At 72.5% G+C, this 57,164-nt stretch carries 52 protein-coding genes and 1 pseudogene (2 of these 53 only partly in view); 20 read left to right on the top strand and 33 right to left on the bottom strand.

The features are described 5' to 3' along the window. Positions 1-166: the 3' portion of a hypothetical protein gene (locus ACPFP2_RS09225; protein WP_424087971.1), read on the top strand. Its footprint begins 23 nt before the window's first position; only the last 166 of its 189 coding nucleotides appear in the window; the start codon falls outside the window, past its left edge; it ends in the stop codon at positions 164-166. A gap of 81 nt (positions 167-247) precedes the next feature. Here the strand turns inward: ACPFP2_RS09225 and ACPFP2_RS09220 are convergent, their stop codons facing one another. The 13 genes from ACPFP2_RS09220 to ACPFP2_RS09160 form a co-directional block, all read right to left on the bottom strand. Then, complete coding sequence (locus ACPFP2_RS09220; RefSeq protein WP_424087970.1) at positions 248-445, bottom strand: hypothetical protein; 198 nt, start codon at positions 443-445, stop codon at positions 248-250. Between the two features lie 78 nt (positions 446-523). Then, the gene (locus ACPFP2_RS09215) at positions 524-1,069 is read right to left on the bottom strand and encodes a S26 family signal peptidase (protein WP_424087968.1); all 546 of its coding nucleotides are present in this window, start codon (positions 1,067-1,069) and stop codon (positions 524-526) included. Further along, positions 1,066-1,608: a MauE/DoxX family redox-associated membrane protein gene (locus tag ACPFP2_RS09210; protein ID WP_424087966.1), complete on the bottom strand. Its 543-nt coding sequence runs from the start codon at positions 1,606-1,608 to the stop codon at positions 1,066-1,068. Before ACPFP2_RS09210 ends, ACPFP2_RS09215 begins: the two co-directional genes overlap by 4 nt. A gap of 9 nt (positions 1,609-1,617) precedes the next feature. After that, on the bottom strand, positions 1,618-3,468 hold the full coding sequence (locus ACPFP2_RS09205) for an ABC transporter ATP-binding protein (protein WP_424087964.1): 1,851 nt from the start codon (positions 3,466-3,468) through the stop codon (positions 1,618-1,620). Positions 3,469-3,478: 10 nt separating this feature from the next. Continuing rightward, positions 3,479-4,027, bottom strand: coding sequence for a TlpA family protein disulfide reductase (locus ACPFP2_RS09200; protein WP_424087962.1), 549 nt, complete (start codon positions 4,025-4,027; stop codon positions 3,479-3,481). A 163-nt stretch (positions 4,028-4,190) separates the two neighbouring features. After that, entirely contained in the window at positions 4,191-5,204 is a 1,014-nt protein-coding gene (locus ACPFP2_RS09195) for an ABC transporter ATP-binding protein (RefSeq protein WP_424087960.1), read from the bottom strand. After that, positions 5,197-6,225, bottom strand: coding sequence for an ABC transporter ATP-binding protein (locus tag ACPFP2_RS09190; protein WP_424088033.1), 1,029 nt, complete (start codon positions 6,223-6,225; stop codon positions 5,197-5,199). Before ACPFP2_RS09190 ends, ACPFP2_RS09195 begins: the two co-directional genes overlap by 8 nt. A gap of 26 nt (positions 6,226-6,251) precedes the next feature. Then, positions 6,252-7,226, bottom strand: coding sequence for an ABC transporter permease (locus ACPFP2_RS09185; RefSeq protein ID WP_424087958.1), 975 nt, complete (start codon positions 7,224-7,226; stop codon positions 6,252-6,254). 72 nt (positions 7,227-7,298) lie between these two features. Beyond that, positions 7,299-8,225, bottom strand: a complete 927-nt coding sequence (locus ACPFP2_RS09180) for an ABC transporter permease (protein WP_424087956.1) — start codon at positions 8,223-8,225, stop codon at positions 7,299-7,301. Positions 8,226-8,371: 146 nt separating this feature from the next. Further along, entirely contained in the window at positions 8,372-10,012 is a 1,641-nt protein-coding gene (locus tag ACPFP2_RS09175) for a peptide ABC transporter substrate-binding protein (RefSeq protein WP_424087954.1), read from the bottom strand. A gap of 683 nt (positions 10,013-10,695) precedes the next feature. Next, positions 10,696-11,862: a thioester domain-containing protein gene (locus ACPFP2_RS09170; RefSeq protein WP_424087952.1), complete on the bottom strand. Its 1,167-nt coding sequence runs from the start codon at positions 11,860-11,862 to the stop codon at positions 10,696-10,698. A 185-nt stretch (positions 11,863-12,047) separates the two neighbouring features. Beyond that, the gene (locus tag ACPFP2_RS09165; protein WP_424087950.1) at positions 12,048-12,734 is read right to left on the bottom strand and encodes a response regulator; all 687 of its coding nucleotides are present in this window, start codon (positions 12,732-12,734) and stop codon (positions 12,048-12,050) included. A gap of 1 nt (position 12,735) precedes the next feature. Beyond that, positions 12,736-14,001: a PspC domain-containing protein gene (locus tag ACPFP2_RS09160; RefSeq protein WP_424087948.1), complete on the bottom strand. Its 1,266-nt coding sequence runs from the start codon at positions 13,999-14,001 to the stop codon at positions 12,736-12,738. Between the two features lie 172 nt (positions 14,002-14,173). Here ACPFP2_RS09160 and ACPFP2_RS09155 point away from each other — a divergent pair, with 172 nt between their 5' ends. The 3 genes and pseudogenes from ACPFP2_RS09155 (at position 14,174) to ACPFP2_RS09145 (ending at position 17,751) form a co-directional block, all read left to right on the top strand. Further along, positions 14,174-15,691 (top strand): PspC domain-containing protein, encoded by a 1,518-nt coding sequence (locus ACPFP2_RS09155; protein ID WP_424087946.1) that lies wholly within the window; start codon positions 14,174-14,176, stop codon positions 15,689-15,691. Continuing rightward, positions 15,688-15,870, top strand: a pseudogene (locus tag ACPFP2_RS09150) (hypothetical protein); the annotation flags it as partial. The gene ACPFP2_RS09155 and the pseudogene ACPFP2_RS09150, both read left to right, overlap by 4 nt. 633 nt (positions 15,871-16,503) lie before the next feature. Then, a complete protein-coding gene (locus ACPFP2_RS09145; protein ID WP_424087944.1) occupies positions 16,504-17,751 on the top strand; it encodes a phosphatidylserine decarboxylase in 1,248 nt (415 codons plus the stop codon). A gap of 61 nt (positions 17,752-17,812) precedes the next feature. Here ACPFP2_RS09145 and ACPFP2_RS09140 read toward each other — a convergent pair whose 3' ends face one another. The 3 genes from ACPFP2_RS09140 to ACPFP2_RS09130 all read right to left on the bottom strand — a co-directional run bounded on the left by ACPFP2_RS09140 (position 17,813) and on the right by ACPFP2_RS09130 (position 21,091). After that, entirely contained in the window at positions 17,813-18,727 is a 915-nt protein-coding gene (locus tag ACPFP2_RS09140; RefSeq protein ID WP_424087942.1) for a CDP-alcohol phosphatidyltransferase family protein, read from the bottom strand. Between the two features lie 347 nt (positions 18,728-19,074). Next, complete coding sequence (locus ACPFP2_RS09135) at positions 19,075-19,992, bottom strand: NUDIX hydrolase (protein WP_424087940.1); 918 nt, start codon at positions 19,990-19,992, stop codon at positions 19,075-19,077. A 151-nt stretch (positions 19,993-20,143) separates the two neighbouring features. Next, positions 20,144-21,091, bottom strand: coding sequence for an NUDIX domain-containing protein (locus ACPFP2_RS09130; protein WP_424087938.1), 948 nt, complete (start codon positions 21,089-21,091; stop codon positions 20,144-20,146). Positions 21,092-21,236: 145 nt separating this feature from the next. Here ACPFP2_RS09130 and ACPFP2_RS09125 point away from each other — a divergent pair, with 145 nt between their 5' ends. After that, positions 21,237-21,620, top strand: coding sequence for a PspC domain-containing protein (locus ACPFP2_RS09125; protein WP_424087936.1), 384 nt, complete (start codon positions 21,237-21,239; stop codon positions 21,618-21,620). A 7-nt stretch (positions 21,621-21,627) separates the two neighbouring features. On the opposite strand, the gene guaA is transcribed toward ACPFP2_RS09125, so the two are convergent. After that, positions 21,628-23,181 (bottom strand): glutamine-hydrolyzing GMP synthase, encoded by a 1,554-nt coding sequence (gene guaA, locus ACPFP2_RS09120; RefSeq protein WP_424087934.1) that lies wholly within the window; start codon positions 23,179-23,181, stop codon positions 21,628-21,630. Positions 23,182-23,192: 11 nt separating this feature from the next. After that, positions 23,193-24,071 carry a bacteriorhodopsin gene (locus ACPFP2_RS09115; RefSeq protein WP_424087932.1) on the bottom strand — a complete coding sequence of 293 codons (879 nt, stop codon included), beginning with the start codon at positions 24,069-24,071 and terminating at the stop codon, positions 23,193-23,195. A gap of 177 nt (positions 24,072-24,248) precedes the next feature. Between ACPFP2_RS09115 and ACPFP2_RS09110 the strand changes: the two genes are divergently transcribed. Beyond that, entirely contained in the window at positions 24,249-24,950 is a 702-nt protein-coding gene (locus tag ACPFP2_RS09110; RefSeq protein WP_424087931.1) for a bacteriorhodopsin, read from the top strand. Positions 24,951-25,072: 122 nt separating this feature from the next. After that, positions 25,073-26,017 carry a Brp/Blh family beta-carotene 15,15'-dioxygenase gene (locus ACPFP2_RS09105; protein ID WP_424087929.1) on the top strand — a complete coding sequence of 315 codons (945 nt, stop codon included), beginning with the start codon at positions 25,073-25,075 and terminating at the stop codon, positions 26,015-26,017. A gap of 13 nt (positions 26,018-26,030) precedes the next feature. Here the strand turns inward: ACPFP2_RS09105 and ACPFP2_RS09100 are convergent, their stop codons facing one another. Next, complete coding sequence (locus ACPFP2_RS09100; protein ID WP_424087927.1) at positions 26,031-27,725, bottom strand: FAD-dependent oxidoreductase; 1,695 nt, start codon at positions 27,723-27,725, stop codon at positions 26,031-26,033. A gap of 139 nt (positions 27,726-27,864) precedes the next feature. Between ACPFP2_RS09100 and ACPFP2_RS09095 the strand changes: the two genes are divergently transcribed. Beyond that, positions 27,865-28,980, top strand: coding sequence for an LCP family protein (locus ACPFP2_RS09095; protein WP_424087925.1), 1,116 nt, complete (start codon positions 27,865-27,867; stop codon positions 28,978-28,980). An 82-nt stretch (positions 28,981-29,062) separates the two neighbouring features. Here the strand turns inward: ACPFP2_RS09095 and ACPFP2_RS09090 are convergent, their stop codons facing one another. The 5 genes from ACPFP2_RS09090 to guaB form a co-directional block, all read right to left on the bottom strand. Then, positions 29,063-29,998, bottom strand: coding sequence for a peptidoglycan-binding protein (locus ACPFP2_RS09090; protein ID WP_424087923.1), 936 nt, complete (start codon positions 29,996-29,998; stop codon positions 29,063-29,065). A gap of 333 nt (positions 29,999-30,331) precedes the next feature. Then, positions 30,332-31,792 carry a M1 family metallopeptidase gene (locus tag ACPFP2_RS09085; protein ID WP_424087921.1) on the bottom strand — a complete coding sequence of 487 codons (1,461 nt, stop codon included), beginning with the start codon at positions 31,790-31,792 and terminating at the stop codon, positions 30,332-30,334. A gap of 54 nt (positions 31,793-31,846) precedes the next feature. Continuing rightward, the gene (locus ACPFP2_RS09080; RefSeq protein WP_424087919.1) at positions 31,847-33,256 is read right to left on the bottom strand and encodes a M1 family metallopeptidase; all 1,410 of its coding nucleotides are present in this window, start codon (positions 33,254-33,256) and stop codon (positions 31,847-31,849) included. A gap of 50 nt (positions 33,257-33,306) precedes the next feature. Continuing rightward, positions 33,307-34,425 carry a GuaB3 family IMP dehydrogenase-related protein gene (locus tag ACPFP2_RS09075; RefSeq protein ID WP_363873061.1) on the bottom strand — a complete coding sequence of 373 codons (1,119 nt, stop codon included), beginning with the start codon at positions 34,423-34,425 and terminating at the stop codon, positions 33,307-33,309. A 28-nt stretch (positions 34,426-34,453) separates the two neighbouring features. Next, on the bottom strand, positions 34,454-36,016 hold the full coding sequence (gene guaB, locus ACPFP2_RS09070) for an IMP dehydrogenase (protein WP_424087917.1): 1,563 nt from the start codon (positions 36,014-36,016) through the stop codon (positions 34,454-34,456). 198 nt (positions 36,017-36,214) lie between these two features. Between guaB and ACPFP2_RS09065 the strand changes: the two genes are divergently transcribed. Continuing rightward, on the top strand, positions 36,215-36,625 hold the full coding sequence (locus ACPFP2_RS09065) for a DUF5319 domain-containing protein (RefSeq protein WP_424087915.1): 411 nt from the start codon (positions 36,215-36,217) through the stop codon (positions 36,623-36,625). Positions 36,626-36,684: 59 nt separating this feature from the next. Here ACPFP2_RS09065 and ACPFP2_RS09060 read toward each other — a convergent pair whose 3' ends face one another. After that, the gene (locus tag ACPFP2_RS09060; RefSeq protein WP_424087913.1) at positions 36,685-37,503 is read right to left on the bottom strand and encodes a response regulator transcription factor; all 819 of its coding nucleotides are present in this window, start codon (positions 37,501-37,503) and stop codon (positions 36,685-36,687) included. A gap of 255 nt (positions 37,504-37,758) precedes the next feature. Between ACPFP2_RS09060 and ACPFP2_RS09055 the strand changes: the two genes are divergently transcribed. Then, the gene (locus ACPFP2_RS09055; protein WP_424087911.1) at positions 37,759-38,142 is read left to right on the top strand and encodes a WhiB family transcriptional regulator; all 384 of its coding nucleotides are present in this window, start codon (positions 37,759-37,761) and stop codon (positions 38,140-38,142) included. A 126-nt stretch (positions 38,143-38,268) separates the two neighbouring features. Here ACPFP2_RS09055 and ACPFP2_RS09050 read toward each other — a convergent pair whose 3' ends face one another. From ACPFP2_RS09050 to groES, 3 genes are all read right to left on the bottom strand, one after another. Continuing rightward, positions 38,269-39,930, bottom strand: coding sequence for a molybdopterin-dependent oxidoreductase (locus ACPFP2_RS09050; RefSeq protein ID WP_424087909.1), 1,662 nt, complete (start codon positions 39,928-39,930; stop codon positions 38,269-38,271). A 129-nt stretch (positions 39,931-40,059) separates the two neighbouring features. Beyond that, a complete protein-coding gene (gene groL / locus ACPFP2_RS09045) occupies positions 40,060-41,700 on the bottom strand; it encodes a chaperonin GroEL (RefSeq protein WP_424087907.1) in 1,641 nt (546 codons plus the stop codon). A 70-nt stretch (positions 41,701-41,770) separates the two neighbouring features. Next, positions 41,771-42,085: a co-chaperone GroES gene (gene groES, locus ACPFP2_RS09040; protein WP_088998427.1), complete on the bottom strand. Its 315-nt coding sequence runs from the start codon at positions 42,083-42,085 to the stop codon at positions 41,771-41,773. Between the two features lie 378 nt (positions 42,086-42,463). Here groES and ACPFP2_RS09035 point away from each other — a divergent pair, with 378 nt between their 5' ends. The 9 genes from ACPFP2_RS09035 to ACPFP2_RS08995 all read left to right on the top strand — a co-directional run bounded on the left by ACPFP2_RS09035 (position 42,464) and on the right by ACPFP2_RS08995 (position 52,200). Beyond that, complete coding sequence (locus ACPFP2_RS09035; protein ID WP_424087904.1) at positions 42,464-44,260, top strand: sensor histidine kinase; 1,797 nt, start codon at positions 42,464-42,466, stop codon at positions 44,258-44,260. After that, positions 44,251-44,928 carry a response regulator transcription factor gene (locus tag ACPFP2_RS09030; protein WP_091290198.1) on the top strand — a complete coding sequence of 226 codons (678 nt, stop codon included), beginning with the start codon at positions 44,251-44,253 and terminating at the stop codon, positions 44,926-44,928. The genes ACPFP2_RS09035 and ACPFP2_RS09030 overlap by 10 nt, the downstream gene beginning before the upstream one ends. A gap of 129 nt (positions 44,929-45,057) precedes the next feature. Continuing rightward, positions 45,058-45,564: a hypothetical protein gene (locus ACPFP2_RS09025; RefSeq protein ID WP_424087902.1), complete on the top strand. Its 507-nt coding sequence runs from the start codon at positions 45,058-45,060 to the stop codon at positions 45,562-45,564. Between the two features lie 105 nt (positions 45,565-45,669). Next, positions 45,670-46,860, top strand: a complete 1,191-nt coding sequence (locus ACPFP2_RS09020; protein ID WP_424087900.1) for a THUMP-like domain-containing protein — start codon at positions 45,670-45,672, stop codon at positions 46,858-46,860. Positions 46,861-46,954: 94 nt separating this feature from the next. Continuing rightward, positions 46,955-47,437, top strand: a complete 483-nt coding sequence (ybaK, locus tag ACPFP2_RS09015) for a Cys-tRNA(Pro) deacylase (protein WP_424087898.1) — start codon at positions 46,955-46,957, stop codon at positions 47,435-47,437. Between the two features lie 282 nt (positions 47,438-47,719). Further along, the gene (locus ACPFP2_RS09010) at positions 47,720-48,820 is read left to right on the top strand and encodes a sugar ABC transporter substrate-binding protein (RefSeq protein WP_424087895.1); all 1,101 of its coding nucleotides are present in this window, start codon (positions 47,720-47,722) and stop codon (positions 48,818-48,820) included. Between the two features lie 76 nt (positions 48,821-48,896). Further along, positions 48,897-49,718, top strand: a complete 822-nt coding sequence (locus ACPFP2_RS09005; protein WP_424087893.1) for an ATP-binding cassette domain-containing protein — start codon at positions 48,897-48,899, stop codon at positions 49,716-49,718. Continuing rightward, the gene (locus ACPFP2_RS09000; protein WP_424087891.1) at positions 49,715-50,974 is read left to right on the top strand and encodes a sugar ABC transporter permease; all 1,260 of its coding nucleotides are present in this window, start codon (positions 49,715-49,717) and stop codon (positions 50,972-50,974) included. The genes ACPFP2_RS09005 and ACPFP2_RS09000 overlap by 4 nt, the downstream gene beginning before the upstream one ends. 44 nt (positions 50,975-51,018) lie before the next feature. After that, on the top strand, positions 51,019-52,200 hold the full coding sequence (locus tag ACPFP2_RS08995) for an ROK family protein (RefSeq protein WP_424087889.1): 1,182 nt from the start codon (positions 51,019-51,021) through the stop codon (positions 52,198-52,200). A gap of 137 nt (positions 52,201-52,337) precedes the next feature. On the opposite strand, the gene ACPFP2_RS08990 is transcribed toward ACPFP2_RS08995, so the two are convergent. Then, a complete protein-coding gene (locus ACPFP2_RS08990) occupies positions 52,338-53,624 on the bottom strand; it encodes an FG-GAP-like repeat-containing protein (protein ID WP_424087887.1) in 1,287 nt (428 codons plus the stop codon). Positions 53,625-53,949: 325 nt separating this feature from the next. On the opposite strand from ACPFP2_RS08990, the gene ACPFP2_RS08985 reads away from it, so the two are divergent. Further along, entirely contained in the window at positions 53,950-54,690 is a 741-nt protein-coding gene (locus ACPFP2_RS08985) for a DUF4142 domain-containing protein (RefSeq protein ID WP_424087885.1), read from the top strand. Positions 54,691-54,757: 67 nt separating this feature from the next. Here the strand turns inward: ACPFP2_RS08985 and ACPFP2_RS08980 are convergent, their stop codons facing one another. The 4 genes from ACPFP2_RS08980 to tsaB all read right to left on the bottom strand — a co-directional run. Continuing rightward, positions 54,758-55,012, bottom strand: a complete 255-nt coding sequence (locus tag ACPFP2_RS08980) for a hypothetical protein (RefSeq protein ID WP_424087884.1) — start codon at positions 55,010-55,012, stop codon at positions 54,758-54,760. A gap of 16 nt (positions 55,013-55,028) precedes the next feature. Beyond that, positions 55,029-56,075 carry a tRNA (adenosine(37)-N6)-threonylcarbamoyltransferase complex transferase subunit TsaD gene (gene tsaD, locus ACPFP2_RS08975; protein WP_424087882.1) on the bottom strand — a complete coding sequence of 349 codons (1,047 nt, stop codon included), beginning with the start codon at positions 56,073-56,075 and terminating at the stop codon, positions 55,029-55,031. Beyond that, positions 56,075-56,539, bottom strand: coding sequence for a ribosomal protein S18-alanine N-acetyltransferase (rimI, locus tag ACPFP2_RS08970; RefSeq protein ID WP_424088032.1), 465 nt, complete (start codon positions 56,537-56,539; stop codon positions 56,075-56,077). The genes tsaD and rimI overlap by 1 nt, the downstream gene beginning before the upstream one ends. A gap of 61 nt (positions 56,540-56,600) precedes the next feature. Further along, positions 56,601-57,164, bottom strand: the 3' portion of a protein-coding gene (gene tsaB / locus ACPFP2_RS08965) for a tRNA (adenosine(37)-N6)-threonylcarbamoyltransferase complex dimerization subunit type 1 TsaB (RefSeq protein ID WP_424087880.1). 114 nt of this gene lie beyond the right edge of the window; 564 of the gene's 678 nt are visible here — the last part of the coding sequence; its start codon lies off the right edge, out of view; its stop codon occupies positions 56,601-56,603.

Below are 57,164 nucleotides of genomic sequence, written 5' to 3'. Positions count from 1 at the left end.
CGGGTACCGGGTGTTGAGCCGGTTCCTGCCGACGGCCACCGCGGCGGCGGGAGTGTGTGGCTGCGTGCCCAACGACTGCTGGTGCCGCAGCGGCACGACACGGTGCTGCTGCAAGGCCGACTGTGTGACCGTCACCTGCTGGTGCCCGGCGGGCGGCTGCCGCTGAGCGGCCCGCCGGCACGGTAGACGGGAGTGCCCGCCCAGACACGCCTGGGCGGGCACTCGCGTTGCCGCTGGCGAGCCGCGATCAGTTACCGCAGCCGTACGGGTAGCACCAGCAGGTGATGGTCTTGCAGTCCCCACCGCAGCTGCAGTACAGGTTCGTCGCCTTGTTCTTGCACCAGCCGTCGTACGGGCTGCAGGCGCACGACCCGGCCGACGCGGTGACGGTCGGCAGGAAGCGGCTGACGATGCGGTAGCCGAGATTTTCGGCGGCCTTGAACATATTGTCCTCCTCTATCGATCAGGGACGAGACAGAGGTTAGGTCGACCCGCTACAGAAACCGTGCGTGTGCCGTACAGATCAGATGTGCGGGACCACCCGACCCGCTCTACGCGCTGCGGCGGCCCGACGCGGAAAGAGGTTTCCGACCACGACGCCGAGCACGGATTCCTCCTGGACGTAGCCGAAGCGTCGGGAGTCCACGCTCGCCGCGCGGTTGTCACCGAGCACGGCGAGGCAGCCCGCCGGCACCCGTCCGCCGAGTTGCGCGCGGTACGCGGCCAGCTCGGACGGCAGCCGATCCCCCGGCACCGCCACCGCCCGCTTGATGATCCAGGGATCCTCGACCGCCGCCCCGTCCGATCGCCGACCGGCCTGCTCGGGCACCCGCCGGCCGTCGGCCCAGCCGTGCAGGTCCTGCCACGGCGGCGGCCGCCGCACGACCACCAACCGGTGGCGCGGCACCTCGTCCAGCGCGACGCGGCGTACCAGCACCAGATCGCCGTGACGCAGGGTCGGTTCCATGCTCGGGCCCGCCACCCGTACGGCGAGGTAGCGTCGGCGCAGCCGCACCAGCCCCACGAGCGCCGGCACCGCGAGGGCCAGGGCGACGATCGCGCCGGTCATCGCGGCGACCGCCGGACCGGGCCGACCAGCAGGTCGGCGACGTCGTCGAAGACCACCACCAGCGCGGCCAGCACGACAGCCGCTCCGATGGCGAGGAACACTCCGCCGGTCGTCGCCGCGCCGTCGGTGACGGTCGCACCGGACAGCAGCCCGGCGACGGCGACCATGATCAACGCAGTGTTCCGGACCAGGTGCCGGCGTCCGAACGGCGCCACCTTCGCGCCGAAACAGGGACAGGAGACGCTCCTGCCCCTGGTCGTCACCGCCAGGACGGCGAGCGTGAAGCCCGTGAGGAGCGCCAGTGTGACCACCAGCCCGGACAGCGCGGTGGCCGGCACCAGGACCAGCACCGGCACGAGCGCCTCGGCCGCCACCACCGTCACCGCCACCGGACGGCGGACCTGTCTCGGTACCACCTCCATCGCGGCGAGACCGGCCTCGAAGGCACGGAACGCCGCGCGGTTGCGCAGCTTCGCGCCGGCCGAGACGGCGAACACCACGAACATGACCCAGCGGCTCGCGACCCAGAGGTAGACCATGGGGACGTCCTAACCCGCTTGCACCGCGCCACGCTCCTCGGCGTAGCCGCGGGCCTGCGTCCGGAAGAGTTCCGCGTAGCTGCCGCCACGCGCCAGCAGGGATTCGTGGTCGCCGCTCTCGGCCACCACACCGTCGCCCAGCACGACGATCAGGTCCGCGTCCCGGAGCGTGTTCAGGCGGTGCGAGATCACCACGCTGGTCGCACCCGACCGGTACCGACGCAGGCTGCGAGAGACCTCGTGCTCGGCCAGCGGGTCGAGTCCCGCACTGGGCTCGTCGAGGATCATCACGTCGCGGACCTGCCGGACGAAGGCGCGCGCGAGCGCCACCCGCTGCCACTGACCGCCGGACAGGAGCACCCCGGTGTCCGGATCGTCCCGCTCACCCTCGATCTTGAACAGCCGGGTGAGCAGGGTGTCGTACCCGCGAGGCAGCGCCACGAGGTCGTCGTGGATTCCCGCCGTCGAGGCCGCGCGGTGGACCAGAGCCGGATCCTCCGCCGCTCGGAGGTCCCCGAAGGCGATGTTGTCGGTGGCCGAGAGGTCGTAGTGCATGAAGTCCTGGAACACCGAACTGATCCGGCCCCGCAGCTCCTGCACGTCGAGGTCGCGCAGATCGACGCCGTCCCAGAGGATGGCCCCCCGGACGGGGTCGTAGAACCGGCAGAGCAGTTTGACCAGTGTGCTCTTGCCCGCGCCGTTGCGCCCCACCAGGCCCACGGTCGCACCGGCGGGAACGAAGAGGCTCACGCCGCGCAGGATCCAGTCGTGGTCCACGGAGTAGCGGAACCAGACGTCACGGAACTCGATGCCGTGGCGCAGCCGGGGGACCGGCACCGGGACAGCCGGCTCCGGAAGGTCCGGACCGGCGGTGACCACCGCCAGGTAGTGACCGAAGAGGATGAGCTGTTCGTTCGCCCGGGCCAGGAAGAGCGCCAGGCTGACCAGCCCACCCTGCACACCGGCCACGGTCGCCAGGAACAACGTCAGGTCACCGACCGACAGCTGCCCCGCATACGCCTGCCGCACCGACCAGATGAGCGCGGCACCCGTCACCCCGGCTGCGAGCAGGGCGAGCAGGCCCTGCAGGCGCAGCTCGACCACATCCTGGCGGCGCCGTACCGCGTTCGCCGTCCGCCGCTCCCGCAGCATGCGGCCCCGCAGGAAAGGCCCGGCGCCGAACAATCTGATCTCCTTGGCCGCCTGCACGCTGGCGAGCAGGCCGCTGTAGAAGAACTCGCGGCGCTCCACCGGGCCCAGGCCCCACGTCGTCCGTGCTCGGCGTCGCGCCATTGCGACCTCGGCCAACACCACCGGAACCGCCGCCAGCACGACGAGCACGCACATCACCGGGCTGACGACGAGCAGGGACAGCACGAAGCTCAGCACCGTGACCGCCGTGCCGACCACCGACAGCATATCGGAGACCATCGAACTCGACGTCACGCCCGCAGCCGTCTGGGCCAGCCGTAGCCGGTCCTGGAACTCCGGCTCCTCGAACCTGGCCAGCCCCTTGAAGCGTTCCACCGCCGCGTACAACTGGTCCTGGGCGCGCAGGCCGGTCGCGCGTTCCAACTGGTCCCGGAAGTACCCCGACAGGTGCGGGACGACCCCGGCCAGCAGCCCGGCGACCACCAGCGCGACGACCACCGGCGTCGGGTCCACCTGCGCCCGGCCGGTGGTGATCCCGTCCAGCAACAGCTTGGTCAGCCAGGCCGCCGCCACCGGTACGACCGCCTGCCCCAGCGCGAGCAGGGCGTAACCGGTCAGCGCGCCCGGTGCCGCCTGTGCCGCCTGGCGGAGCGCCAGCCGTCCGGCCCGCAGTGCGGACCGGACGCTCTGGTCGTCGTTCGTCTGCATCACCCGCCCGCTAGGCCGCGGCGGCGACCGGCAGCACCGACAGGTTGTGTCCACCGGCCGACACCGTGCCGGTGGCGCCCATCACGTAGAACGACGGGTAGCTCTCGGTACGGAACGCTGCGGCCACCTTCTCGGCCGCCGCTCCGGTGACCACCTCGGTTACCGGGCTCAACAGCGCCGTCATCTCCTCGGCCTCGGCCTCGCTCGCGACCACGACGGCCACGGTCGGCTCCGCGCCAGGCGGCCGGCCGGCCGCGTACGCCGCGAACTCGGGCGCCCGCTCCTTGCAGGGCTGGCAGCTCGGCGAGAAGAAGGCGACGACCGACCCGGGGACCAGGTCGGTGAGCGCGATCTGTCGCCCGGCCACCGACTCGGCAGCGAACGGCTCGGCGGACTCGCCCGGCGCCAGCAGGCCGGGGTCGGCGCCCTGCCCCCGGCCTGCGGACTTCGAGATGAGCTCGGCGTGTTCGCGCAGTCTGCGGACGACGCCGGCGGTCAACAGCAGATTGAACAGACCGAGGATGCCGACCAGGACCACCGCGGCGATCAGGATTTCCATGGCGCATGTACCTCCCGTAGGCGAAGCGTCGTCACGCTAACGACGAGCGGTACAACCGCCCTACACGACCGCTACAACGGGCTGCCCGGGAGGCTGCGACGGGGACGGAGACGACGAACCGCCTGCCGGCTTCCGTGGAGGCCGACAGGCGGTTCGGTGGGGATCACACCTCGTGGGTGGCGACGATCTCCCGCTTCTCCGCGAAGTGGCAGGCGCTCGGGTGGTCCGAGCCCGGCCGGCTCTCCAGCAGCGGCGGCTGCTCGGCGCAGATGTCCTGCGCCTTCCAGCACCGGGTCCGGAACCGGCAGCCCGAGGGCGGGCTGATCGGGGAGGGGACGTCACCGGTGAGCCGGATGATCGTCTTGTTGTCCCGCAGCGTCGGGTCCGGCACCGGCACCGCCGACAGCAGCGCCTGGGTGTACGGGTGGGTCGGCCGCTCGTAGATCTCGTCCTCGGTGCCGATCTCGACCAACTTGCCGAGGTACATCACCGCGACCCGGTCGGAGAGGTGCCGCACCACGGACAGGTCGTGGGCGATGAAGACGTACGACAGGCCGAGCTCACGCTGGAGCTGTTCCAGCAGGTTCATCACCTGCGCCTGGATCGACACGTCCAGGGCGGAGACCGGCTCGTCGCAGATGATGACCTCGGGCCGCAGGGCGAGCGCCCGGGCGATGCCGATGCGCTGGCGCTGACCGCCGGAGAACTGGTGCGGGTACCGGTTGATGTGCTCCGGGTTGAGGCCGACCAGGTCGAGCAGCTCCTTGACCTTGTCCCGGCGGCTGCCCTTCGGCGCCACCTCCGGGTGGATCTCGAACGGCTCGCCGATCAGGTCACCGACCGTCATCCGCGGGTTGAGCGAGGTGTACGGGTCCTGCATCACCAGCTGGATCTGGCGACGCAGCCGGCGCAGCGCGCCGCCGGACAGCTTGGAGATGTCCTGGCCCTTGAAGAGCACGCTGCCGGCGGTCGGCTTCTCCAGGTTCATCAGCACCCGGCTCAGCGTCGACTTGCCACAGCCCGACTCGCCCACCACGCCCAGCGTCTCGCCGGCCTTCAGGTCGAAGGAGACGCCGTCGACGGCCTTGACGTGGCCGATGGTCTTCTTGAACACCACACCCCGGGTCACCGGGTAGTGCTTGACCAGGTCACGTACCTCGAGGATGTTCTCAGTCACGGTTCACCAGCTCCTCGGCGAAGTGGCAGGCGCTGGCCCGGCCGGCGCCGATCTGCAGCAACGGGGGGAGCTTCTCGCGGCACACCGGCTGCGCCATGGCGCAGCGCGGGTTGAACGGGCAGCCCGGCGGGATGTTCATCAGGTTCGGCGGGAGGCCCTTGATGGTACGGAGCTGCTGCCCCTTCTCGTCCAGGCGCGGGATCGACTCGAGCAGGCCGAGGGTGTACGGGTGCGCCGGCTTGGCGTACAGGTCGTAGACGTCGGCTTCCTCGACGATCCGACCGGCGTACATGACCGCGATCCGGTCCGCGACGTCGGCGACCACGCCGAGGTCGTGGGTGATCAGGATCATGCCCATCCGCCGCTCCCGCTGGAGCTCGCCGAGCAGGTCCATGATCTGGGCCTGCACGGTCACGTCCAGCGCGGTGGTCGGCTCGTCCGCGATCAGCACCTCCGGGTCGAGGGCCAGCGACATCGCGATCATCGCGCGCTGCCGCATACCGCCGGAGAACTGGTGCGGGAAGTTGTTGAACCGGCCCTTGGCGTTCGGGATCTTGACCTGGTCGAGCATCTCGATCGCGCGCTTCTTGGCGTCCGCGCGGCTCATGCCGCGCCGGATCCGGAACTGCTCGGCGATCTGGAACCCGACGGTGAAGACCGGGTTCAGCGCGGAGAGCGAGTCCTGGAAGATCATCGCGATGCCCTCGCCGCGGATGCGGCGACGCTCCTCGGCGGACATCGTGAGCATGTCCTTGCCGTGGAAGCGGACCTGACCGCCGGTGACGAAGCCGGGCGGCATGTCGAGGATGCCCATGATGGTCTGCGCGGTGACGCTCTTGCCGGAGCCGGACTCGCCGAGCACGGCGAGGGTCTCCCCCGCGTCGACGTGGTACGTGACCCCGTTGATGACCTTGGCGACGCCGTCCCGGGTGCGGAACTCCACCCGCAGGTCGTCGACCTCCAGCAGCCGGCCGGAGGGGCGGCCGGATCCGTCGGCGCCCGGCGCGGACTGCTCGGACACGAGAATGTCGGACAACTCAGTCTCCCCTATCGGAGCTTCGGGTCGAGGGCCTCGCGGACAGCCTCACCGAGCATGACGAAGCTCAGCACGGCGGTGACGAGGAACGCGGAGGGGAAGAAGAGCAGGAACGGCGACGGCCGCAGGTAGTTCTGCGCTTCGTTGACCATGATTCCCCAGGAGACCACCGGGCTCTTCAGGCCGATGCCCAGGAAGGAGAGCGTGGCCTCGGCGCCGATGAACGAGCCGACCATGATCGTCCCGTACACCAGCAGCGGCGCCAGGCAGTTCGGCAGCAGGTGCTTCAGGATGATCCGGCTGGTGCTGGCGCCCATGGCCCGGGCCGCCACGATGTAGTCGGCCTCCTTGTTGGCGAGCACCGAGGAGCGCATCAGCCGCATGACCACCGGCCAGCCCAGCAGGACCAGCGACGCGATGACCAGGCCCTTGATCTGCCACTCGCTGTTGTCGGTGCCGGCGCCGTTGAAGGTGGTCAGGATGACGATGGCGCCGAGCACGAACGGCAGGCCGAAGAAGATGTCGGCGATCCGGGAGAGCAGGGCGTCCACCCAGCCACCCCGGTAACCGGCGATGATGCCCATCGTCCCGCCGATCAGCATGACGCCGGCCACGGAGAGCAGCGACACCACGATCGACGCGTTGGCGCCGTAGATCACCCGGGCGAAGACGTCACGGCCCTGCACGTCGTAGCCGAACCACGCGTCACCCGAGGGCTCCACCCGGCTGCGCGACAGTGCGCCGTTGTACGGGTCGCCGTTGGTGAACAGCGACGGGAAGATCGCCATCAGTACGAAGATCACGATGAACGTGGCGGAGATCCAGAACAGCGGCTTGCGCCGCAGGTCCCGCCAGGCATCGCCGAGCAGACCGCGGGGCTTCTCCTTGCGGGTGGCCTCCGGCTGGCCCGGGGTCGCCGGCACCATCTCGGTCGGGTTCTCCGGCCGGGGGGTGCTGACGATGGAAGCGGCACTCGGGTCACTCATGCCTGCACCTCGCTACGGTCGGCGCGGGCGTGAGTACCCGCGCACGCTGCAATGATCATTCGTTCGCTTCGCTCACTCATAGCGAATCCTCGGGTCCAGGGCGGCGTAGAGCAGGTCGACCAGCAGGTTCATCAGCAGGTAGATGAGCACCAGGACCACCACGATCGAGACAACCGTAGCGCTCTCCTTGGTGACGATCGCCCGGAGGACCTGGCGGCCGATGCCGTTGATGCCGAAGATGCCCTCGGTGATGATCGCGCCGCCCATCAGGGCGCCGAGGTCGGTGCCGAGCAGCGTCACCACCGGGATGAGGGAGTTGCGCAGCAGGTGGACGCCGACCACCCGGCGCATGGGCAGGCCCTTGGCGATCGCGGTCCGCACGTAGTCGGCGCGACGGTTCTCCGCGATGCTGGTGCGGGCGACCCGGGCGACGTACGCCGTCGAGGCGCTGCCGAGCACGAAGCCCGGAAGGATGAGTTCGGAGAAGCGCATCTCGCTGGAGACCGTGGGCTTGACGATCTCCCACTGCACGCCGAAGAGCCACTGGAGCACGAAGCCGATGACGAAGACCGGCAGCGCGATGAGGAACAGGGTGCTGACCAGGACCAGGTTGTCGAGGAAGCCGTTACGCCGCAGACCGGTGAGCACACCGGCGGTGAGGCCGATGATGGCCTCGATGAGCAGGGCGACCGCGGCCAGCTTCAACGTGTTGGGGTACGACGTCGCGATGATGTCGTTCACGGAGCGGCCGGACCAGGTCGAGCCGAAGTCCCCCTGGAAGAGGTTCTTCATGTAGACCGCGTACTGCACGAAAAACGGCTCGTCCAGGTGGTACTTCTCGGTCATCATGGCGACGTAGTTCTCCGGGCAGCCCCGATCACCGCACTTGCCGGCGAACGGGTCACCGGGAACCGCCCAGACGAGCGCGTAGATCATTAACGTCGTCCCGATGAAGACCGGAACGAGTTGGAGCAGCCGTCTCAACAGATAACGGCCCATGGGGTGGTCCTCCAGACAGGGGGCGCGTCGGACGGCCGACACGGATGGCGACGACGTGGCGAGGGAATGTTGTAACACCCCTCGCGGAACGGCCCCGGGTCGGGCTCACCGGTAGGCGAGCCCGACCCGGGGTCAGACCGTTCGGATCAGAGTTCGACAGAGGTGATGTCGAGCTCGCCGACGTTGGTCAGCTCCATCTTCTTGATCTTCTCCGAGTGGCCGGACTGCTGACCACCGAAGTAGACCGGGATCGACGGCGCGTCGGCGTCGATCTTCTCGACGGCCTGGGCGAAGAGCTTGTGCGACTCCTCCAGGCTCGGAGCACCGCTGGCCTGCTTGGCCAGGGCGTCGACCTCCGGGTTGCTGTACAGACCGTCGTTCGAGGAACCACCGGTCACGTAGAGCGGGTTGATCCAGTTCTCCACGTCCGGGTAGTCCTGCTGCCAGCCGGCGCGGTACATGCCGTCCATCTTGTGGGCGTTGATGTTCTGGCGGAAGACCGCGAAGGTCGGCACACCGGTGGCGACGGCGTCGATGCCCAGCGTGGTCTTGATCTGCTGCGCGACGGCCTCCATCCACTCCTTGTGGCTGGCGTCCGCGTTGTAGTACAGCTTCAGCTGGCCCTTGAAGCCACCGGACTTGGCGTACAGCGCCTTGGCCTGCTCCGGGTCGTACTTGCAGGAGGTGCAGTTGCCCGCCTTGGCGCCCGGGGTCAGCGGGTTGGCCCAGCTGTCGGCCGGCTTGCGGTTGCCGAAGAAGATCTTGTCGCTGATCTCCTGGCGGTTGATCGACATCGAGATCGCCTTACGCAGGTCCGCGTTCTTGAACCGGGCGTCGTAGATCGGGAAGGCGATGATGCCGGTCACCGGGGTGGTGGAAGAGATGGCCCGGTCGCCCAGGTCGTTCTTCCAGTTGTCACCCGCGAGCGAGGAGACCGGAACCTGCTGCATGAAGTCCAGGTTGTTCGAGACCAGGTCGCTGTAGGCGGCCGTGTCGTCCTGGTAGATCTTGACGTTGACGTCCTTGATCTTCATCTTGTCGCGCAGGGAGTAGTCGTCGAACCGCGTCAGCTTGATCGCGACGTTGTTCTCCCAGGACACGAACTTGACCGGGCCGTTACCGATCGGGTTCTTGCCGAACTCCTCCGCCTTGCCGGCGAAGAAGGCGTCCGGCAGCGGCATGAAGGTGCTGTAGCCGAGCTTGGTCGGGAACACGGCGGTCGGCGCGGCGAGCGTGACCTCGAAGTTCCAGTCGTCGACGACCTTGAGGCCGGACATCTCCTTGGCGGTCGGCTCCGGGGCCTTCTTCGGGCCGTCGCCGTCCGGGTCGGAGGTGTTGACGTCCGAGAAGCCCGCGATGTCGGAGAAGAAGCTGGAGTTCTGCGCGCCGTTCGGCGAGTACGCGCCCCAGTTCCAGGCGTCCACGAAGTTCTTGGCCTTGACGACGGTGCCGTCGTGGAACTTCGTGTTCTGCTTGATCTTGATCTTGTAGACCTTGGAGTCGGTCGTCTCGATCGACTCGGCCAGCGCGTTCTGCGGCGCGCCACCGTTGTTCGGGTACTCGACCAGGCCGGTGAACAGCCAGTCGATGATCTTGCCGCCACCGGTCTCGGTGGTGTTGGCCGGAACCAGGGGGTTCTCCGGCTCGGTACCGTCGACGATGATGCTGCCGTCGCTGGTCTTGGCGGCGTCGCCGCCCTCGTCGCTGCCGCTGGAGCAGCCGGACGCGATGAGCGCGAATGCCGCGCCCGCGGCGATCGCGCCGCTCGCCCGCTTCGAGACTCTCATTCCGAGGGGCCTCCTCTTTCTAACCTGGTTCCGTCGTGGGTTTCACGCACGCATGGGGGTGACACCGCCGGCGACCTCGTGTTCAGGTCACCGGTTTACCGCAGAGGAAATCGGGACACCCCAGGGGGACCGATCCGCCGGGCCACCTCACCCTTCGCGTCCGACGCCGCGCAGGCTCGACGGCCACGAGCCGCGTTGGTGAGCGGCGCCGTGGCCGGCAAGACGTACGGGGTGCCTCGCGCCAGGGGTGAGGTGCTGCCACTGTGACACCCACCGGCCCATTACGTGAAGGTGCCGTTATCAAGCCGTTAGTTGCCCGCCGCGTTGCCGATACCAGAGAAAAGATCATGAACCGCTCCGGCCGTACCGCTCTGAACAGGTAAGACGTCCGGGCTGCCGAGCGCGGCCCGGCTCGTGGACGGGGGCCCGCGAGCCTCCTCGCCTGCCCCGGGGCACTCTCCGGCGCCCACCGGCCGCCGGCCGATTCCACCCGTCCGGACGATGCCGGCATCGGCTGCGCGGGGACGATCACCGACCGGGTGGCCGACGGCGTCGAGGTCACGTACCCGATCGGGCTCGACAGCGACGCCGCGCGGACCGGAGACGACCCCACGGACCCGCCCCCCCGACACACCTCGGGCCCCGGCGCCGCACGTGGCGGTGCCGGGGCCCGAGATGGTCCGTCAGGCGGTGAAGCGGACCTTGCGGCGGCGGACCACCAGGACGGCGATCGCGCCCACCGCGAGCAGCAGCACACCGGCCGCCGCGGCGGCCGCGATCGGCGAACCGGTCAGCGGCAGGTCGCCGCCGTTGCCGGCCGGCGAGGTGGACGGCGCGGGGCTCTCGGCCGGGGCCGACGGCGAGGGCGACTCGGCCGGGGTGGAGGCCGACGGCGACGGCGAGCTCGGCGACGGGCTGGGGCTGCTCGGGGCGGCGGCGAAGGTCGCCTCGGCGGCGGCGGTGACGGTGGCGCCGGTGCTGCCGCCGAGGATCAGCTTCTGCGCGGGCCGCTGGCCGGTGAAGAGGAAGACCCGGCCGAAGGAGACCGAGTCCTGGGCGGAGAGGGCCACCTTGACGGCGCCGGGGCCGGTGGCGGTCAACCAGAACTGTCCGCCGTTGGTGGTCGTCGTCACCGGACGGCCCTCGGCGTCGACCGCCGCGCCGCCGTCGGCCGCGATGGTGATCTCGCCGGCCGGGCCCTTGACCGTGAACGGCCCGGCCTTGTCGCCGACGGTGGCCTTGGCACTGGCCGGGTCGACGCTCAGTTCGGCCCGCGGCTCGGGCTGGTCGCTGGCGTTGTCGACCAGGTGGTCGTGGACCTTCTTGACGACGTCGTACTGCTGCTTGGTCAACAGGTCACGGCCCTGCACCCACTCCCCGAGCGTGACGTTGTCGCTGAACCGCCAGATGGCCGTCTGGGTGCCGAAGTAGAGCAGGGTGTCCCGACGCCTGGTGTCGATCTGCTCCGGCAGGTCGACACCGGCGGCGGCGAGCAGCTTGCCCGGGTCGGCGTTCGGATAGCCGTGGGTGAGCACCCACTGCACCTTGCCGAGGTTCTTCACCTGGGACTCGTCCCAGGTGCCCTCCTTGTACCTGCCGTCGATCGCCACGGCGGTGTGGTAGTCGATGCAGAAGGCGGGAACCAGCTTGCCGTCGATCTTGAGGGCCAGCTGACCGACACTCTTCGGCGCGCCCTCGAGCATCAGCTTGACGCTGCCGCCCACGGACTTGGCCTGGCCGGTGGCCGGCTCCTCGGCGGCGGCCGGCGCGGCGGCGCCGAGCGCCAGCGCGCCGCCGGCGACGGTCGCGAGGGCGATCCGGGCCCAGCGCCGTCCGCGTACTCCGAACATCACGATTCGTGCACCTCTCCCCAAGGGTGGTGTGGCCCGCTCGTGGCGGGCCTGCATGGGTCGCCGTTCCCGCGGGATTTCGCACCACCCGCACGCGAGAACGCGACGGGGCATTATGGAACACGAACTGATCTCTTGTCAGCACCTGGGCTCGTGCCGCCCGGTACTTCCGGTTCGTCCCGGCGTCACACCAGGCGTCGGTCCGCCGCCCAGCGGGACAGCTCGTACCGGTTGGACATCTGGAGCTTGCGCAGCACGTTGGAGACGTGAGTCTCGACCGTCTTGATCGAGATGAACAGCTCCTTGGCGATCTCCTTGTACGCGTACCCCCGGGCGAGCAGGCGCAGCACCTCACGCTCCCGGTTGGTGAGCTGGTCCAGCTCCGGGTCGGCGACCGGCGCGTCCGGACGGGCCGCGAAGGCGTCCAGCACGAACCCGGCCAGCCGGGGGCTGAACACCGCGTCGCCGTCGGCCACCCGGCGGATCGCCGCGGTCAGCTCGTCCGGGGAGATCGTCTTCGTCACGTAGCCCCGCGCGCCGGCCCGGATCAGCCCGATCACGTCCTCGGCCGCGTCCGACACGCTCAGCGCCAGGAACTTGACCTGCGGGTGGGTACGCCGCATCGCGTCCAGCACCGCCCGGCCACCCCCGTCGGGCATGTGCACGTCGAGCAGGACCACGTCCGGCCGGGTCGCGGCGATCCGGGTGACCGCCTCGGCCACCGTGCTCGCCTCCCCCACCACCTCGACGTGCGCGCCCAACTCCGCCCGGACCCCGGCCCGGAACATGGCGTGGTCGTCGACGAGGAAGACCCGCAGCCGCTCGGTACGGGCGTCCGCCCCCTCGACCGGTTCCATCGACTGCTCCGCCATGTCATCTGTCCCTTTCCGCCGTGGAGCCGTTGCCGGTGATCGGCAGGATCAACCGGACCTCGGTCCCTTCCCCCGGCCCGGACCGGATCTCCGCCCGGCCGCCGTGCCGCTTCATCCGCCCGACGATCGATCCTCGTACGCCGTGCCGGTGATCCTCCACGGTATCCGGGTCGAATCCCTTGCCCCGGTCCCGGACGAAGACGCTCACCTGCTCCGGCTCGACCTCGGCGTAGAGCGACACCGTCGCCACCCCGGCGTGCCGGGCCGCGTTGACCAGCGCCTCCCGGGCGGCCGCCACCAGCGCCCCGACCCGCTCGTCGGTCTCCCGGTCCCCCACCACAACCGCCTCGACGGTGATCGCGAAGGTGTCCTCCACCTCGGCGGCGGCCTGCTCCAGCGCCGCCGCGAACCGCTCGCTCGGCGACCCGGTCGGCTTGTAGAGCCAGTTGCGCAGCGACCGCTCCTGGCCACGCGCCAGCCGCTGCACGGTCTTGACGTCGGTGGCGTTGCGCTGGATCAGCGCGAGGGTGTGCAGCACCTGGTCGTGCACCATGGCGGCCAGTTCGGCCCGCTCCTGCTCGCGGATGCGGCCCTCCCGCTCCGAGCGGAGCTGGCTCCACGTCCGCCAGAGCACCGGCGCCGCCACCACCCCGACCCCGGCCAGCCCGACCAACGCGAAGATCACCCCGTTGACGACCGCGTCGACGTTCTGCACCGGCGAGTAGACCGCCGCCACGCCGATGATGCCGACCGCGACCAGCACCCCGCCGCCGACGAAGCGGAGCACGAACGCCCGCCGGTCGCTCTCCTCCACCACCGCGCCCAGCCAGGGCACCGGCATGGACTCGCCCCACTGCCGGCGGCGCTCCGGCGCGGACTGGTGCCAGATCACCCCGGCGCCCACCGCGATGATCGCCACCAGCCAGCCGGCGGTGCCCGCCGCGCCGACCGAGTCGAAGACCATCACCTGCACCAGCAGCACGCCCAGCCCGATCAGCACGAACGGCAGCAACTGGGCCAGGTCCCGGCGGGGCGGCGCGGCCGCGTCCCCCGGGCGCAACGGCACCACCGCCCAGAACGCCGCGTACAGCAGCAGCCCCAGGCCGCTGAGGCCGAGCAGGACCATGAACGCGACCCGGACCCGCAGCACCGGGATGCCGAGGTGGTCGGCGATGCCGGCGGCCACGCCGGCGGCCAGCCGGTGCTCGGGCGCCCGGTAGAGGCGGGGCGGCTGCGTCACGGTGCTGATCGGAGGCTCCCTGGTCACGGAGGGTGCGGCACGGACACCGGAGGGTCCACCGGTTCCGGTCCGATCGTCACACGGCGCGTGGACCGCCGACCACGGGGACGCCCCGGACATTCGGACGGCCGGGATCTCAGGGTGGGGTCAGGGTCGGGTCCGGAGGACGCTCGGGCGACCGACGCAGCAGGATCGAGGTATGACCGAGCAAGCTGCCCCGTCGCCCCGCCCCGGGGCGGCCGGGTGGGGCGGACCACCGACCCCGCCGCACCCCGCCGCCGACCCGGGCGCGTCCGTGCCACCGGGAGGCGGCGACGCCGTGCCGCCGCCCGGCGGGTACGCCCCGCCGCCCTCCGGCGGCGCCGCCTTCACCTCACGGTACGGCCTGGTGCGTCCGCGCGAGGGCCGCTACCTGGCCGGAGTCTGCGCCGCGGTCGGCCGGGCCACCAACACCGATCCGGTGCTCTGGCGGGTGATCCTCGCCGTGCTGGGCTTCTTCGGTGGCGTCGGCATCCTGGTCTACGTCGCCGCCTGGCTGATCATCCCAGGGGAGGGTGACAGCGCCTCCCCGGTCGAGTCGATGCTGGGGCGGGGCCGCTCCAGCATGTCCCCGGTCACCGTCATCCTGCTGACCGTCCTGGTCGCGGTGAGTTTCGGCTACATCGTCACCGACCCGTTCCGGGCGGTGCTGCTCGGCGCGGCGATCCTCATCGGGGGCGCGCTGCTGCTCAACCGGGACGGCCGCACCCCGTCGGCCGGTGCCGGCACGCCGCCCGCCCCGGCCACCGCGCCGCCCGGCCCGGTGCCGCCGGTCAGCTACCCGCCCCCCGGGCTCTTCGACCCGGCGCAGCCGGCCCCGGCGGCCCCGCCCGCGCCGGCGCGTACGGCGGAACTCCCGGCCTGGTCGTCCACGCCGCAGCCGGCGTATCCGCAGGCGGTGGCCGGCGGGCCGGCGGCCCGACCGCCCGTCGGGGTGCCGGCCGTCCCCACGCCGCCGGTGAGCGCGCCACTGCCCCCCGGTTACCGGCCGCCCTTCGCGCCGCACGGCCCGTACGCCGGTCCGCCCGCACCGCCCCCACCACCGGTACGCCCCCCGAAGCCGCCGAAGCGGCCGCGCGAACGGTCCGCGCTCGGCGCGATCACCTTCTCGCTGATCTTCCTGGCCCTCGGCGTGGTGGCGATCCTCGACCTGCTCGGCGTCTTCCCCATCGGCGCCGCCGCCTACTTCGCGGCCGCGCTGGCCACCATCGGCCTCGGGCTGCTGGTCGGCACCTGGTTCGGCCGGGCCCGCTGGCTGATCGCGCTGGGCCTGGTCACCGCCGCCGCGCTCGGGGTGGCCACCGTCGCCGAGTCGTACGACCGGATCCGGGGCGTGGACGGGAACGTCACCTGGGCCCCGACCGACCTGCGCGACCTCGCCACCCGGTACGAGAACAGCTTCGGCGACGCCACGCTGGACCTGCGGGGCATCGACTTCGACAAGCGGGACACGGCGGTCACCGTCGTGGTGAACTTCGGGCAGGCGACCGTCGTGGTGCCGCCGAACGTCGACGTGACCACGGTGACCGACGTCAACGCGGGGGACGCGACGATCTTCGGCCGACGCTCCGACGGCCGGTCCCGCGAGGTCACCGACCTGGGCCCGGACGGCGCGGGCGGCGGCACGCTGCGGCTCAACGTCCACGTCAACGCCGGCAACCTGGAGGTGACCCGGTGAGGGTCCACCGCACCGATCTCGTCTCCCTCCTCTTCGGGCTGCTCTTCGTCGGTCTCTCCCTCTGGTGGCTGCTGGCCCAGATCCTCGGGCTCGCCCTGCCGCCGGTCGGCTGGTTCCTCGCCGGCGCGCTGCTGCTGATCGGGCTGCTCGGCCTGATCGGGGCGCTGCGCTCCGGTCGGCACGACCGTCGGGAGGAGCCGCCCACGGCGACGGAACCGACCGGCGACGGCCGGCGGGTCCCGGCCGGCGTCCCCGCTGTCCCGGCCGGCGGCGACCGGCTCGCACCGGAGGAGACCCGGATCGACGGGCCCCGGGACGAGCCGGACGCGACCTGGGCCGGGCAGCCGGCCACCGCGGAGATCCGGCTGGAGGGGCCCGAGGAGTCCACCGCCCCGACCTGGGCACCGGACGACGCCCGGGACCGCGCCACCGGCCCGGGTGCCGGGTATCGGGCTGCCGATGCCGACGAGTGGCCCACCGCGGCGGTCAGCGACCGGCCCGCCGAGGCGGTCGAGGACCGCGACGCGGACGCCCGGGAGCAGGAGCCGCGCTGGTCCCCCGTCGAGCCGGTCACCGGCCCACCGGCCGATGAGCGCCGCCCGCCGACCTGACCGCGGCGCTGCGGCCGACGGGCGCGGGCTCGTATGCTGGCCGGTGGAGATCCCGCCCTCCACCGGCCGGTCCGCTGCCCCGGATCGGCGGCCACGGCCGGGCCGTCAGGTCGCCGGGCCCACCCGTGGCCGCGCGGACCAGGTCGACAGCGGCGGTCCCGCCGCGATGCCCGTCTCTACCCCGTCAGGAGCCCGCCCGACATGACCCAGTCCCCCGCCGTGCGCACCCCCGGCCGGTCCGGTCCGGTCCGCATCGGCGAGCGCGCCGCCCGTACCCTCGTCACCGAGCTCGCCCGGCGTAACGACCCCAAGGCCGCCCTGCTGGTCGGCGCGACCCCGGAGTCCGCGGTGCTGGCCGCGGCGATCGACGCGCTGCTGCCCGGCGACACGCTCACCGTCGTGCCGGCCGAGACCACCGACGCCGCGGCGCTGCGCGAGCACGTCACGGCCCAGGGCCGCTGGGTCGCCGACCGGGTACGCGTCGTCGACTCCCTCGCCGAGGCCGACGCCGCCGAGGTGGTCGTCGCCGCCGAGCCCCTGACCGGCACCGCCGAGCAGGCCCGGACGACCGTCGAGGGCCTGGCCAAGTACCTCACCGACGGTTCGGTGCTGAGCGTGGCCGCGCCGGTGTTCCGCACCGAGGGGGCCGCCGCCGAGCTGGACCGGCAGGGCGTGCTGCACGGCGTCGGCGCCGACCTGGTGCTGCGCAACACCCCGCCGGTCCGGGTGCACCACCTCCGGTTCACCCCGGCCGACGCCGCGCTCGCCACCCGGCTGGCCCCCGCCCACCGGCCGTCCAGCGTGCCGCTGACCCGCGGCATGCACATCGACTCCAACGGCGTCGCGGCGGCCGGCATCGCCCTCGGGCTCGCCGCAGCGGCCCGGGTGGCCCGCCCCAAGTCGAAGCTCTGGCTGCTGCCGGCGCTGGCCGCCGCCCCGGTGGCCGCCTTCTTCCGGGACCCGGAGCGGGACGTCCCGGAGGACCCGTCGGCCGTGGTCGCGGCCGCCGACGGTCAGGTGCTGTCGGTGCAGCGGCTGCACGACGAGCGCTTCGGCGACGGTGAGTGGCTGCGGATCGCGGTCTTCCTGTCGGTGCTGGACGTGCACGTCAACCGGGCCCCGGTGGCGGGCAAGGTGGTCGACTACTTCGTCGCCGACGGTGGGTTCGTCAACGCGATGAAGCCGGACGCCGAGCACAACGTGGCGGCGTACACGGTGCTCGACACCGCGCACGGCACGGTGGTGGTGGCGCAGCGTACCGGGCTGATCGCCCGGCGGATCGTGCAGCGGGCACCGATCGGGTCGCTGCTGGCGAAGGGCGAGCGCTTCGGGCTGATCCGGTTCGGCTCGCGGACCGACGTCTACCTGCCGGTCGACGCCGCCGAGCCGCTGGTCGGCCCGGGCGACAAGGTGGTCGGTGGCGCCACGGTCATCGCCCGCTGGCGCTGACGACGGACAACGCGAAAGGGGCGCCGCGATCGCGGCGCCCCTTTCGGGTACGTGCGGTGGGTCAGGCGGTACGGCGCTGGTGCAGCCAGAGCAGCGGACCGCTGACCAGGTAGCCCACCACCACCAGGGCGAAGGTGAGCCGGATGTCGACCAGCGCGCCGATCACCGGGGCCAGCCAGACCCACGGCGGGAGCTTCAGCAGCCGGGCGAGCTTGGCGTACGGGAAGCTGGAGACCATCGCGAAGGCGAGCAGGGCCACCCCGGCGATCTGCACGACCGCCGGCAGCGGCAGCCCGATGGCGACCGTGAGGGCCAGCACCGCCGCCGCCATGGTCGTCGGCACGCCGCAGAAGAACCGGCCGTCCTTCGGCGAGACGTTGAACCGGGCGAGGCGGATCGCCGCGCAGGCCGCGACGAGGGCGGCGGCGACACCGGCGGCGGCGGTGGGGGCCGACCCGGCGAGCGAGGCGTAGACCACCACCGGCGCGGCGAGGCCGAAGGAGCACATGTCGGCCAGCGAGTCCATCTGGGCGCCGAACGGGCTGGCCACGCCGAGCTTGCGGGCGAGCGCGCCGTCGAGACCGTCGAAGGCGACACAGGCGATCAGCAGCAGGGCGGCCACCCGGGCCTCACCGGCCATGGCCACGAAGATGGCGGTGATGCCGAGCATCAGGCTGGCCAGGGTGCAGGCGTTGACCAGGGCGAACTTCATCCGGCGGGCCGCGGTGCGCTCACCGGGCAGCAGTGGGATGGACATCGCCGGGGACTCGTCGTCCACCGCCGTGGCGGGGGCGAGGGCGGGGCTCACCGGCATGACCGCCTCGATCTCGGCCCGACCGAAGCGGTCGAAGCCGTACCGGCGGCGGGGCCGGTCGACGAGGCGATCCGGCAGCACCAGTTCGGTGCCGGGCTCGCCGTCACGGCGACCCACCCGGACCAGCAGCACCTGGCGGGCGAACGTGCTGCTGCGGCGCAACCGGCCCGCCCAGCGACGCCCTGCGGGGCGCGGACTGTCAGTCGTACGACGCCGGCGCCATGGGGCTCTCGGCACGTTTCCTCCATCACCGGATCGGCTGGCCGCCCAGGTGGGCGGGTGTCCGGCTGTCTCGTGCCGGACCGCTGTCGGCCCGGCAGCCGTCGAAGCGGAGTACACCATTGCACAGGGGAGTGGTGGTTGGCGATAGCTGCCGGCGGTACTTATATCTCCGTTAACCGCGCGAACCGCTCCGTTATTCCCATCTCGGGCTCCATCGCCCGTTTCCTACGCCAACCCGCATCTCCGACTGTACCGGAGGTGCCGCGGAACGGCCCGGCGAGCGCGTGCTATCGCCCCGGCCGTCCGGTTGCCAGGGCCGCCACCTCGGTCATCCGCAGGCCCTCCACCTGCGCATCCGTGAACCAGGCGGCCTCGGCGGTCGACCCACCGGCCAGCTCGGTGACCACCGCGGGGGTCGGGGCCTCGACCAGCACCCGGTAGACCACCCGGACGGCGTGCCAGTCCAGCGGACGCCCCTCCGGGCCGAGCGCGGCGGGATGGTGCAGATTACTGACGGTCAACAAGCCGACCACGGTGCCGAGCTGCCCTGACTCCTCCACCAGCTCGCGCAGCAGCCCGGCGGCCGGCTGCTCGCCGTGATCCGTGCCACCTCCCGGCAGGTGCCACTTGCCGGCTCCGGGATAGCCGGGGGCGATCCGGGTCAGCAGCACCCGGCCGTCCGGGTCGGTCACCAGTCCGTACGCGGCGAAGCGCTGCCGCCGGTCGGCGGTCGCCACGGCAGCCTGCCCGGCCGGCAGCGCCCGGGGCAGGCCGCCCGGCAGGGGTGTGACGGGTAGGCCGAGCAGTTCGGCGGTGAACGGCATCAGCGGCACCCCGGCCGCCTCCCGCGGGGTGAACCAGCCCAACTCGTCGGTGCCGCTGCCCGCCGGTTCGGGGCGCAGGTCGCCGCCGCGGGCCTCGACGTCGAAGACCAGCCGGTCGGTGTGCACCGCGACGTCCGGGTCCCGGAAGGTGGTCACGTCGGCGACGGCATCCCGCACCCCGGTGACCTCGACGGTCAGCCCGGTCTCCTCGGCGAACTCCCGCACCACCGCGGCCACCGGATGCTCACCGTGCCGCACACCGCCACCGGGCACCTGCCACACCCCCGGGACCGGACAGCCCGAGCCCCCTCGGACCAGCAGCACCCGCCCACCGGAGCCCCGCAGCACCCCGTACGCCCCGATCCGCCGCCGTTCCTCCACCCGCCCACGCTTCCCCGCCGCCCACCCACACTGGGTCGATCATGAAGTTGTCGCCGCCGCTGTCGGCGTGTCCCGACAATAACTTCATGATCACCGGGGAGGAGGGCGGGAGGAGCGGGAGGAGGGTGGGGGGTGGGGGTGGGGTGGGGGGTCAGGTGAGGTTGGCGGCTTGGACGGCTTCGGCGGTGACCTCGGTGAGGCGGTCGGTGGGGAGGGCGCCGAGCTCCTCCTTCGCGAACCACCTGGCCTCGCAGGTGGAGCCGCCGACGTCGGCGACCGTGGGCGGGGCGGGCTTGTCGACGACCACCCGGTAGAAGGCGCGGACGCCGTGCCAGTCGATCGGGTAGCCCTCCGGGCCGAGCGAGGCGGCGTCCCGGTGGCTGGCCACGCCGAGCAGCTCGACCAGGCGACCGGACTGCCCGGTCTCCTCGACCAGCTCCCGGATCAGCGCCGCGCCGGGCTGCTCCCCGTAGTCGGTGCCGCCGCCGGGCAGGTGCCAGCAGCCCGCGCCCGGGTACCCGTCGGAGACCCGGGTCAGCAGCACCCGACCCTCGGGATCGGTCACCACCGCGTACGCGGCGAAGCGCTGGGCACGGTGCAGGCCGTCCGGCCCCGGCACGGCGTAGAAGGAGGGGAAATCGGGTGCCTCGTCGGGGACGATGTCGGCCGAGGAGGCGGGCAGGCCGAGGGCGCGCGCGGTGAACGAGCGCAGCGGCAGCTGCCGGGCCTCGTCGAGGGTGTACCACCGGGCCAGGTCGGTGGGGCGGTCCACCCGGTCGGTCAGGGTGCCACCGCGCACGGTGACCCGGTAGACGAGACGGTCGGTGTGGATGGTGATGCCCCGGTCGGGCAGGGCCCGCATGTCGGCGAGGACGTCGTCCAGGCCGGAGACGGCGACCGAGAGGCCGGTCTCGGCGGCGGTCTCCCGCACGACGGTGTGCCGGGGATCCTCACCGTGGTCGACCGCCCCTCCGGGCAGGGACCACACGCCGGGGGTGCCGGAGCGCTCCGAGGCGCGGACCAGCAACACCCGGCCGACTGAATCAGCACAAACTGCGTATGCCGCGATCCTGCGGAGCGGCTCCAGCAAGGTGGTCACGAGACGAAATTGTCCCCGCGTCCGGTTACCGGTATCGAAAAGAGTCAGATTCCTGACTCTCCGCTGGCGCATCAGGGATCGATCAGGGTAGGGATCCGGGCGGTCACCGAGGTCGACCGACCGCCCACCGACGGACCGTGGGGACATGACCTCGACCACCCCGCCCCAGGCCCCGTACAAGCAGCTGCGCCGCCCCACCACCGACCGGATGGTGGCCGGTGTCGCCAGCGGCCTCGGCCGCTACTTCGCCGTCGACCCCACCCTGGTCCGGCTGATCTTCGCAGTCGCGACCCTGCTCACCGGCGGCCTCGCCGCGCTGGCGTACCCGATCATGTGGTTCCTGATGCCGGAGGAGCCGCCCGGCGCGCCCGCCTGGCCGCACCCGGCGGGCGCCGCGTCCACGGGCGGACCGGCTCCGACCTGGCCGCCGGCCTCGGCCCCCCGGCCGGAACCGGTCACCGAGCAGCTGCCGACGCCGCAGCCCGAGCCCCGCCCGGCGCCTCAGCCGCCGACGGCGCCGGCCGGGTGAGTCGGGCTCACTCCCACTCGATGGTGCCCGGCGGCTTGCTGGTCACGTCCAGGACCACCCGGTTGACCTCGGCGACCTCGTTGGTGATCCGGGTGGAGATCCGGGCGACCACCTCGTAGGGCAGCCGGGACCAGTCGGCGGTCATCGCGTCCTCGCTGGAGACCGGGCGCAGCACCACGGGATGCCCGTAGCTGCGCCCGTCACCCTGCACCCCGACGCTGCGCACGTCGGCCAGGAGCACCACCGGGAACTGCCAGACACCCCGGTCCAGGCCGGCGTTGCTCAGCTCCTCCCGGGCGATCAGGTCGGCCTTGCGGAGCAGGTCCAGCCGCTCCCGGTCGACCGCGCCGATGATCCGGATGGCCAGGCCCGGACCCGGGAACGGGTGCCGCCAGACCATCGCCTCGGGCAGGCCCAACTCCAGACCGAGCGCGCGGACCTCGTCCTTGAAGAGCGTGCGCAGCGGCTCGACCAGGGCGAACTTCAGGTCCTCCGGGAGGCCGCCGACGTTGTGGTGGCTCTTGATGTTGGCGGTGCCGGTGCCGCCGCCGGACTCCACCACGTCCGGGTAGAGGGTGCCCTGCACCAGGAACTCGACGTCGCCGTGCGAGGCGATCTCCCGGGCGGCGGCCTCGAAGACCCGGATGAACTCCCGGCCGATGATCTTGCGCTTCTGCTCCGGGTCGGTCACCCCGGCCAGCGCGCCGAGGAAGCGCTCCTGGGCGTCGACCACCTTCAGCTTGATGCCGGTGGCCGCGACGTAGTCCTTCTCCACCTGCTCGGCCTCGCCGGCGCGCAGCAGGCCGTGGTCGACGAAGACGCAGGTGAGCTGGTCACCGACCGCCTTGTGCACCAGCGCGGCGGCGACCGCGGAGTCCACGCCGCCGGAGAGGCCACAGATGACCTCCTTGTCACCGACCTGCTCCCGGATCCGGGCGACCTGCTCGTCGATGATGTTCTCGGGCGTCCAGGCCGGCTCGATGCCGGCGATGTCGTAGAGGAAGCGCTTGAGCATCTCCTGGCCGTGCGCGGTGTGCCCGACCTCGGGGTGGAACTGCACGCCGGCCCGCCGGCCGACCAGGTCCTCGAAGGCGGCGACCGGCGCGCCCGCCGACTCGGCGGTGACCGTGAAGCCCTCGGGAGCCTCGGTCACACAGTCGCCGTGGCTCATCCAGACCGGCAGGTCGTCGGGGAGCCCGCGGAGCAGCACACCGGCGTCGACGCGGGCGCGCAGCGGAGTCCCGCCGTACTCGCGGTTGCCGGTCCTCGCGACCGTGCCGCCGAGTGCCTGGGCCATCGCCTGGAAGCCGTAGCAGATGCCGAAGACCGGCACGTCCGCCGTGAACATGCCGGCGTCGATCCGGGGAGCGCCCGGGGCGTAGACGCTGGACGGGCCGCCGGAGAGGATGATCGCGGCCGGCTTCTTCGCCAGCATCTCCTCGACCGGCATCGAGTGCGGGACGATCTCCGAATAGACCTTCGCCTCGCGCACCCGGCGCGCGATGAGCTGGGCGTACTGGGCTCCGAAGTCCACCACGAGGACGGGGCGAGGCGTGCTCATGGTGGAGAATCCTACCGACCGTGACCGGGCCGCCCACGGCGGCCGTCCCGTCCGCCACGGTCGGTGACTCCCCCGGCGTCCGTGATGCCGCCGCGAGGCAGCGCCACCTCGTCGTCGATCGCGGGGGCGTACCCCTCGACGGCGCTGACCCGGCGCGCGATGATCCCGAGGAGCACCCCGTAGACCACCTTCGAGGTGACGTCGGCCACGGTGTAGGTGATCTGTCGGGCCACCACACCGTCGGCCGAGTCCCACAGGGCGGGCATCAGGTACGCGCCCGGGTAGAGCAGCCAGGAGACGAGCACCACCCACCACACCGCCCGGGCCGTTCCCCGGGCCGACTCGGGCAGCCGGGGCAGGTTGCCGAAGATGATCCGGGCCACCAGGACGAGCAGCAGCACGAAGAAGCCGGTGCTCACCAGACCCCACACCCAGTACGGCGCGTCGCGCTCGACCTCGTGGAACTGTCCCACGTACCCGGTGTAGATCATGGCGAGCCCACCGACGACGAAGGCCACCCAACCCTGGTGGAACCGGCGGCCGGTCACCCCCATGACGACCAGCAGCTGGATCAGCAGCACCGGCACGTCCACCGACCAGTTGACGTACCGGTAGCCGTTGGAGAAGAGGGTGTCCGACTGGACGAAGGCGGTGCCGTCCCACCGGAAGGCCCCCACCCACCGTTGGTAGAGCAGGAACAGCTCGAAGAAGGCCGACACCATCACGACGGCGGAGAGCACCGACGAGAACTGGTACCTCGGTGCCAGGGAGCTCCGGGTGACCAGGAAGTAGACCAGCCCGGCGGCCATCACGGCGAACCCCAGGCTCAGGACGTGGGAGACCAGGGTGAACTGGTCCACGTTGTACGCGAACGTGTTCTCGAAGTTCACGTCTCTCCTCATCGTTCGCCGGGCAACACCGCGTTTGCCCCGTTGATCCAGGAAATACCTGATTACCGTAGGTGGTGACGACAGCGGCACGACCGTGATCCGCCGAACCCGGGCGGTCACGCAGGTGCTCGCCGCACGGCCGGGCGCGTCCGGCCGACCGGGGCAGGAGATGACGACGTGTGGTGGCTGTGGCTCTACGTGGCCGCGATGACGGCCGGCGCACTGCTCTTCCTCCGCTGGCACGCCGATCCGAAGGGAGTCCCCCGGATCGAGTACCGGGTGGCGATCGCCATCCCGGTCTGGTCCGGGCTCTGGTACACGGTGATGGCCCTCGGCGGCGGTCGGACCGAAGGCGAGGACCACCCGATCTACTGGGCGCGGTACGTCGACTGGACGGTCACCGCCTCGCTGCTGCTGGTCGCGCTGGCCCTCACCGCGACGCACGCCCTGCCCGGACGGCATCCCGTCCTGCTGGCCGCGCTCGTCGGCACGAACGTCGCCATGCTCCTCAGCGGCTTCCTCGCCGACCTCACCGCCGACCGGTGGGCCCGGTACCTGCTCTTCGGTCTCGGCAGCCTGTGCCTGCTCGTCGTCCTCGCCCTGATCTGGGGGCCGCTGCGGGCCGTCGCCCGCCGCCAGCCGGACGGGCTCTACCACACGTACCGGGAAGCCGCCGCGCTGCTCAGCGTGCTATGGCTGGGGTACCCGCTGTTCTGGCTCCTCGGACCCTCCGGCGTCGGACTGCTCGGGGCCGCCGTCGTCAGCGGCCTGTTCGTCGCGCTGTCGGTCGCGTCGAAGGTGGGCTGGAGCATCGTCGACCTGGGCCGGCTGCGGGCGCTCAGCGTCCGGGGTGAGCTCCCGCTCGGGGACCGTCCGTGACGGTCCCGGCCGGTACCCCGAGCATCGACGGCACCGGCCCGGCGGCAGCCGGCACACCCGGACCTTCGACTCGACCTGCGGCCGGGCGGCGGACCCGGCCGCCCCCGCACCCGGGCGGCCCGGTGCTGGTCCTGGTCGGCGGCACGTCGCTGCTGCCCGCCGTCGCCCTGCTGGTCCTGGCGCCGGTGCTGCACCGCCACGACGTCGGGGCCTCCCCGGCGTACCTCCTCGCCGGGCTGCTGCTCGGCCTGCCGCACGGGGCGGTCGACCACCTGGTCCCCGCCTGGCTGTCGGCCCGGGCCCGTCCGCCGGCCGCCCGGCTGGCCGTGCCGCTCGGCTACGCGGCCCTCGCCGGGGCCGCCCTGGTGGTGTTCCGTGCCGCGCCGGCCCCCGCGCTGATCGGCTTCCTCGCCCTGTCCGTCGCCCACTTCGGGGCCGCCGACGAGGCGTTCCACGCCGAACGGGACGGACGACCCGTTCGTCAGCCGGTGTCCGGGGTGCTGGCCCGGGGCGGACCGCCGGTGCTGGTGCCCCTGCTGCTCTGGCCAGACGCGGTGGACCCGTTGTTCGCCGCGGTGGCCCCGGGCGTGCCGGAGCTGCTCACCGTCGAGGTGCGGGCCCTGGCAGCGGTCTGCCTGCTGGCCGCCGTCGCACGGACGGTGCTGCGGGACGTACGGGCGGGCCGGCGGGCCGACGCCGCCGAACCGGTCCTCCTGCTCGGCCTGTTCGCCGCCGTGCCGCCCGCGCTGGCGATCGGTGTCTACTTCGCCACCTGGCACTCGGCCCGGCACGTGGCCCGGCTGCTGCACGGCGACCCCGGCAACCGCGCCGACCTGGCCGCCGGCCGACTCGGGCCGCCACTGCGTCGCTTCGCCCGGCGGGCGGCCCTGCCCACCGGTGCCGCGGTCACCGCCCTGGCGGCGCTGACCGTGGCACCGGGCCGACCCGTCGACCTGCTGCCCGCCACCGTCGCCGTGCTGGCGGCGCTCACCGTTCCGCACTCCGCGCTGGTGGCCTGGATGGACCGGCGGGCCCGGCCCCGGCACCCGTCGAACCCGCGGGGCTGACCGGCCGGACCGGTCAGCGCAACGCCCCCGGAGCGTCCGCCGGCACCGCGGGTCGGCGCGGCGGGACCGGAGCCACCCGCCGGTACGCCTCACCGAGCGGCGGACGGGGATCGTCCTCACCCTTGTTCGGCCAGTACGACATCGCCCGCTCCGCCTGCGCGGTGATCGTCAGCGACGGGTTCACCCCGAGGTTCGCCGAGACCGCCGCGCCGTCGACCACGTGCAGGCCCGGGTGGCCGTAGACGCGGTGCCACGGGTCGATCACCCCGTCGGCCGGGGACGCGCCGATCACCGCCCCGCCGAGGATGTGCGCGGTCATCGGGATGTTGAACGGCTCGGTCAGCGCGCCACCCGGCGTACCACCGATCTCCTCGGCGAGCAGCCGGACCGCCTGGTTGCCGGCCGGGATCCAGGTCGGGTTCGGCGCGCCGTGACCCGGGCCGGAGACCAGCCGGCGGCCGAACGGGCCACGACGGAACCGGGTGGTCAGCGAGTTGTCGACCGACTGCATGACCAGGGCGATCACCGTCCGCTCCGACCAGCGCCGGACGGAGAGCATCCGGGCGGCCGTCCCGGGCTGCCGGACGATGCTGCCCAGCCAGCGCCGGACCCGGCGCGGCCCGCCGTCGACCAGCAGCGACTGGAGCAGCCCCATCGCGTTCGAGCCCCGCCCGTACCGGACCGGCTCGACGTGGGTCTGCGGATCGGGGTGGAACGAACTGGTGATCGCCACCCCCTCGGTGAAGTCGAGGCCACGGGAGCGGGCCTGGCGCGGCCCGACCGACGCGCCGAGGATCGCCTCGGAGTTCGTCCGGGTCAGCTCGCCGAGGCGCGGCGACAGCGCCGGCAGCGCCCCGGTCGCCTTCATCGCGTGCAGCAGCCGCTGGGTGCCGAGCGCCCCGGCCCCGAAGACCACCTGATCGGCGTGGACGACCTGACGGCGCTTGCGCAGCCAGGCGCCGGTCCGCTCGGTGTGCACCTCGTACCCGCCGCCGGGCGCCGGCCGGACGGCGGTCACCGTGGTCAGCGGGTGGACCTGTACGCCGAGCCGCTCGGCCAGCCAGAGGTAGTTCTTGACCAGGGTGTTCTTCGCCCCGTGCCGGCAGCCGGTCATGCACGAGCCGCAGTGGTTGCAGCCGGTGCGCTCCGGGCCGACGCCACCGAAGTACGGGTCGGCGACCCGCTGGCCGGGCCGGCCGATGTGCACGCCGACCGGGGTGGCGTGGAAGGTGTGCCCCACCCCCATCCGTTCGGCCACCGCCCGCATCGCCCGGTCCGCGCCGGTGCTGAGCGGGTACGTGGTGACGCCGAGCATCCGCTTGGCCTGGTCGTAGTGGCGGGCCAGCTCGTCGCGCCAGTCGGTGATGCCCCGCCACTGCGGGTCGTCGTAGAAGGCGGCGAGGGGCTCGTAGAGGGTGTTGGCGTAGACCAGCGAGCCGCCGCCCACCCCGGCCCCGGAGAGCACCAGCACCCCACCGCCGGCCTTCCGGTCGGCCGAGCGGAGCAGGGTGATGCGTTGCAGGCCGAAGCAGCCGAACCTCGGGGCCCAGAGGAAGCGCCGCAACCGCCAGGACGTCTCCGGGAACTCGTCGTCGGCGAAGCGCCGTCCGGCCTCCAGCACACCGACCCGGTAACCCTTCTCGGCCAGCCGGAGCGCGGTCACACTGCCGCCGAAGCCCGAACCGATGACGACCACGTCGTACTGCATGGACGCATCATTACCGGCCGGTAGCCATCGCGCCAGTGCCGGTTTTCGCGCGATCATGCTGGGCGGCCGGCCGATCCGGTGGCTGCGGGCCGCAACCCGGGGTCGGTGTCGGGGCGTTGTGCAGACGGGGGTGTCGCGGATGACTCAGCCGACAGGGGCGGCCCGACGACGGTGGGTGCTGCCGGCCGTCCTCGTCGCGGCCGTCGTGCTGGTGGCCGGCGCGCTGGTGACGATCCGGCTGGTCGGCGACGAGCAGGCGCAGCGCCCGTCCGCGCCGAGCGCCCCGACGGCCGCGCCGACCGCCTCGGCCACGCCGAGCCCGACCGCCCCGCCGGGCGCGGGGATCACCGGCCCGCTCAACCTGCTCCTCGTCGGGGTCGACACCCGGGTCAGCGTCCCCGGCTGGGAGCCGCACGCCGACTCGGTCCTGATGCTGCACGTGCCGGCCGGGCTGGACCGGGCGTACCTCTTCTCCCTCCCCCGCGACCTGCTGGTGGACATCCCGGCCTACCCGCCGTCCGGCTACCGGGGCGGGCGGACGAAGCTCACCCAGGCGATGACCTACGGCAGCCGGGTGCCCGGCAGACCGAAACAGCCGAGCACCCCGCAGGGGTACGAGCTGCTGCGCAGCACGGTCACCGGCTACACCGGGCTGCGCATCGACGCCGGGGCGGTGATCACCTTCGCCGGCTTCGACCGGCTGGTCGACACCCTCGGCGGGGTGGACATCTACGTCGACCAGCGGGTGGTCTCGATCCACCGCAGGCCGGACGGCAAGCACCGCGACCCCGCCCCCTCCGGCGGCGGCTACGTCGGGCCGCAGATGGTCTACGAGCAGGGCGAGCGGCACCTCAACGGCTGGCAGGCGCTGGACTACGCCCGGCAGCGCTACCTCACCGGCGGCGACTACGCCCGGCAACGCCACCAGCAGCAGCTCATCAGAGGGCTGGTCACCAAGATCCTCGACGAGGACCTGGCCCGTCAGCCGGACCGGGTCGAGCAGGTGGTCGCGGCGCTCGGCGACACCCTCAGCTACGCGGGCGGCCCCCGGATCGTCGACTTCGCGTACGCCCTCGGCGGGATGAGCGTCGACCGGATCAGCCTGGTCGCGCTCCCCGGCACCGGGGTGGGCAAGGGCAGCGCGTACAAGGGCGAACAGCTCAAGCCGGTGGGCCGGGAGTTCCTGACCGCGCTGAAGGCCGGCGACGTCGAGACGTTCCTCGCCGCCCACCCGGAGCTGCGGGTGAAGGCCTAGTGTCCCGACTCGTCGGTCCACCGGTCCGGTGCGACGCACGACGGGGCCGGGTGGAGCGCCCACCCGGCCCCGTCGCCGTCCGTCAGTAGGTGCAGCCGGTGGCGGGCAGCGACGACGGGGCGGGAACGGATCCGCCGTCGTAGAGGGCGAGCAGCATCGACTGCGGGCAGCGGTTGCCGCCGTTGACCCGGACCTCCAGATGCAGGTGCGGTCCGGTGCTGTTGCCGGTGTTGCCGGTGTAGCCGATGAGCTGTCCGGCACCGACCCGCGCCCCGGAGGCGACCGACCGGGACGACAGGTGGCAGTACTGGTAGTACGCGCCGTCGTCGCCGGTGATGCCGATGCCGTAGCCGCAACCCCCGCCGACGTGGGTGACCGTGCCGGCGGTGATCGCGTACGTGGTCACGCCCGTCCAGGTCGGCAGGTCGATCGCCGGGTAGTCGTGGTGCGGGTCGTCGTACTCGCTGCGGGGCAGGACGTGCCTACCGATGATCAGGCTGTAGTTGCCGCCGCCCCCGCCGCCACCGAGCAACCACTGCCAGGTGGTCGCGCCGACGGTGGTGCCGCCGGTGAGGCCGCGACTGGACTTGAAGCTGGTCACGGCGTTGGTGGTGGCCGTGCCCCACGCACCGTCGACGGTGAGACCGTGGCCGTACTTGTTGAGCGCGGTCTGCAACGCGCGGACGGCGTTGTTGTTGGCGCCGACGTCCAGGGTGACCTGGAGCTTGCCCCAGGTCAGGGGGCCGACGACACCGTCGTTGACCAGCCCGTTCGCGGACTGGAAGGAACTCACCGCCGAGGCGGTGCCCGAGCTGTAGTAGCCGTCCACGCTCAGCGTCGCACCGTGGTGGCGGAGCAGGAACTGGGCGGAGGCGACATTGGCGCCGGAGGTGCCGGCGCCGAGAGTGGGCCAGGCGGGGGTGGCGGCCTGCGCGGCGGTCGGGCCGACCAGGACGGCGACGGCGGTGAGCACCGCCGCGCCGAGCCAGGTGAGCGCCCGGCGGGCTCTGGAGGACATGCGTGCTCCTTGCGGGACGGGGGGGTGCGCGGCGTCGGGGCACGCCACGTCGTCGGTGCGCGGCCGGACGGCGGGTGGGTCCGCCGGCTGTCCGCGCACCTGCCGACCAGTATGGTGATGACGATAAATATTTACAACGGTGAGAACTAGGTAAGAAATTTTCGCCGTGGCGACGCACGTGTGGACACCGAGCGGCGTCGAGAGCGGTGACCGGGGCGCGGCCCGACAGCCGAGGGCGGTGACGTGGGTGCGGCCCGACGGTCGACTCCGCCAGGCCGGGGCGAACGGCCGACCCGTCCCGACAGCGCGCTGTCGGGACGGCGGATCAACGACTCAGGAACCCTGGAGGCGTTGCGGGGCCGGCGGGCGTTCGCTGCCGAAGAGCCAGGCGTCGAAGAGCTTGTCCAACTGCTTGCCGGAGACCCGCTCGGCGTGCGCGACGAACTCCTCGGTGGTGGCGTTGCCGTTGCGCTTCTCCGCCGCCCAGGTCTTCAGGATCTCGAAGAACGCCTTGTCGCCGACCGCCAACCGCAGCGCGTGCACGGTCATCCCGCCCCGCTGGTAGACCGACTCGCTGAACAGGTTCTCCTTGCCGGGCCTGCCCGGCGGCGTCCGCCAGAGGCGGCTGGACGAGCCGGCGTAGCGCCGGTCGAAGGCGGCCTGCGCGGTGCCGGCGCCCCGGTGCTCGGCCCAGAGCCACTCGGCGTACGTGGCCAGCCCCTCGTTGAGCCAGATGTCCTCCCAACGGGCCAGCGAGACACTGTTGCCGAACCACTGATGGGCCAGTTCGTGGGTGACCACGCCGGTGTTCTCCCCGCCGGAGAAGAAGCCGGCGGAGTAGACCGGGCGGCTCTGCGTCTCCAGCGCGTACCGGATCCGGTCGTCGGCGACGACCACCCCGCCGTACGCGGCGAACGGGTACGGCCCGAAGACGCTCTCCAGGTAGTCGGCGACCTCGGTGGTGCGGGCCAGCGAGGCGTCCGCGGCGCCCTCGCCCAGCCGGGTGCTGACCGCGGTGAGCACCGGCCGTCCCTTGTGCTCACCGGTCTTCACCCGGTACTCCCCGATCACCACCGTGCTCAGGTAACTGGCCATCGGCGCGGCCTCGGACCACTTCCAGGTGGTCCAGCCGCCCTTGTCGCTCCTGCCCTTCGGCACCCCGTTGCTGATCGCCGCCAGTCCCTTCGGGACGGTGATCTCGACGTCGTAGGCGGCCTTGTCGGAAGGGTGGTCGTTGACCGGGAACCAGGTGCTCGCCGACTCCGGCTGGCCGAGCGCGATCGCGCCGTCGCCGGTGTGCAGCCAGCCGCCCGCACCGAGCACGTCGGTGTCCAGCGGCTCCGGCTCGCCGTCGTAGACGATCTCGGCGGTGAACCCGTTGCCGGACATCAACCCGGCGGCCGGGGTGACCACCAGTTCGTCGTCGGCGCGTTCGTGCCGGGCCGGCACGCCGTCCACGGTCACCTTCCGCACCGTCAGCCCGGCCAGGTCGAGGTGGAACGCGGACAGGTCGGCCGTCGCCGTCGCCTGCACGGTGGTGGTGCCGGTGAGCCGGTCGGTCGCCGGGTCGTAGCGGACCTTCACCGTGTACCGGCCGACGTCGTAGCCGCCGTTGCCGTACGTCGGGAAGTAGGTGTCGCCGACGCCGGCCGCGCCGGGCCGGAACTCCCGCGCCGTCGGCGTCGGGCCGGCCTCGGCCCGACGTTGGGGCTCCGCGTCGGTGCCGCACGCGCCGAGCCCGAGGGCCGCGACCACCAGCAGACCGATGCCGCGCCGCGTCCGCGCTGTGGTCACCGCCACCTCCCCGTGCCGTCCGCGGCAGCCTACCGACCGACGATCACCGCCGCGTCACGGCAGGGCCGGCGCGGTGGCCCCGGCGAGCCAGGCGTCGAGCAGCGGGCGCAGCGGCGTGCCGGCGACCCGCTCGGCGTACCCGACGAAGTCCTCGGTGGTGACGCTACGGTCGCGCCGCTCGGCGGTCCAGCCGCGCAGCAGGCGGAAGAAGGTCTCGTCGCCGACGGTGCGGCGCAGCGCGTGCACCGCGAGGGCGCCCCGCTGGTAGACGCCGTCGCCGAACATCTGCGCCCGGCCCGGGTCGACCGACGGCTTCGACCAGTCGGTGACCGCGTACCGGGCCTCGAATGCCTGCTGCGCGCTCCGCCCGCCGTCGTGCTCCGCCCAGAGCCACTCGGCGTACGTGGCGAAGCCCTCGTTGAGCCAGATGTCCTGCCAGCGCGCCACCGAGACGCTGTCGCCGAACCACTGGTGGGCCAGCTCGTGCACGACCACGGACGGGTTCGGCCGGCCGGCACGGAAGAAGCCCGGCCCGTAGACCGGCCGGGACTGCGTCTCCAGCGCGTACCCGATCCGGTCGTCGGCGACCGCGATCCCCCCGTACGAGGCGAACGGGTACGGCCCGAAGCGCTCGGCGAGGAAGTCGGCGATCTCCCCGGTGCGGGCGATGGATTGGGCGGCGGGACCGTCCGCCGGCAGTCTCGCCGCGATCGCGGTGACCATCGGCCGGCCGGCGTGGACGCCGGTCGTCACCCGGTAGTCGCCGATGACCAGGGTGCTCAGGTAGCTGGCCATCGGCACGTCCTCGCGCCAGCGCCAGGTCGTCCACCCGTCCGCGCTCGTCCGCTCCCCCGGCACGCCGTTGCCCAACGCCTCGGTCCCGTCCGGGACGGTCACCTCGACGTCGTAGCGGGCCTTGTCCGACGGGTGGTCGTTGACCGGGAACCAGGTGGCCGCCGACTCCGGCTGGCCCAGCGCGATCGCCCCGTCGGCGGTGTGCAGCCAGCCGCCGCTGCCCAGCTCGCCGTCGCGGACGGCGGTCGGCACCCCGGCGTAGGCGACCTCGACCGTGAAGCCGGCGCCCCGCGGCAGCCCGCGCGCCGGGGTGACCACCAGTTCGTCGCCGTCGCGGCGGTGCGTGGCCGCCACCCCGGCGACGGTGACCTCGGAGACGTCCAGCCCGATCAGGTCCAGGTTGAACCGGGACAGCGGCGCGGTGGCGGTGGCGGTGACGCTCGCCCGCCCGGTCAGCCGGTCGGTGGCCGGGTCGTAGCGCACCCGCAGCCGGTACGCCTGCACGTCGTACCCGCCGTTGCCCCGCCCGGGGACGTACGGGTCACCGGCGTCGGCCGCGCCGGGCCGGAACGCGTGGTCGTCGCCCGGACCGGTGCAGCCGATGAGCACCGCCGCCGCCGTGACGGCCACGGCGAGAGCCGGCCGGATCCGGCGGGGAACGCGACGCACCGGCCGAGCCTATCGGCGCGACCGGTGCGTCGGGGTGGGATCGTCGGAGGTCAGCGGTCCAGGACCAGGCCGACCTTCTGGAACTCCTTGAGGTCGCGGTAGCCGCACTTGGCCATCGCCCGGCGCAGCCCGCCGAAGAGGTTGAGCTGGCCGTCCGGCTCGTCGGCCGGGCCGAAGAGCAGGCGTTCCATCGAGCCGAGCGGCTCACCGGCGACCTCGAACGCGCCGCGCGGCAACGACGGGTGGCTGGCGGCCGAGTGCCACCAGGCGCCGCCGGCCGGGGCCTCCTCGCAGAGCGACAGCGGCTCGCCGAGCATCACCGCGTCCGCGCCGCAGCCGAGCGCCTTGGCGATGTCGCCGGAGGTCTGGATGTCCCCGTCGGCGATCAGGTGCACGTACCGGCCGCCGGTCTCGTCCAGGTAGTCGCGGCGGGCCGCGGCGGCGTCGGCGATGGCGGTGGCCATCGGCACCCGGATGCCGAGCACCGACTCGGTGGTGGACCAGTCGTCGCCGCCGATGCCGACGATCACGCCGGCCGCGCCGGTGCGCATCAGGTGCAGCGCCGTCTTGTAGTCGGTGCAGCCACCGACGACCACCGGCAGGTCGAGGTCGGCGATGAACTCCTTGAGGTTCAGCGGCTCGTCCGTGGTGGAGACGTGCTCGGCCGAGACGATGGTGCCCTGGATGACGAGGATGTCCACCCCGGCGTCGAGGATCACCGGGGCCAGCGCCAGGGTGTGCTGCGGCGAGACCCGGACGGCCACCGTGCCGCCACCGTCACGCAGCTCGCGGACCCGCTCGGCGATGAGGTCCGGGCGGATCGGCTCGGAGTAGACCTCCTGGAGCCGCTTGGTGGCGCGGGCGTCCTCGCCGAGGCCGGCCAACTCCTCCAGCACCTTGGTCGGGTTCTCGTACCGGGTCCAGAGGCCCTCGACGTTGAGCACGCCGAGCCCGCCGAGCTGGCCGAGCCGCACCGCCGAGGCCGGGCTCATCGTGGCGTCCGAGGGGTGCCCGACGCAGGGGATGCCGAACTGGTACGCGTCGAGCTGCCAGCCGGTGGAGACGTCGTCGACGTCCCGGGTCCGGCGGCTCGGCACGATGGCGATGTCGTCCAGGTGGTAGCCGCGCTGCGCGGTCTTGCCCAGCCCGATCTCGACCACGTCACGCATGAGGACTCCAGATGTCTCGGGGGATGGATCAGCGGGAGTGGTAGTTGGGCGCCTCGACGGTCATCTGGATGTCGTGCGGGTGGCTCTCCTTGAGCCCGGCCGCGGTGATCCGGATCAGCTGGCCGCGCCGGTGCAGCTCGGGGATGCTCTCCGCGCCGACGTACCCCATCGCGGCGCGCAGCCCGCCGATGAGCTGGTGGGCGACCGCGGAGAGCGGCCCCCGGTAGGGCACCTGGCCCTCGACGCCCTCGGGGACGAGCTTGTCCTCGGCGAGCACGTCCTGCTGGAAGTAGCGGTCCTTGGAGTAGGACTTGGCCTGGCCGCGGGACTGCATCGCGCCGAGCGACCCCATCCCCCGGTACGCCTTGTACTGCTTGCCGTTGATGAAGATCAGCTCGCCCGGGCTCTCCTCGCAGCCGGCCAGCAGGCTGCCGAGCATCACCGTGTCGGCGCCGGCCACCAGGGCCTTGGCGATGTCGCCGGAGTACTGGATGCCGCCGTCGCCGATCACCGGTACGCCGGCCGGCCGCGCGGCCCGCGCCGCCTCCATGATCGCGGTGATCTGGGGTACGCCCACCCCGGCGACGATCCGGGTGGTGCAGATCGCGCCCGGGCCCACGCCGACCTTGACACCGTCGGCGCCCGCGTCGACCAGCGCCTTCGCTCCGGCGTACGTGGCGACGTTGCCGCCGACGATGTCGATGCGGACGTCGGACTTGAGCCGGGCGACCATGTCCAGCACGGCCCGCTGGTGGCCGTGCGCGGTGTCCACGATCAGCACGTCGACGCCCGCGTCGACCAGCGTCCGGGCCCGCTTGTAGGCGTCCTCGCCGACGCCCACCGCGGCGGCGACCCGGAGCCGGCCCGCCTCGTCCTTGGTGGCGTTCGGGTACTGCTCGCTCTTGGTGAAGTCCTTGACGGTGATCAGCCCGCGCAGCTTGCCGGCGCCGTCGACGATCGGCAGCTTCTCCACCTTGTGCTGGCGCAGCAGGGCCAGCGCGTCGTCCTTGCTCACCCCGACCGGGGCGGTGACCAGCGGCGTCCGGGTCATGATCGCGTGCACCGGGGTGGCCGGGTCGGAGACGAAGCGCATGTCGCGGTTGGTGACGATGCCGACCAACTGCCCCTCGCCGTCGACCACCGGCACGCCCGAGATGCGGTAGCGGCCGCAGAGCTCGTCCACCTCGCGGAGGGTGTCGTCCGGGCTGGCCGTCACCGGGTTGGTGATCATGCCGGACTCGGAGCGCTTGACCAGGTCGACCTGGAGCGCCTGGTCCTCCAGGGAGAGGTTGCGGTGCAGCACGCCGATGCCGCCCTGGCGGGCCATCGCGATCGCCATCCGCGCCTCGGTGACCGTGTCCATCGCGCTGGAGAGCAGCGGCACGGTCAGCTCGACGTTGCGGGTGAGCCGGGTGCGGGTGTTGACCCGGCTGGGCACCACGTCCGACTCGCCCGGCTGGAGCAGCACGTCGTCGAAGGTCAGACCGAGTGGCACCACCCGCGCCGAACCGGCCGGCAGCTCCGGCAGGTGACCACCCAGCTCGCCGTTGTCGACGCCACCAGGAAGATCGGTGCTGGGCGAATTTTCCACGATTGCTCTCCTGAGCTGCTCGGACGGGCTTCAGCGAGGGGTGGCGCGCGGGCACCGGCGCACGCCGGCGTGACGGCACGTCGTTTCATCGTACCCATTGAGCTGCACGACCCCCGGCGGTGCCGGCGCGCGTCGGCGACGCCACAGCGACGGGACCGGGGGCAGGCGTCGCGGGTCCCCGAGGACTACGGTGAGGGGGTGCACGACGAGCCCATCGACCCGTTCAACGGCGACCCGGCCGATCCGGCTGCCGGCCTGCACGATCCTCGCGACGACGACGAGCTCGACCCGCTGACCGACGTCGAACGCCAGGACGTGCTGGAGGATCTGGCCGACCTGGAGATCTACCAGGCCCTGCTGGCGCCGATCGGGGTGCGCGGGCTGGTCATCGAGTGCGAGGACTGCCGGGAGCCGCACTACTTCGACTGGGACCTGCTCCGGGGCAACCTGCGCCACCTGCTGGACTCCGGCCGCCCCCGGGTGCACGAGCCGGCCTACGACCCGGATCCGGACCACTACGTCACCTGGGACTACGCGCGCGGCTACGCCGACGGCGTGCACGACACGCTGACCGAGGGGACCGAGGAGGACGACTCCGCCGACGGCTGACCGGCCGGCTCGCGCGCCGGTGGCCCGCGACGACCAGCCCGACGCTCGCGCCGGTGCGCTCAGACGACCAGGCCGGCGCGGAAGCCGGCGGCCACCGCGTGCGCCCGGTCCCGGGCGCCGAGCTTGCGGAACAGCCGGCGGGCGTGCGTCTTGACGGTGTCCTCCGAGACGAACAGCTCCCGCCCGATCTCGGCGTTGCTCTTCCCCTCGGCCATGCCGAGCAGCACCTGGAGTTCGCGCTCGGTCAGCCCGACCGTGCCCCGGCCACCGCGCGTGCCCTGCCCGCCCCGCTGACCGGCCGGCACCGGCGTCTCCGCCTCGGCGGTCTCCGCCTCCACCTCGTCGTCACCACGCTGCACCGGCACCACCGTCGGGGCGGCGCCCGGCTCGCCCGGCGCGGACCAGCCCGGCCCCGGCTTGTTCGGAGTACGACCGCCGGCCGGCCGGGGCGGCGCGCCGACCGCGGCGGTGTCCCGTGCCGGGTCGGTCACCCGGTTGCGGGCGGGCCGCCCGGGCCCGGAGAGCAGCAGCAGGGCCTTGGCCACCGCGCTGGTCAGGTCGTGGTCGGCGCCCTGGATCAGCCCACGGGCGCCGGCGCTGATGGTGGCCGCCGCGGCCTCGGACTCCTCCGTGCCGAGCAGCAGCACGTCGGCCTGCGGCGCGCGGGCCAGCACCCGGCGGACGAAGCCGGCGCTGTCGGGTCGGGTGAGGGCGGTGTCGGCGAGCACGACGTCGACCGGGCGCTCGGAGAGCCGCAGCATCACCTCCGGATCGGAGACGGCCGTCCGCACGACCGAGGCCAGGCCGAGCCGAGCGGCCGCCGAGGTCAACTGCTGCGCGGCGAGCGGTGTTCGTACGCAGACGAGAACGGTACGCACTGTGGTCTCCTCTCCGCAGAGAGCAGACCATGGCCGGGTGCGCCGGGGAGGAGGTTCCAGGCAATCCTCCGAACTTTTCCGACATCTGGGGCATATGCCGCGACTTGTCCGAGGTTTTCGATCACAGACGTGTGAGTCGGGGAAAGGTCGGGTACCGAGACGCCAGGCCGGAAACGGTGCGCCCGCGCGGACCGCCGCCCGGACGCCGGATGCGAACGAGAACCTCCGCGGTGCCGCGCGGGAGGAGGGGTGCTGATGTCGAACGTACGTAGACTGCCCGGACCCATCGTCGACCTCTGGGACTGGCAGCGTCTCGGCGCCTGCCGAGGCCGCGACAGCGCCCAGTTCTTCCACCCGGACGGCGAGCGTGGCTCCTCGCGGCTGCGCCGCGAGTCCGGCGCCAAGGCCGTCTGCCGCGCCTGCCCGGTCCGGGCCGAGTGCGCCGCCCACGCGCTCTCCGTCCGCGAGCCGTACGGGGTGTGGGGCGGCTTCAGCGAGGCGGAGCGGCTGCGGCTGCTCGCCCTCGGCTGGGAGGACCTGGCCGACCGCCGGCAGACCCGGGTCGACATCGCCCGGTTGGAGGCCCGCCTCGGCCGCCCGCACAAGTCCGCCATGCCGGACCAGCGCAAGATCGCCTGATCCCGACCGACCAGACCTCGTCGACGCCGCGTCCCGGACCTCGGGGCGCGGCGTCGCCGTGTGCGGCGGGGCGAGGCGTCGCGCGTGCCCGGAGGCGAGGCGTCGCCGGGTGCCCGGGCCGGCGGCTCAGCGGACCGTCACCCGCACGGTGTGCCAGCCGGTCGCGCCGTCCGGCTCGACCGGCTGCTCCCGCCCGGTCTGCGTCGCACCGGTGGCGTCGGTGGCCCGCACCTGGAGGGTGTGCTCGCCGGGGGTGGCGTCCCAGCGCCAGGACCACTGCACCCAGGTGTCCACCGACACCGTCGGGGCCAGCGTCGCGTCCCGCCACGGCCCGCCGTCGACGCGTACCTCGACGCGGCTGACGCCCCGGTGCTGCGCCCAGGCCACCCCGGCCACCACCACCGGCCCGGCGATGATCCGGTTGCGCGGGCGGGGCGTGTCGATCCGCGACTGCGTCTTCACCGGCCCCTGCGCCGACCAGCCCCGGGGCACCCAGTACGCGTCGAAGTCGGCGAAGCTGGTCAGCTCCAGCTCGGTCACCCACTTGCAGGCCGAGACGTAGCCGTACAGGCCGGGAACCACCATCCGGACCGGGAAGCCGTGCTCGACCGGCAGCGGTTCGCCGTTCATCCCCACCGCCAGCAGCGCGTCCCGCCCGTCGCGCAGCACGGCGGTCGGGGTGCCGCAGGTCCAGCCGTCCACCGAGCGCCCCACCACCTGGTCCGCGCCCTCCTCCGGCTGCACCTCGTCGAGCAGTTCCCGGATCGGCACGCCCAGCCACCGGGCGTTGCCGATCAGGTCCCCGCCCACCTCGTTGGAGACGCAGGCCAGGGTGACGTACCGCTCGACCATCGGCCGGGCGAGCAGGTCGGCGAAGCTCAGCTCGATCGGGTTGCGTACCCGCCCGTGGATGCGCAGCCGCCAGGTCTGCGGGTCCACCTGCGGGACCACGAGGGCGGTGTCGATCCGGTAGAAACCGCCGGTCGGAGTGGTGTAGGGGGCGAGCTGCGCCAGCGACAGGTCCGCGCCGGCCGGGACCGCCGGGGCGGCGGAGACCGGGGCGGGCAACGCGACCGCCTCGCGGGCCGCCGACACCCCCCGACGGCCGGCCAGCCAGTGCCCGCCCAGCCCGGCCACCGTGGCCGCGCCGGCCAGCACGCCCACCCCGCGCAGGAACCGCCGCCGCGACTCGGGGTCGGTCTGCTCCAGCGGCTCCCACCCGGGCGGCGGTCCGGTCACGCCGGGGCCCGGCGCAGCACCGCCGGATGAGGGCGGAACCGTGGTCGGGTCCGGGCCGGGCGTGTCCACGGCCGACGCCGGCGGGGGCTGCGGCGGGGTCCAGGGCCACGGGTCGACCTCAAGCGGCCCGGCCAGGAACGCCCAGAGCGCCAACGCGCCCAGCCCGCCGCCGACCAACGCCGGCAGCGCGTCGGCGGCGTCCGCGCCGGCCCGGGTCAGCGCGGCGGCCACTCCGAGGGCGGTGAAGGCCGCGATGCCGGCCAGCCCGATCCACAGCCGGCGGACGGCGAGCAGGCCGAGCAGCGCGGCTGTCGCGGCCAGCAGCAGCGCCGTCCCGACCAGCAGGGCGATCTTGTCGTACGTCCCGAAGACGTCGATGGCGAACTGCTTCACCGGCTCGGGGACGACGTCCACGACGAGCCCACCGACGGCGATCAGGGGTGCGGACCGGGGCCCGGTGAGGACCGCCACCGGTTCGGCGGCGCCGATGGCGACGGCGGCGGCGGTGATCCCGGCCAGCGCGGCGAGACCGCGGGGCGTGCTGCTCATCCGATCAGTCTTGTCGACCGACCGCACCCCCCGCCAACTCCGTCAGCGTTCCGTAATCCCCACCGAGCGGTGGGACGGGGAAGGGCGCGCCGTCCGGTGGGACGGCGCGCCCTTCGGTGGAGCTACGGGTCAGAAACCCGGGCCGTGCTGGTGGCCGTGGCCGTGGCCGTGGCCACCGGCGGCGGCCGGCTCGGCCTTCTCCGGCTTCTCCACGACGAGGCTCTCGGTGGTGAGCAGCAGACCGGCGATCGACGCGGCGTTGGTGACCGCGTTGCGGGTCACCTTGACCGGGTCGATGATGCCGGACTTGACCAGGTCGACGTACTGGCCGGTGGCGGCGTCGAGGCCGTTGCCCCACTCCTTGTCGGCGACCTTGTTGACCACGACGTAGCCGTCGTGGCCGGCGTTCTGGGCGATCCAGCGCAGCGGCTCGACCAGCGCCTTGCGCACGATCGAGACGCCGGTCTTCTCGTCACCGGTGAAACCCAGGTCGTCGGCGAGCACCGGAAGGATCTGGGCCAGGGCGGCGCCGCCGCCGGGGACCGTACCCTCCTCGACCGCGGCCTTGGTCGCGGCGATGGCGTCCTCGATGCGGTGCTTGCGCTCCTTCATCTCGACCTCGGTCGCCGCGCCCACCTTGATGACCGCGATGCCGCCGGAGAGCTTCGCCAGCCGCTCGGCCAGCTTCTCCCGGTCCCACTCGGAGTCCGAGGCCTCGATCTCCTTGCGGATCTGCGCGACCCGGTCGGCGACCTCGGAGGACTGGCCGCCACCGTCGACGACGGTGGTGTTCTCCTTGTCGACCACGACGCGCCGGGCGGTGCCGAGCACCTCCAGGCCGACCTGGTCGAGCTTGTAGCCCAGCTCCGGGGCGACCAGCTCGGCGCCGGTCAGGATCGCCATGTCCTGCAGCATCGCCTTGCGGCGGTCACCGAAGCCGGGGGCCTTCACCGCGCAGACCTTGAGGGTCTTGCGGATCGAGTTGACCACCAGGGTCGACAGCGCCTGGCCGTCGACGTCCTCGGCGATGATCAGCAGCGGCTTGCTGTTCTGGAGGACCTTCTCCAGCAGCGGCAGCAGCTCCTCGATCGCCGAGATCTTCTGCGTGGTGATGAGGATGTACGGGTCCTCCAGGACCGACTCCTGCGACTCCACGTCGGTGACGAAGTTCGGTGAGATGAAGCCCTTGTCGAACTGGAGACCCTCGGTCACGTCCAGCTCGGTGATGAGGGCGGAGCCCTCCTCGACGGTGATGACACCGTCGCGGCCGACCCTCTCCATCGCCTCGGCGATCAGCTCGCCGATGGTGGCGTCCTGCGCGGAGATCGTCGCGACGTGCGCGATCGACTCCTTGTCGGCCACCTCGACGGCCCGGTCGAGCAGCGCCTCGGAGACCTTGGCGGCCGCCGCGTCGATGCCCCGCTTGAGACCGGACGGGTTCGCCCCGGCGGTCACGTTGCGCAGGCCCTCGCGGACCATGGCCTGGGCCAGCACGGTGGCGGTGGTGGTCCCGTCGCCGGCGACGTCGTTGGTCTTCGTCGCCACCTCCTTGACCAGCTGCGCGCCGAGGTTCTCGTACGGGTTGGTGAGCTCGATCTCCTTGGCGATGGTCACGCCGTCATTGGTGATCGTGGGCGCACCGAATTTCTTGTCCAGGACGACGTTGCGCCCGCGCGGGCCGAGGGTGACCTTGACCGTGTCCGCGAGGGCGTTGACACCGTGCTCCAGCAGGTGCCGGGCGTCGTCCGAGAAGCTCAGGATCTTCGCCATCTGTATCCCTTCGAAGCGACGTTGCCCCGGCCCGGCGAGCCGGACCGGGGCAACGACACTGATCGGTTGCTTACTTCTCGATGACCGCGAGGACGTCGCGGGCGGAGAGCACCAGGTACTCCTCGCCGGCGTACTTGACCTCGGTGCCGCCGTACTTCGAGTACAGGACGGTGTCGCCGACCTTCACGTCGACCGGCACGCGGTTGCCCTTGTCGTCGATCCGGCCCGGGCCGACAGCGAGGACGGTGCCCTCCTGCGGCTTCTCCTTGGCGGTGTCAGGGATCACGATGCCCGAGGCGGTGGTGGTCTCGGCCTCGTTCGCCTGGACCACGATGCGGTCCTCGAGCGGCTTGATCGCAACCTTGGTCGCGGTAGTCACGGGCATACCCTCCTGGGGTACTTGGTGTCGTTACCGGTCGGCACGCCGACCAGCGTCAATCTGCCACATGCCACCGGGCGGGGCCGTCGTCGCGGGTGCCGGTCCGCCTGGCGTTCAGCCACCGGACCTGACGGCCCGGAAGCTGGCACCCTCAGGGTGAGAGTGCTAATCGCAGGTTATTCCTCGGCTAGCACTCCGTCAAGGAGAGTGCCAACGCGCCGGTGTCGTGTCACCCCGCCGGGCACGCCCGGCCAGCACCCGGCACCGTGGTCCGACGGCGCCTCGACGGCCCGGCACCGTGTCCACCATCCGACCGATCGAGACGGTTAACTGGGCTGGCACCGCGTGGTTACGCTCGGCACCCAGCCGATCCGGAGGTCCGCGGTGAGCATCATCGTCGAAGGTGCGGTCGGCCGACAGCCGGGACCGGACAGCCCGACCCGGCGCGCCGCGATGGCCCGCCGGACCGCCGTCGCCGCCGGCGCCGGCCTCAGCCTCGCCGCCGTCGGCACGGCGCTGTCGTCACCCGTGGCGCCGACCGGCTGGACCACCGGGGCGCTGCACAGCTTCGGTGTGCTGCTCATCGTCGCCGGCTTCGTCGTCTCCGCCCGCTCGGCGGCACCCCGGATCGGCTGGCTGATGGTCTGTTGCGGAGGCCTCTACCACCTGGGTGACCTGCGGGCCAGCGAGCAGCCGTGGCTCTTCATGGTCGGCTTCTGCCTGGCCTACCTCTGGACGGCGGTGCTGGCGCACATCGCCCTGGCCCTGCCGGCCGGTCGGGTCGACGACGCGGTCAGCCGCGCCCTGGTCGTCGCCTCCTACCTGGCGGCGGTCGGCACCCAGGTGGGCCGGTTCGTCGCCGAACGCCCGCAGCCGCCCTGGTGGTGGAACCTCACCCCGCCGCCGACCTCGCCCTGGGCCACCATCGGCAGCCTGACCTACGCGGCACTGACCCTCGCCGTGCTGGTGGTGGTCGCCCGTCGCTGGGTGACCTCCACCCGGCTGCGGCGGCGACCCGCCGGACCGATCTGGGCGGCCACCATGGTGCTCGGCGCGGCCGGTCTCACCGTGGCGGTGGCCGCGCGGGCCGGCGCGCCGCCGGCGGTCCATGTCGGCACGCTGGCCACCGCGCTCACCCTCGACCTGCTGGTCATCCCGCTGGTGGCGCTCACCCGACGGATCCGCTCCACCCGGGCCCAGAGCCACGCCGCCCGGGTCCTGCTGGGACTGGACGGCCGGCAGCTCCCCCACCCGGGGAGGCTGGGCCGGACGCTCGCCGAGGCGGTCGGCGATCCGGCGCTGCGCGTCACGTACCCGCAGGGCGGAGGAGCGCTCTGCGGCCATGGGAACCCGACGCCGCCGGTACCCCGGGAAGCCGGGCAGGCGGTCACCGCCATACGGCGAAACGGTGCCGTGATCGCCCGGATCATCCATGACGAGGCCCTGAACGAGCAGCTCGACGTGACCCGGACCGCCTTCGGAATCGCCGGCCTGACGATCGAGAACGCCATCCTGTACCGGGCGCAACAGGCACGGATCGAGGAGCTGCGCCACTCCCGACTCCGGGTCTCCACGGCGGGCTTCGAGGAGCGGCGACGCATCCAACGGGACCTGCACGACGGGGCGCAGCAGCAGTTGTACGCGGTGCTGATGCTGCTCGACACGATCCGCGACGCGCCGGCCGTCGGCGTACCGGCCGAACTCCACCGGATCCGCGCGACCGCCGGGCGAGCCCACCTGCTGCTCCGGGACGCGATCAGCGGACTGCAGCAGCTGACCCAGGGCATCTATCCGGCGGCGCTGCTCGGGCACGGGCTCGCCGGCGCCGTGGGGCTGCTCGCCGAGGTCGCCCCCGTGCCGCTCGACGTCCGGGTGCCGTCGCGACGCTGGCCCCGGCACGTCGAGGTCACCGCGTACTTCTTCATCGCCGAAGGGGTTGCGAACGCGTACAAGCACGCGCGGGCCGAACGGGTCACCGTGGTCGCCGAGGAGCGCGGCCTGCAGCTCCACGTCGAGGTCACCGACGACGGGGACGGCGGCGCGACGGCGCGGCCGGGCTCCGGGCTGAGCGGACTACGGGACCGGATCGCCGCGGTGGGCGGCGACCTGACCATCGCCAGCCCCGCGGGCGGCGGCACCCGACTCGCCGCGACCCTGGCCCTGGAGGAACCGTGCGGATAGGGATCGTCGAGGACCAGCCACTGCTGCGTACCGCACTGGCGGAGGTGCTCTCCGCGCGCGGCATGGCCGTGGTCGGCGTCGCCGGTGACCCTGCCGAGGCGCTGCGGCTCGGCGACCGGGAACGGCCCGACGTGATGCTGCTGGACATCCGGCTGCCACCCACCTTCGTCGACGAGGGGCTCCAGATCGCGGAGGCGATGCGGCGCCGGCATCCGACGGTGGGTCTGCTCGTCCTCTCGTCGCACGCCGAGGTCGCCTTCGCCCAACGGCTGCTCAGCATGGAGGAGGACACTCGCGGCGTGGGCTACCTGCTCAAGGAACGGGTCGGCGAGGTGGCCGAGCTGGCCGACGCCGTACGCCGGGTGGCCGGTGGGGAGGTGATCGTCGACCGTTGCCTGATCCAGCGGTTGATGGCCCGCCCCCGGCTCGGTGACCCGCTGGACCGGCTGAGCCCACACGAGCGTCGGGTCCTGGCGCTGGTCGCCGAGGGGCGGTCGAACCTGGGCATCGCCGAGCAGATGGGCTGTCAGGTCGGCACCGTGGAGAAGCATCTCTCGGCGATCACCGGCAAGCTCCGCCTGATCCCCGGCGACGCCCGGGCCCGCCGGGGGATCAACGTCCGGGTCCTGGCGACGCTCGCCTTCCTCGGCGGCACCGGAACCGGCTGACCGCCACCCGGTTTTCCCACCTTCGGGCCTGCGGTTCCCCGACCCGCAAAGCCCGGCAAGCCCGGTGTCCCGGACGGCCTCCGGGGCGCAGCCTTGACCTGGGTACCCCCACCAGAGAAAGGACCCCACATGGGCATCCGCTTTCCCCGCCTCAGGACCCTGGTGCTGTTCGTCGCCACCAGCATGCTGGCGACGCTCGGCGTCACCGTCCTGGCAACGCCGGCAAGCGCCGGGCGGATCGGTAGCTGCGCCAGCCTGAGGAGCTTCACCCTCGTCTTCCAGACCGGCGGGGACGACCTGCGCGGCAACTCGGAGGTCATCCCCTTCCTGCGGACCACCTCCGGCGACGTCGAGCTGCAACACTTCTGGGGCGGCTTCGCCAACAACAGCTCCAACTCCCGGACGGTCACCTTCATCAACCCGAACTGGGCGGTCAACTCCTGCTCCGTGACCGGGGTGAGGCTGCGGATGATCTCCCACCCGGAGTGGTACGAGGGCCCCGACAACTGGAACATGGACGGCTTCAGCCTCTACGGGTACGCCTCGACCGGCAGCTACCGGTACCACATGTCGGCCAGCGGCGCCCCGCTCAAGCGCTTCACCAACACCGACCAGTGGTGGTCGATGCTCGGCTGACGTTCCCGCGACACGGGTGGCGACCGGGGACGGTCGCCACCCCCGCGCGTCCGGGCCCGAACCGGTTCCGTACCGGGCCGCACCGGCCTGCCGCACAATGGCGCGGTGGAACTCGACCAACTGGCCGCGCTGCGTACCCCCGAGGGGTCGGCCGCGCTGGCCGCGGCGACCGAGGTGGCCGGCGGCGACCCGCTGGCAGCGGCGGCCGCGCTGCGCGCCACCGGGGTCCCCGCCGGACTGTCCGCCGCCGCGCTGACCCAGGCCGAGCTGCGCCGCCGGGCGGTCGGCAAGTTCGGCCCGGAGGCCGCCGGGATGTTCCTCACCCGGGCCGGGCTGGAGCAGGCCACCCGCCGGCCGGTGGCCGACCGGCGGGCCGCGCGGTTGCGCGCCGCCGGGGTGACCACCCTCGCCGACCTCGGTTGCGGCCTCGGGGCCGACGCGCTCGCTGCCGCCCGCGCCGGCATCCGGGTGTACGGCGTGGAGGCCGACCCGGTCACCGCCGCGATGGCCGCCGCGAACGCCGAGGCGGCGGGACTGGCCGGACTGTTCACCGTGCAGGTCGGCGACGCGACCGCGTTCGACGTGACCCGGGTCGAGGGCGTCTTCTGTGATCCGGCACGGCGGAGGGCCGGCACCGGCCGGCGGATCTTCGACCCGAACTCCTACTCCCCGCCCTGGGACTTCGTCACCGGTCTCGCCGAGCGGGTGCCGCGCACGGTGGTGAAGGTGGCCCCCGGCATCGACCACGCGCTGATCCCGGCCGGCGCCGAGGCGGAGTGGGTCAGTGTGGACGGCGACCTGGTGGAGGCGGCGCTCTGGTGCGGTCGGCTGGCCGAGCTGCCCCGCCGGGCCACCCTGCTGCGCGGCGGCGCGGTGCACACCCTCACCGGCGCGGGGGCGGCGGAGGCGCCGGTCGGGCCCACCCGCCGCTTCCTGTACGACCCGGACCCGGCCGTGGTCCGCGCGCACCTGGTCGCCGAACTGGCCGACACCCTCGACGCCACGCTGGCCGACGGAAGCATCGCCTACCTGTACGCGGACACTCCGACGGCCACCCCGTTCGCCCGCTGCCTGGAGGTCACCGACGTGCTGCCGTTCTCGCTCAAGCGGCTGCGTGCCCTGCTGCGGGAACGCCGGGTGGGCCGGGTGGAGATCCTCAAGCGGGGCTCGGCGCTGGAGCCGGAGAAGCTGCGCCGCGACCTGAGACTGGCCGGCGACACCGCCGCCAGCCTGGTGCTGACCCGGGTGGCCGGGGCACCCACGGTGCTGGTCTGCCGGCCCGTGCCACCGGCCTGACGGGTCGGCCGTCCGGCAGGGGTACACCGGCCGACGCGGACGGGGCCGTGATTCCGGCTGGCCGGGTCGGGGCGGCCGGGTTAGCTTGACGGTCATGGCGGGACAGGGCACTCCGGCGACGGCGCTGCTGGCGAAGCGGAAGATCGCGCACCGCACCCATCCGTACGACGTCTCCCCGGACGCCCCGAACTACGGTGCCCTGGTCGCGGCGGCCCTCGGGGCGCCACCGGAACGGGTCTTCAAGTCGCTGGTCGCCGAGGTCGACGGCGCGCTCACCGTGGCAGTCGTCCCGGTCACCGGGGAACTGGACCTCAAGGCGCTCGCGGCGGCGGTCGGCGGCAAGCGTGCCGCCATGGCGGACCGTACGGTGGCGGAGCGGGCCACCGGCTACGTCCGGGGCGGGATCAGCCCGCTCGGCCAGCGCCGACGCCTGCCCACCGTGCTGGACTCCTCCGCCCTGACCCACGACACCATCTACGTCTCCGCCGGCCGGCGCGGCCTCCAGCTGGAACTGGCCCCGGCCGACCTGATCTCCCTCACCACCGCCACCCCCGCCCCCATCGCCACCCCCTCCTGACCCACCCACCCGCGTTGATCATGAAGTTATTGCCACCCGTCCCGGCGTGTCGTGACAACGACTTCATGATCAACGAAAGGTTCGGGGCGAGGTGTGGGGCGAGGTGCGGGGCGGCCTTGCTGGGTGGATGTCCGGTGGATGGCTTTTGCGTTGCTGAATTGTTACCGCCGCCAACAAACTTCTGACCTCGACAGTCTTGCGCGTGGCGTGTGACCGGGAATACGTTGCCGGACACAACAAACACCGACCACTACTCCCCCACCCCCGAAAGGACCCGTGCTCATGCGCAAGGGCTTCCTCACCTTCGCCGCCGTGGGCCTGCTGGCCACCGGCAGCATGGCCGCCTGTGGCGACGACTCCGGCAGCAACGAGGCCGGCGGGTCGTCCGACAAGAAGCCGAAGATCGGCGTGATCCTCCCGGACAGCAAGTCCTCCGCCCGCTGGGAGGGCGCGGACCGCAAGTTCCTGGAGGAGGCCTTCAAGGCCGCCGACGTCGACTACGACATCCAGAACGCGCAGGGCGACAAGAACGCCTTCCAGACCATCGCCGACCAGATGATCACCAACGGCGTCACCGCCCTGATGATCGTCAACCTGGACTCCGGCACCGGCAAGGCCGTGCTCGACAAGGCCAAGTCGCAGGGCGTGGCCACCATCGACTACGACCGGCTCACCCTGGGCGGCTCCGCGCAGTACTACGTCAGCTTCGACAACGAGGCCGTCGGCAAGCTCCAGGGCGAGGGTCTGGCCAAGTGCCTGACCGACAAGGGCGTCAAGAACCCGTCGATCGCGTACCTCAACGGCTCGCCGACCGACAACAACGCCACCCTGTTCAAGAACGGCTACGACTCGGTGCTCAAGCCGAAGTTCGACGCCAAGGAGTACACCCAGGTCGCCGACGACGCCGTGCCGGACTGGGACAACGCCCAGGCCGCCACGATCTTCGAGCAGCAGCTCACCAAGGCCGGCGGCAAGATCGACGGCGTGCTCGCCGCCAACGACGGCCTCGGCAACGCGGCCATCTCCGTGCTGAAGAAGAACAAGCTCAACGGCAAGGTCCCGGTCACCGGCCAGGACGCCACCCCGCAGGGCCTGCAGAACATCCTCGCCGGCGACCAGTGCATGACGGTCTACAAGGCGATCAAGGAGGAGGCGAAGGCCGCCTCCGAGCTGGCCATCGCGGTCGCCAAGGGCGAGAAGAAGGAGACCGGCCAGACGGTTAAGGACCCGGAGGGTGGCCGTGACGTGGCCGCCGTCCTGCTCACCCCGAAGGCCATCTACAAGGAGAACGTCAAGGACGTCATCGCCGACGGCTTCGTCACGAAGGACGAGGTCTGCACCGGGGCGTACGCCAAGCTCTGCGCCGACGCCGGCATCAGCTGACCCGTACCGTCCCACCCCGCTCCCGGCGGCGCCGCCGGACGGGCTCCGACCTCCCCTCCGTGCAAAGGAGACCCCCGTGTCCGCGACCCCCCTGCTGGAACTACGCGGGATCGACAAGAGCTTCGGTCCCGTCCAGGTGCTCCGCGACGTCGCCTTCACCGCTCACCCCGGTGAGGTGACCGCGCTGGTCGGCGACAACGGCGCCGGCAAGTCGACCCTGGTCAAGTGCATCAGCGGCATCTACCCCACCGACAGCGGCGAGTTCCTCTTCGAGGGGCGGCCGGTGAGCATCAACAGCCCCCGGGACGCCGCCGCGCTCGGCATCGAGGTCGTCTACCAGGACCTCGCGCTCTGCGACAACCTCGACATCGTGCAGAACATGTTCCTCGGCCGGGAGAAGCGCAGCGGGCTGGTGCTCGACGAGCCGACCATGGAGCAGATGGCCGCCGAGACGCTCGCCGGGCTCAGCGTCCGGACGGTGAAGTCGCTGCGCCAGCACGTCTCCAGCCTCTCCGGGGGTCAGCGCCAGACCGTGGCCATCGCCAAGGCGGTGCTCTGGAACAGCAAGCTGGTCATCCTCGACGAGCCGACCGCCGCGCTCGGCGTCGCGCAGACCGCCCAGGTGCTGGAGCTGGTCCGCAGGCTCGCCGACAAGGGCCTGGCCGTGGTGCTCATCTCGCACAACATGAACGACGTCTTCGCCGTCTCCGACCGGATCGCCGCGCTCTACCTGGGCCAGATGGTCGCGCAGGTGAGGACCACCGACATCACCCACTCACAGGTGGTCGAGCTGATCACCGCCGGCCGCTCCGGCAACCTCGGCCTCGTCGAGGCGGGCGCGGGCAGCGCCGGCGCCGCCACGGGGTCCACCGACACCACCTCGGGAGCCGTCCGATGACCACCACAGCCGTCAAGAAGGCAGGCCCGGCCGCCGTCGCGCCGACGCCCACGGTGGGCAGCCACGCCCGCAACTACGTCAGCCGGGTACGCGGTGGCGACATCGGCGCGCTCCCGGCGGTGCTCGGCCTGATCGTGCTCTGCACGGTCTTCGCCGTCATGCGGCCGTCGTTCCTCACCGCCGGCAACTTCGCCAACCTGTTCACCCAGGGCGCGGCCGTCACCCTGATCGCGATGGGCCTGGTCTTCGTCCTGCTGCTCGGCGAGATCGACCTCTCGGCCGGCTTCGCCAGCGGCGTCTGCGCGGCGATCCTGGCCAACGTCGCCACCGTGCTCGGCTACCCCTGGTACGTGGCCGTGCTCGCCGCCATCGTCACCGGCGTGGTCATCGGCACGACGCTCGGCGTCCTGGTCGCGAAGATCGGCATCCCGTCCTTCGTGGTCACCCTGGCCGGCTTCCTCGCCTTCCAGGGCATCGTGCTGATGCTGATGGACGACGGCGCGAACATCTCCATCCGCGACGACACCCTGGTCGCGATCGCCAACCGCAACCTGCCGCCGGTCCTCGGCTGGTCCCTCGCCGCCGCCGCGGTCGCCGGGTACGCCGCCGTTCAGCTGCTGCGGCACCGCAACCGGGCCGCCCGCGGCCTGCTCACCGACCCGCTCGCGGTGGTGGCCGCCCGGATCGGCGCGCTGGCGCTGATCCTCGGCGTCGCGGTCTACATCCTCAACCTGGAGCGCAGCCGCAACGTCCTGGTCACCTCGCTCAAGGGCGTGCCGATCGTGGTGCCGATCATCGCGATCCTGCTGGTCGTCTGGACCTTCGTGCTCCAGCGCACCAGCTACGGCCGGCACGTCTACGCGGTCGGCGGCAACAAGGAGGCCGCCCGCCGGGCCGGCATCAACGTCGACCGGATCCGCATCTCGGTCTTCGTGATCTGCTCCTCGATGGCCGCCGTCGGCGGCATCGTGGCCGCCAGCCGGGCCAACTCCGTCGACCCGAACACCGGTGGCAGTAACGTACTGCTCTACGCGGTCGGCGCGGCGGTGATCGGCGGCACCAGCCTCTTCGGCGGCAAGGGCCGGGTCCTCGACGCGGTGCTCGGCGGCGCCGTCGTCGCGGTCATCGACAACGGCATGGGCCTGATGGGTTACAGCTCGGGAGTCAAGTACGTGGTGACGGGTGTGGTGCTCCTCCTCGCGGCCAGCGTCGACGCGCTGTCGCGGCGTCGCTCCGCCGCCAGCGGCACCCGTTGACGCCCGGCAGACGCTGAGCAGCGGGGACACGGAGTGCCAGAACGATGCGGGTAGGACCGAGCCAGGACGAGATCCGGCGGCAGAACCTCGGTGCGCTGCTGCGTCACGTCCACGTCCACGGCGCGACCTCCCGCGCCGAGTTGACCACCACGCTCGGGCTCAACCGCAGCACCATCGGCGCGCTGACCGCCGACCTGGCCGGCGCCGGGCTGGTCAGTGAGGGGACGCCGAAGGAGACCGGCCGGGCCGGACGACCGTCGCTGGTCGTCCGGCCCGAGTCGGCCCGGGTGTACGCGTACGCGTACTCGATCGAGGTGGACCGGCTGCGGGCCGCACGGGTCGGGCTCGGCGGTGAGATCCTCGACCGCCGCGACCTCGACCGGCCGCGCGGCCTGGACGCCGGGGAGACCGCGCCGCTGCTGGCCGGCGCGCTCAAGGAGATGCACCAGAGCGTCCCGGCCGGGGCGCTCTGCGTCGGCGCGGGCGTGGCGGTCTGCGGCATGGTCCGCAAGGCCGACGGGCTGGTCCGGCTCGGCCCGACCACCGGCTGGGTGGACGAGCCGATCGGCGCCACCCTCGCCGACGAACTCGGCATCGACGTGCCGATCACGGTGGGCAACGTGGCGGACGTGGCCGCCTTCGCCGAGCACGCCCGGGGCGTCGCCGCCGGCTGCGACAACGTCATCTACCTCTACGGGGACGTCGGCGTGGGCGCCGGCATCATCGCCGGCGGGCGGCGGGTGACCGGCCACGGCGGGTACGGCGGCGAGGTCGGGCACATGGTCGTGGTCCGCGACGGGGCGCGCTGCGAGTGCGGCTCGCGCGGCTGCTGGGAGACCGAGATCGGCGAGTACGGCCTGCTGCGGGCGGCCGAACGCTCCGACGCCCGGGGCCGCGAGGCGCTGCTGGCCCTCTTCGACGCCGCCGACCGGGGTGACGCCCGCGCCCAGACGGCGGTCCGTCAGGCCGGCGACTGGCTCGGCTTCGGCGTCGGCAACCTGGTCAACATCTTCAACCCGGAGATGGTCATCTTCGGCGGCACCATGCGCGACCTCTACCTCGCCGCCGCCGCTCAGGTCCGCAGCCGGCTCAACCAGGTCGGGCTCCCCGCCTGCCTGGAGCACGTACGGCTGCGCACGCCCAAGCTCGGCGACGACGCGGCGCTGGTCGGGGCGGCCGAACTGGCCTTCGAGCGGCTGCTGGCCGACCCGCTCGACGTGGGCTGAGCCGACACGACGACCGGCCCGCCCCCGGATCCACCTGGCAGGACCGTGCGCACCGACGTGGGCTCGGTCGAGGTGTGAGGGCCGTACGAAACGTGAAGACGGTGCGGGCGGCGACCGCCGCCCGCACCGTCCGTATCTCACATCACGAACGGGAACGTGCCCCAGTTGTGACCGAGCTTGACCGGGGTGCCGAAGCCGGTGCCCCAGTGCGGGTAGTACCAGAGGTAGCCGCCGGCGTCTACGCCGAGCACGTCCGCCTGACCGTCGCCGGAGAAGTCGGAGGCGAAGACATGCTTGAAGGTGCCCCAGCCGTGACCGATCTGCACCGGCGCGCTGAGGCCGGTTCCGTTGTGCGGGTAGTACCACAGGTAGCCGTTGGCATCGACAGCCAGCACGTCCGCCTGCCCGTCACCGCTCCAGTCCGCAGCCGTCACGTGCTTGAACGTGCTCCAGCCGTGACCGATCTGCACCGGCGCGCTGAGGCCGGTTCCGTTGTGCGGGTAGTACCACAGGTAGCCGTTGGCATCGACAGCCAGCACGTCCGCCTGCCCGTCACCGCTCCAGTCCGCAGCCATGACGTGCTTGAACGTGCCCCAGCCGTGACCGATCTTCGTCCGGGTCGACAGGCTGTTGTTGTTGTTCGGGTAGTAGTAGAGGTCGCCCACCGAGTCGACGGCCAGCACGTCCGCGTGGCCGTCACCGCTCCAGTCGTCGGCCATCACGTGCTTGAACGTGCCCCAGCCGTGACCGATCTTCGTCCGGGTCGACAGGCTCTTGTTGTTGTTCGGGTAGTAGTAGAGGTCGCCCACCGAGTCGACGCCCAGCACGTCCGCGTAGCCGTCACCGCTGAAGTCGGAGACGGTCTCCGTCGAGCGGGGGGCACTGCCGCAGTTGGCGCTGGTGATCCAGCGGTCGGCGCTGGCGTCGGTGGTCATTCCGGACCGGACCCCGTTGAAGTAGGCCTCGGTCCGGACACCGTCGGCGTACTGGACGTAGTGCAGGTGCGGGCCGGTCGAGTAACCGGTGCTGCCGACGTAGCCGATCCGCTGGCCGATAGCGACCGACTGGCCCTTGGTGACCGCCGGCGCGTACTGCATGTGCAGGTACTGGGTCTGCCAGCCGCCAGGGTGGTCGATCATGACCCACCAGCCGCCGCTGTCTCCCCAGCCGGAGAAACTCACCGTGCCGCTGGCCGATGCGAGGATGGACCGGCCCAGGCTGTTGCCGCTGGAGTGGGTGAAGTCGATTTTGTAGCTGCCATGGCCGTCGTACGTGGCCATCTTCCAGGTCTCGCCGCACGGGAACGGCACCTGGAAGAGCGGTCGTGTACCGGCGGCGGCGGCGGGCGTGGCGACAGTGACGGCAGCCAGGGCGACCAGGGCCATCAGTGCCGTGGCGGTACGGCGAAGAGAACGTGTGAACAAGGACGAAAGCCTCTCTGTCGGGCAGCAGGATGCAGAGGCCCTCCCAGCACGCACCGGGACGCCTCCACCGCTGTTTCGGGAATGACCCCGGTCTGCGCTGAAGACGCTGATCACTGCGCCGGGGCTACCGTCAATCAGAGTCCATCGGCCGGTGGCCGACAACCCAACGAATCCGCGGAAGTCGTGGATGGAGTGGCCCGGTCATGCGGGCAACTGAATCGGTGAACTGATCGGGCCGGTGATCCGTACCAGAGGGCGGACGGGCAGCCGGCGGATGCGCTGCCCGACGTCACGCGTACGGCCCGGACCGAGGAGGCACCGCAGTATGGCACCGCTGGAATCCGCACGTCGTCGGCGAGGGCACCGGACCCACCGGGTGGCGGTGCTGCTCGTAACGTTCCTGGCCGGGCTGGTGGCCCTGCCCGGAGCAGCCACGGCCGCTCCGGCCGCGCAACTCAACGCCGCCGACATGACGCTGCTCAACGGCGTCCGGTTGGCCGGCCTGTGGGAGATGCCGGCCGGTCAGATGGCCGCCGAGAAGGGACAGTCGGCCCGGGTCCGCGAGATCGGGGCGGAGATCGCCCGGCAGCACGAGCAGCTCGACCTGCTCGTCGTCGAGGCCGCCAACAAGCTCGGCACCATCCTCCCCTCGGACGCCACCGCCGAGCAGAAGGGGTGGCTGGCCGAGATGCAGGAGGCCAGAGGCGCGCAGTTCGACCAGATCTTCGTGACCCGGCTCCGGGTGGCGCACGGCAAGATCTTCCCGGTGATCGGCGCGGTCCGCGCCGCCACCCGTGACGCCACCGTCCGCAAGCTCGCCGACCAGACCAACAAGTTCGTCACCGACCACATGCTGATGCTGGAGAGCACCGGGCTGGTCCGCTGGCAGCAGATGCCCCCGGCCGCCATGCCGCCCGCGCAGAGCGACTCACTGATCGCCGCCGCCCAGGCCGGCACGCCCGCCCGCCCCGCGGCCAGCGTCGGCACCACCGTCGTCTGGGTGGTCTTCCTGGTCGCGCTCGGCGTCGGCGGTTACACCACCTGGCGCATCCTGCGCCGCAGCTGATCGCAACGACAGGCGGGTGAGGGGCCGGGCGCGCGACGCTCCCGGCCCCTCACCCGTGCCGTCTCTCTCAGCGGTCGACCTGGGTGAAGTCCCAGGAGTGCGGCGGACGGGCCACCAGCATCGCCGGCGGGTCCGGCAGCGCACGGGGACTGCTCCGCCACTTCGAGATCACCACCACCCGGTGGTCGGTGGAGGAGAAGACCTCGCTGGACAGGTGCAGCGGGTCGTGCTCCAGCTCCGGCAGCGCGGTCTCACAGACCCAGGTGATCAGGTCGGTGAAGCCGTACGGCTCCGCGCGGGCCTCCCACATCCGGACGATCACGTCGGCCACCCCTCCGTCACACGCTGACCGTGGTCAGCGGCAGGGCCGAGTCGGCGGGCAGGTCCAGCCGGCTCGGCGCCACCCCGGCGGCGACCAGGTGCGAGCCGAGCGCCGCGACCATCGCGCCGTTGTCGGTGCAGAGCTTCGGCCGGGGTACGCGCACCCGGATGCCGTGCTTCGCCGCCCGGTGCTCGGCCATCGCCCGCAGGCGCGAGTTGGCCGCCACTCCCCCACCGATCACCAGCGTGCCGATCCCGTGGGCCCGGCCGGCATCGACGGCCTTGGCCGTGAGCACGTCGCAGACCGCCTCCTGGAACGAGGCCGCGACGTCGGCCAGCGGCACCGACTCGCCGGCCCGCTGCCGGGCCTCCACCCAGCGGGCCACCGCCGTCTTCAGGCCGGAGAAGGAGAAGTCGTAGCGGTGCGCGGCGAGGTCCTTGGCGGCGGTCAGCCCACGCGGGAACCCGATCGCCGCCGGGTCGCCGGCCCGGGCCTCCCGGTCGATGTACGGCCCACCGGGGAACGGCAGCCCGAGCAGCCGGGCCACCTTGTCGAACGCCTCGCCAGCAGCGTCGTCGATGGTGGCGCCGAGCGGGGTGACCCCGCGCGCCAGGTCGTCGACGAGCAGCAGCGAGGAGTGCCCGCCGGAGACCAGCATGGCGATCGCCGGCTCCGGCAGCGGGCCGTGCTCCAGGGTGTCCACGGCGACGTGCGCGGCGAGGTGGTTCACCCCGTACACGGGCTTCTCGGCGGCGAGCGCGTAGCCCTTCGCGGCGGCCACGCCGACCAGCAGCGCGCCGGCCAGCCCGGGGCCGGAGGTGACGGCGATCGCGTCGATGTCGGCGATCGTCACCCCCGCCTCGGCGAGCGCCCGGTCCATGGTCGGCACGATCGCCTCCAGGTGGGCCCGGCTGGCCACCTCGGGCACCACCCCGCCGAACCGGGCGTGCTGCTCGACGCTGGAGGCGAGCGCGTCGGCCAGCAGGGTGTGCCCGCGCACGATCCCGACGCCGGTCTCGTCGCAGGAGGTCTCGATGCCCAGGACCAGGGGTTCGTCAGCCATCAGTCGTCCGTCCCGTACGCGGTCGGCGGGGCGACGCGCCGCATCACCAGCGCGTCGGTGTTGCTCGGTTGGTAGTAGCCGCGACGCACACCGATCGGCTCGAAGCCGTACGCCGCGTAGAGCTTCTGGGCGGGGGCGTTGTCGGCCGCCACCTCCAGCAGGACGGCCCGTACGCCCTGGCGGGCCGCCTCGGCGAGCAGGTCCTCCAGCAGCGCGCGACCGACGCCGCGCCGCTGGGCGTCCCGCCGGACGGCGATGTTCTGCACCCACGCCTCGTCCGGCTGGACGGTCAGCCCCGCGTAGCCGAGCACCGACCCGTCGGCGTCCGTGGCCACCCGGTAGAAGTGCCCGCTGCCCAGCTCGTTCCAGAACATCGCCGGGGACCACTGCTCGGCGCCGAAGAGGTCCGCCTCGATCGGCAGCACCTCGTCGATGTGCCACCAGCGGAAGCGGCCCAGGCGCACCTGGCCGGTCACGGCGTGACCTCGGTTCGCGGGGCTCGCAGGACCGGCTCACTCCTCGCGCTCACGGGAGGACCGGCTTGTGGGCGGTCGCCGCCACGGCGTCCGGGCGGCGCAGGTAGAGCGGGGTGAGCGCCTCGCCGGGGGCACCGGCCCGGATCCGCTCGGCGGCCAGCACGGCCAGCGCGGTCGCGTCCGGGTAGCGCGGCTCCGCCCGCAGCGGCAGGCCGAGGACGTCGGCGTACCGGTGCGCGCCGTCGCCCACCGCGACGGTGACGGCCAGGTCGCGGGCCCGGTCGGCGGCGACCGCCGGAGCGTCCACGTTCGGCCCGGCGATTCGCTGGCCCGCGCCGTCGTAGACCGCCCAGTAGACCTCCCGGCGGCGGGCGTCGGTGGCGGCCAGGACCGGCTCGCCGGCGGCCACCGGATGCCCGAGGCCGTCCAGCGAGCAGACGCCGTACGTGGGGATGCCGAGCACCTGGCCCATGGTGGCGGCGGTGACCAGCCCGACCCGCAGCCCGGTGAACGGGCCGGGGCCGAGACCGGCGACGATCGCGGTCAGGTCCCGGGGCCGGGCGTCGGCGTCGGCGAGCACGGCGTCCACCTGCGGAGCGAGCAGTTCGCCGTG

This window comes from Micromonospora citrea, assembly GCF_049629545.1.
Classification (GTDB): Bacteria; Actinomycetota; Actinomycetes; order Mycobacteriales; family Micromonosporaceae; genus Micromonospora; species Micromonospora citrea_A.
This window is presented reverse-complemented; position numbering and strand designations above follow the sequence as displayed.

Coding starts and splice junctions, on each gene's coding strand:
- ACPFP2_RS09220 (WP_424087970.1), bottom strand. CDS start 445: ATGTTCAAGGCCGCCGAAAATCTCGGCTACCGCATCGTCAGCCGCTTC.
- ACPFP2_RS09215 (WP_424087968.1), bottom strand. CDS start 1,069: ATGACCGGCGCGATCGTCGCCCTGGCCCTCGCGGTGCCGGCGCTCGTG.
- ACPFP2_RS09210 (WP_424087966.1), bottom strand. CDS start 1,608: ATGGTCTACCTCTGGGTCGCGAGCCGCTGGGTCATGTTCGTGGTGTTC.
- ACPFP2_RS09205 (WP_424087964.1), bottom strand. CDS start 3,468: ATGCAGACGAACGACGACCAGAGCGTCCGGTCCGCACTGCGGGCCGGA.
- ACPFP2_RS09200 (WP_424087962.1), bottom strand. CDS start 4,027: ATGGAAATCCTGATCGCCGCGGTGGTCCTGGTCGGCATCCTCGGTCTG.
- ACPFP2_RS09185 (WP_424087958.1), bottom strand. CDS start 7,226: ATGAGTGACCCGAGTGCCGCTTCCATCGTCAGCACCCCCCGGCCGGAG.
- ACPFP2_RS09180 (WP_424087956.1), bottom strand. CDS start 8,225: ATGGGCCGTTATCTGTTGAGACGGCTGCTCCAACTCGTTCCGGTCTTC.
- ACPFP2_RS09175 (WP_424087954.1), bottom strand. CDS start 10,012: ATGAGAGTCTCGAAGCGGGCGAGCGGCGCGATCGCCGCGGGCGCGGCA.
- ACPFP2_RS09170 (WP_424087952.1), bottom strand. CDS start 11,862: ATGTTCGGAGTACGCGGACGGCGCTGGGCCCGGATCGCCCTCGCGACC.
- ACPFP2_RS09165 (WP_424087950.1), bottom strand. CDS start 12,734: ATGGCGGAGCAGTCGATGGAACCGGTCGAGGGGGCGGACGCCCGTACC.
- ACPFP2_RS09155 (WP_424087946.1), top strand. CDS start 14,174: ATGACCGAGCAAGCTGCCCCGTCGCCCCGCCCCGGGGCGGCCGGGTGG.
- ACPFP2_RS09145 (WP_424087944.1), top strand. CDS start 16,504: ATGACCCAGTCCCCCGCCGTGCGCACCCCCGGCCGGTCCGGTCCGGTC.
- ACPFP2_RS09125 (WP_424087936.1), top strand. CDS start 21,237: ATGACCTCGACCACCCCGCCCCAGGCCCCGTACAAGCAGCTGCGCCGC.
- guaA (WP_424087934.1), bottom strand. CDS start 23,181: ATGAGCACGCCTCGCCCCGTCCTCGTGGTGGACTTCGGAGCCCAGTAC.
- ACPFP2_RS09100 (WP_424087927.1), bottom strand. CDS start 27,725: ATGCAGTACGACGTGGTCGTCATCGGTTCGGGCTTCGGCGGCAGTGTG.
- ACPFP2_RS09095 (WP_424087925.1), top strand. CDS start 27,865: ATGACTCAGCCGACAGGGGCGGCCCGACGACGGTGGGTGCTGCCGGCC.
- ACPFP2_RS09090 (WP_424087923.1), bottom strand. CDS start 29,998: ATGTCCTCCAGAGCCCGCCGGGCGCTCACCTGGCTCGGCGCGGCGGTG.
- ACPFP2_RS09075 (WP_363873061.1), bottom strand. CDS start 34,425: ATGCGTGACGTGGTCGAGATCGGGCTGGGCAAGACCGCGCAGCGCGGC.
- ACPFP2_RS09055 (WP_424087911.1), top strand. CDS start 37,759: ATGTCGAACGTACGTAGACTGCCCGGACCCATCGTCGACCTCTGGGAC.
- ACPFP2_RS09050 (WP_424087909.1), bottom strand. CDS start 39,930: ATGAGCAGCACGCCCCGCGGTCTCGCCGCGCTGGCCGGGATCACCGCC.
- groL (WP_424087907.1), bottom strand. CDS start 41,700: ATGGCGAAGATCCTGAGCTTCTCGGACGACGCCCGGCACCTGCTGGAG.
- groES (WP_088998427.1), bottom strand. CDS start 42,085: ATGCCCGTGACTACCGCGACCAAGGTTGCGATCAAGCCGCTCGAGGAC.
- ACPFP2_RS09025 (WP_424087902.1), top strand. CDS start 45,058: ATGGGCATCCGCTTTCCCCGCCTCAGGACCCTGGTGCTGTTCGTCGCC.
- ybaK (WP_424087898.1), top strand. CDS start 46,955: ATGGCGGGACAGGGCACTCCGGCGACGGCGCTGCTGGCGAAGCGGAAG.
- ACPFP2_RS09010 (WP_424087895.1), top strand. CDS start 47,720: ATGCGCAAGGGCTTCCTCACCTTCGCCGCCGTGGGCCTGCTGGCCACC.
- ACPFP2_RS09000 (WP_424087891.1), top strand. CDS start 49,715: ATGACCACCACAGCCGTCAAGAAGGCAGGCCCGGCCGCCGTCGCGCCG.
- ACPFP2_RS08995 (WP_424087889.1), top strand. CDS start 51,019: ATGCGGGTAGGACCGAGCCAGGACGAGATCCGGCGGCAGAACCTCGGT.
- ACPFP2_RS08985 (WP_424087885.1), top strand. CDS start 53,950: ATGGCACCGCTGGAATCCGCACGTCGTCGGCGAGGGCACCGGACCCAC.
- tsaD (WP_424087882.1), bottom strand. CDS start 56,075: ATGGCTGACGAACCCCTGGTCCTGGGCATCGAGACCTCCTGCGACGAG.